Below are 44,449 nucleotides of genomic sequence, written 5' to 3'. Positions count from 1 at the left end.
ATCTCGCCGTCCGGGATGCGCTGCGAGCACATCCTGACCTGCGGGATCGCTACGGCGCCGTGAAGCAGCAGCTGGCGAGCCGACCGAACATGACCATCGATCTCTACGTTGCTGGTAAGTCCGCCATCTTGCAGGAGGTGTTGGCTCTATCAGACCTAACTGCGAACGAAAGGCAGAGGATCTTCGAGCTGAACATGCGCCCCTGATCTTCAACGCATGACTAGGCCATCCAGGGCAGTTTGTGATGCAAGGCATGCAGGGTCACGGTCCCACCGTAAATGGGAGAGGTACCAAGCTCCGAAAAACCCCAATGTCTATAAATCTCTCGGACCTGGGATGCTTGGCCGAAAACACCCAGGACGGCATCCTGTTCGGTTCGGCTCGAGAGGAGTTCACGGACACACTGCTTGGCTATCCCACGGCCTCGATAGTTTTCGTCGACAGCGAGTTCCTGGACAATAACGGTTCTCGACGGCGAGATTACCGCGTCCAGCGTTGGCTGCATTGCGTCTAGCCGTCGTAGCCAGGAGCTGTCCTGGTCAAGTCTCTGAGATAACGCAAAGCCGATCACGTGTCCATCGTGGCTCGCCACGACAAGTCGTCCACCAGGACTGGCAAGTTTGTCGGGGCCCCATTGATCAATGCTCTGTAGTTCGTCTGGTGATTCGTTGTAAGGAGGGGCTGCGAAGCTCAAGACGAAGAGACTCGCGATCTCAGCCCAAAATTCGTCCGGGGCAACATGCTCGAACCGGACGTAATCAACGTCTCGGTCGATCTCGCTCATAGTGGCTCAGACTATCTCCTGTTTCCTCAGCGGCGTGCCAGGCGAGGAGGTTCACCCTTGAAAGCGCCGTTCAGCCCTTCTCACTAAGCTCAGGGCATGCACATCCGCGAAGCGACCCTGGATGACCAGAGGCAGGTGGACTGGATCTGTGATGCCAGCAACCGCGAACGCTGGACACCTGAAATGATCACCCCGATCAACGGCCGGGTCGTATTGGCAGCGGCCATACAAGGTGAGATCGTCGGTGTGGCCAAAACCCACTTCTACGGCGAACCCGACGGCGAAATCCCTGCTGGCCACTATCTGGGAGGCCTTGTCGTCACTCCGGAGTTTCGACGGCGGGGCATCGGTTCTGCCCTCACCCGGTCCCGGATGGACTGGATCTGGACTCAGTCCTCGAGCGTTTACTACTTCGCGAACGAACATAACGAGGCGTCCATCGGAATGCACCAGGCTTTGGGTTTCCAGCCCGTCGGTCGATTCACGGCCATTCGTGGGGTGACGGCCGACAACGGGCGATCAGAATTAGTCCTTTTCGAAGCGTCCCCATAAACGAACCCTTATTGAGACGGTCGGCGGGCCGGGGGGAGTGGCAGACGCCGCCGCGTCGTCCCCGCCGTCGTCCCGCCGCACCGCCGTTGCCCCGCTGGATTCACGCCGGATCAGCCCGGCCGTAATCGCCGAGTTTCTCCACCGCGAAATCCAGAAGAGCCGAGGCGCGCGGCGTGAGGAGCATGTCCTCAGGCCAGATGCCGACAACATGCGAGACCGTGACGGGTGGGTCGAGACGCCGCCGAACCACCGGCCGGCCCTCGGTGCTCATCGGGAGCCTGTTGGGCCGTGACATCAGCAGGCCATAGCCCACGCCGCGGCCCACCAAAGCCTCGACGAGGTTGGTCTGGCTGACCCGGGTTTCGATCCTGGGAACAAGGCCGAGCGCGGTGAAGGCATCGGTGACGTTGACGGTGCCGGGGGTCGCCTCATATTGGATGTAGGGTTCGCTGGCGAGATCCGCGAGGCTCACGGTGCTGGCCGACGCGAGCGGATGGCTCGGATGCAGGTGGACCTCCAGTTCCGTCGCGTAGATCTTCCGGCGGCGGTATCCGAGGGGCAGGGACACGTTGTAGACCAGGGCGACGTCGAGATTTCCCGCCTGGAGCGCGGTAAGCAGTTCTTCGTTGGTGCCCACCATGATCTCCATCTGCACTCCGGGATGCCTCTTGGGGAAGCCTTCGAGAAGCTCGGGAACCACGTTGATGGCGAAACTCGAATAGCAGCCGAGCTTCACCGGACCCCGCAGCTCCTCTGTGCGGCGGGCGCCCAGGACGAGCTCCTGCGTGTCGGAGATGATCCTGCGTGCCTGCTTCGCAAACTGCTGGCCGGCCGGAGTCAGCGTGAGGCCCCGCGCCTTGCGGCGCACGCACAATTGCTCCCCCACCGCATTCTCGAGGGATGTGACCGCCTGCGACAGCGCGGACTCCGAGATGTGCAGATGGGCCGCAGCCGCGCTGAGGGTGGCGAAATTCGGCAGGGCGGCGAACAACTCAAGCTGCCTCAGGCTCACATCCGTCATGGCCGTCCTCTTCTACGAATCAATCTTCTTCGGCTCAACCGAACTACATCCTCACATTACTGTGATTTACACGCAGAGATAAGCACCACAACATTGGAGGAACAGCTTCCCGAGCCCCTCTCATTTGGGAGGGCGACAAAGACGTTAGGGACGAGAATGACCTCCTCTGCAACCATCCGAAGGCCCGCCTCCCAGCGGCGAATCGCCTTTGCGACAATCGTCGGCACCACCATCGAGTGGTACGACTTCTTTATCTATGCGACGACCGCAGGGCTCGTGTTCGCGCAGCTCTTCTTCCAGCCCGCCGGCGAGGAGATCGGCGTGCTGCTCTCCTTCGCCACGGTCGGCATCTCCTTCCTCTTCCGCCCCCTCGGCGCCTTCCTCGCCGGGCACTTCGGTGATCGGATCGGCCGGCGCGCGATGCTCGTCCTCACGCTTGTGCTCATGGGGGTCGCGACGACGCTCATCGGCTTGCTGCCCACCTACGCCCAGATCGGCATCGCCGCGCCGATCCTCCTGCTCCTCCTCCGCATCCTGCAAGGTCTCTCCGCCGGCGGCGAGTGGGGCGGTGCGGTGCTCATGGCCGTGGAGCACGCTCCCGCGAACCGCCGCGGCCGCGCCGGCTCCTGGCCGCAGCTCGGCGTCCCCCTCGGCTTCCTCCTCGCCTCGGGCATGACGGCCCTGATGACCGGCGTCATCTCCCCGGGCGATGCCTACCTCGCATGGGGCTGGCGGGTGCCGTTCCTCGTGAGCATCGTGCTCATTGTTGTGGGCTTCGTGATCCGCCGTTCGGTCGAGGAGAGCCCGGTGTTCACCGACCTCGCCAAGCGCGGCGAACAGAAGCAGGTTCCGATCGTGACGCTGTTCCGGCGGCACTGGTACCTCGTGATCCTCGCCGCGCTCGTGTTCGCGGGCAACGGCACCCTGGGCTATATGACCACGGGCGGGTTCCTCAACAGGTACGCGATCAACGTGCAGAGCCTCGACACCACAGCGGTGCTCCTGGCGGCCTCAACCGGAGCGGTGGTGTGGTTCTTCTCGACCCTCCTAGCCGGTTGCCTCTCCGATGTGATCGGCCGGCGAAACACGTTCCTCATCGGCTTCGCGCTTCAGGCCGCCGTCGTCTTCCCCGTGTTCTGGCTCGTGGACCACGCCGGACTGCCCGGGCTCTACACCGGGCTCGTCCTCATCTCGACCAGCCTTGGCCTCACTTACGGCCCGCTGGCCGCGTGGTACTCCGAGATCTTCCCGGCGTCGATCCGCTTCTCGGGCGTCTCCATCACCTACGCCATCGGAGCGGTCCTCGGTGGGGCTTTTGCACCCATGATCGCGCAGATGCTGCTCGAGGCCACGGGCACGACGGCGGCAGTCTCCGGATATCTCCTCACCGCTTCCCTCCTCGGAGGCATCGCGACCCTGTGCCTGCGGGACCGCTCCGGCATCCCGCTCGGGTCCGAGCACGAGGCCGAGCAGGCAAGCGGCGCCACGATGTTCAGCCCGCGCGCGGCCGCCAAGGAGTTCGCCGAAAAACGATAGGGAACCACATGTTTTGCGCAGTACAGATGCAGTACAGATAGGGAGAAATAATGGTTAGTTCCACCACCAGAATCGCGGTCGTCGGCGGAGGGATGGGCGGGCTCACCGCTGCCATCGCCCTGACCCGGATCGCCGGCGTCCAGGTCACGGTGTTCGAGCAGGCCAGCAAGCTGGGCGAAGTGGGTGCAGGGGTCACGGTGGCACCGAATGCCCAGCGCGTGCTGGATCGGCTCGGTGTGCTGGAGCAGGTCAAACGCGCCGGGGCGGTCCCGGACGGGCACGGCGTTTACCAGGATGCCATGGGCAACCTGGTCACCGACGCAGCCTGGGAGGACTCGGGGAAGCAGTACCGAAACATCGGCATGTACCGCCCGGACCTCATCAATGTCCTGGCACAGGAAGTCGACCCCGAAACAATTCGCCTCAACCAGCGCATCGCGTCGGTCCAGGCCCTGGACGCCGGCGTCCGCATCGAATTGGAGAACGGCGGGCACGAGGATTTTGACGCCGTCGTCGGGGCGGACGGTATCCACTCGGTCGTGCGCAAATCCGTGCTGCAGTATCCGGAGCCCGTTTACTCCGGCTACATCGTCTACCGCGGCGTCGTTGACGCCTCCCTGCTCCCCGACGACTGGCGCATGATCAGCCAGGTATGGATGGGCAATCAGCGGCACTTCATGTGCTATCCGCTGCAGAACCGCAAGCTCTTTAATTTCGTGGCCGGTGTGCCGAGCGACCGGCCGCTCAACGGGCCCTGGTCCGGGCCGGCGGAGGTGAGCGAGCTCGCCGCCGAATTTGCCGGCGAGGACTGGGACCCGAGGCTGCAACGCTTCATCGCGGCCATTGAGAAGACTTTTTGGTGGGGCCTCTTTGACCACGAACCCCTCACCAACTGGTCCCGCGGGCCGATCACACTCCTCGGCGACGCAGCGCACACGATGCTGCCGCACCAGGGGCAGGGGGTGAACCAGGCGATCGAGGACAGCATGGCGCTGGCCATCTTCCTGAACGCCGCAGAAACCACCGCCGATATCCCCGAAGCGTTCCGGCGATACACCTCCGTTCGGATGCAGCGCACTGCGATCCTTCAGCACGGTTCCCGGCGGGCCGGAGCCATGTTCGATGCGCAGTATGAATTCGCGGACCTCAGGAAGCGCGACGCCGACCTGCGCGTCGGGCGGGATTTCCGCCGAAGCGCGGTGTTCGACTACGACGCGCAGAAAGTCGCCGAGAAGGCGCTCACACGATTCAGGAAGGTCCAGTTCGCATGAGAACCATCAGCATTATCGGCAGCGGCAAGATGAGCGCGGCGATCGCCGAAGTCGCAGCGCGGGCCGGAGCGGATATCCAGATCATCCGGCGCAGTACGTCGAGCTCCTCCGGGGAGCGTCCGGGTGTCACCTACAGCAGCATCGGCGAGGAACTCACCGGCGAGCTCGTGGTGCTCGCGGTACCGTACAACGCCTATCCGAGCATCCTCGAGCACTACCGGGAGCGGCTGCGCGGTAAGGTCGTCATCGACATCAGCAACCCCATCGACTTCACCACCTACGACGAATTGAAGTCACCGGCTGACTCCTCCACCGCCGCCGAGCTCGCCAAGGAACTCCCCGAGGGCGCCGCCGTCGTGAAAGCGTTCAACGTGAACCTCGGTGACACGCTCACCACCGGCACGAACGGCACCACGACGACGACCGTCCTGTTCGCCGGCGACTACGCCGAAGCGAAAATCGCCGTTGCGGACCTCATCGAGGCGTCAGGGATGCGGGCGGTCGACGTCGGCCCCCTGTCCCGCGCGAGGGAACTCGAAGCGATGGGTTTCCTCCAGATCGTGCTGGCGGCACTTGGCAAGACCCGGAACGAATCAGGATTCACCCTGCTGCAGTAAGCAGGGGCGGCGGTGAATGCTCCGCACGATCCCGGATGCCCCGAAGCATCCGCTCGGTCATGACCCAGCTGACCATCTCGACTGGCTCCACCAGCGCCCCGGCCCAGCGGGTGAGATAGGCGTACCGCTCGCGCACCACGAGCCGTGTCGACCCGTCCGGCTGGGGCAGCAGGACGAAGGACCAGGTGAAGTCGTAGGGGGCGCCGGCACCCGTACCATCGGGGCCGACGCCGACGCCGCCGCGGACCACGAGAGCACGCTCGTCGTCGAGGTGGGCAACCGACAGTGCCACGCCTGGTGCGAGATTGACGTCGTCGCCAATGGAGCGGAGCTGTAACTCCGGCCTGATGGTGTCGGCGCTGTGGATGCCGATGCCGAGGAGGTTCTCGAGCCAGTCATAGGTGTAGAAGCCGCCGCGGTTCTGGCCGAGCTGCGCGAGCCAGGGCCACACCGCCGATGGCGGCGCGGCGATGGAGATCGCTCGGGTCGCGGCGAGGTCGGGCGCCGGCAGCAGATCGTCGCCCGCCAGAGTCATGCCGAGTTCATCGTCTGTTGCACCCCACCGCAGCGAAGCGCGGCGCATAGCCAGCACCGCCCCTACTGAGGCTGCCCCGGCCGCTATCGCGCCCGCCAGGCGCCGTGTCCATCGCATGGGGCCAATATCGCACCGCTGCCCGGCGCGGGCAATGGAGAACCGGCCGGTGCCTTGTTCACTCGGCGTTATGATCAAGCAGCTCCGTTTAAACTGCGAACAACCTTGGGGGAAAGTCATGGATGCTGGCTGGCTAAACTTCGTCGTCCTGTCGGTCGTTTTTACCACCGTCTTCTTCTACGTTCTCTACCTGGTTATTAGAGGGGCGGTCCGTGACGGTATTGCCCTAGCTGATGAACGAAGGACGGCACGCGAAAGCGCGTTGAGCGCCAGTGGGTCCGGCGCGCTGAACGACCCCAGCTCCCATGAGTGAGTTGCTTGGCCCTGAGTATGGGTGAAGCCGGCAGCGGTATCAAGGCTTTGCGGGATTCAGATCCACCTATTAGCCAGCTGCTATGGAGCTTCCCCTCGTTCTGTGCTCCACTATCGTTACGGCCCGAGCGATGTGACGATCGTGAAGCCCACCCCCTCGGACCGCCGGTCTAGAAATCCGGCCCGATCCGAAGGAGACGACAATGTGTCGTTGGCTAGCGTATTCCGGTTCCCCCGTCCGCTTGGATGACCTGCTTTACAAACCCACCAACTCCCTCGTTATGCAAAGCAAACACTCGCGGCTGGGAGCCGAGACCACTAACGGGGACGGGTTCGGCGTCGGCTGGTACGGCACCCAGCCGATTCCCGGGCTCTTCCACAGCACTGAGCCTGCCTGGCACGACCGCAACCTGCGCGAACTCGCAGCGCAGGCCTCAGCGCGCCGCATCTTCGCACACATCCGCGCCACCACCGGCACGGCCATCCAGCAAACGAACTGCCACCCGTTCCGCCACGGCAAGTGGCTCTGGATGCACAACGGGGTGCTCGCGGACTTCTCGAAGGTGAAGCGTGACCTGGCCATGGCGGTCGAGCCCAGCCTCTATCCGGAGATCGAAGGATCAACGGACTCCGAGATGTTCTTCTACCTCGCGCTGACCTTCGGGCTGGAGCACGATCCCCGCGCGGCGGTCGCGGAGGCAGTGGCATTCATCGAGGACGCCGGGCGGGAGCACGGCGTCGAGCACCCCATCCAGATGACGGTCGCCACCACCGACGGCGATACGACCTGGGCCTTCCGCTACTCCAGCGAGGGCAACTCGCGATCCCTCTTCGTCAGCAGCGACATTGATACCCTCCAAGCCCAGTACCCGGACCACCCGGTGCTCAGCAACCTGTCCGACGACACCCGACTGGTGGTCTCCGAACCGCTTGGGGATCTCCACGGCGCGTGGCAGGAAGTGCCGGAAGCCACCTGCGTCGTCGTCCACGGAGGCGAGCAGGAGCTGTACCCGTTTGCGCCCTCGGCGCCGATCGCCACGGCCGTCTGACCCGGCACTGAAACCGCCTAGTCAGCCAGGTGAATCCCGAAGTCGGTCCGGCCGGGCAGGATGTCCGCGCGCAGGGCACGGGTGCCGCGGTAGTCGCCGTCGCGCAGGCTGCGGAAGCGGCGCGGAGTCTCCGCGTCCAGTGAGTCCAGCCGCTCCCGCAGCCGCTTGATCTCCTGCTCAGTCCGGGCTGGGTCCAGGGTGTCGGCGTCGTACACCACGTGCAGATCCAGGGTCTCGATGCCCGTGTACCAGAGCACCCCGTGGGTGATCGGGAAGAGCAGGGTGTCGAGGTCCCCGCTGAGGCCGCGCGGGCCGATCGTACGGTCGTCTTCGCCGGTGGTGACGACGACGAGCGCCCGGCGCCCGGTCAGCCCGCCGTCGCCGTAGCGCCGCGGGATACCGAGCTCGGGGTCCAGGTCGCCGTAGGCGAAGCTGTCGGTGAGCACGCGGTCGAACCAGCCCTTCAGGATCGCCGGGGGACCGTACCACCACAGCGGGAACTGCAGGATAAGCAGCTCGGCCGCCGCCAGTTTGGCCTGCTCGGCCTGTACCTCGGGCGGCAGCTGGCCGGCGGCGTAGGACTTTCCGGCCTGTTGGGCAAGGTTGCCGGGAACGCCGGCCAGGTCGCCGAGGTCGCCGTCGCCCAGGACGGGATTGAAGTCCTGGGCGTAGAGGTCGGACGTCGCCACCTCATAGCGGGTGGAGAGGGCTTCCACGCCCTCGCGGAAAAGCAGCCCGTTCAGGGACTCGGCGCGCGGGTGGGCAGTCACCCAGAGGGCACTTCTCGGCGTTGGGGGATGGGAAATAGGCATGTCAGTCCTCCTGGGTGGGGCCGTTGCTGCCGGCGACGGCAGGAACGATCATGGTGAGCGTGCCGCGGGCCTGGTCGGCGAACGTCAAGGAGCCGGTTCGTCGTCCTCGTACCGGTACTCGCGCCGGAGGGTCTTCACCTGCTTTTCACCCAGATAAATGGAGAGTCCGGCACCGGCGGCGCGTCCAAGGGCTCCGAGGATATGCAGGGCAGACGGATCACGCAGCAGGGCTAGCCCCAGGAATACCAGGATGGCGGCCAGGCCAGCCGACTGGCACCGCCACCAACTGGTTCCACGTCGGACGGTCGGGTGATTCCTAGCATCCATGGCAGAGTCCCTTCCAGCCAGAGGACCCGAGCAGCGGGGTTAGGCGGCAGCCCCGTAGGGTGCGCACCGCTCCTCGAGTTCCGTGGCGGCACTGGTCCAGGTCTCGGCGTTGAAGGTCCACGCCCTGCCAGGCTTTTCGGCCTGCATGATGACGTTTCCAGTGGGGGAGGAGAGCTCTCGCAGCAGCGGGCCAAGGTCTGCAGGGGCATCCTTGGCGATGGCAAGGACTTCCTCGTGGAGCGGGCGTGCGTCCTCCGCGCTCATCTCGACGCCGCTTGTTCCGTCGCCGATCCGGACCACGGAGATCACCTGGTGGAGGGGTCCCTGGCCGTCAGTCCCGAGGAGCTTGAGGCAGGTCTGCTCTTCGGTATCTTCGACCGCGGCTGCGGTTGAGGGCTCGGCGGAAGCCGGAGGAGGGGAGGGCTTGGCCTCAGCCTCCGCGTTGGCCGCGCTGCAGCCGGTGACGAGCAGCAAGGCTAGGGCAGTAAAGACAGGGACAGCGGTTGTTTTTCTCATGGTTCCCCCGGAAAGCTTGGACAGTGGTCGCACCCTAGCACGTGGGGTGTCTCCGTGCTCCTGGTAGACCCGGAGAAATGGCACGGGAGATGCGCGGAAACCGTCGTACTATACGGGTGACGTAAACCACCGGATGAAGGCACAAATGGCATGTGAAGGCTGCACGACCGCTCCAAAACTTGATTTCGATTTCAGCATGGCGTTCCAGCCGATTTACGACGCCGTTGCTGGCCGCGTCTGGGGTTATGAGGCGCTGGTCAGGGGCGTGGCCGGCGAGGGAGCCTACGAGGTCCTGTCAAAGGTGTCGCCGGAGCAGCGGTACCGCTTCGACCAGGACTGCCGGGTCAAGGCCATCGAACTCGCCTCGCGGCTCTTCCCCGTTGGGGAGGACCTGGTGCTGTCGATTAACTTCATGCCAAAAGCGGTCTACGAACCGGCAGCCTGCCTGCGCGCAACCCTGCAGGCGGCCCGGAAATTCAGCTTCCCGATGTCCTCCATCATGTTCGAGTTCACCGAGAACGAGGAAGTCGCGGATCCCGCGCATCTCACGAACATCATCACCGAATACCGCAAGCACGGTTTCACCACCGCCCTTGATGACTTTGGTGCCGGCCATGCAGGGCTGGGCCTCCTGTCCGAGTTCCAACCGGACCTGATCAAAATCGACATGAAGCTCATCCGTGGAATCGATACCAGTCCGGCCCGCCGCGCCGTCGTGGCGGGAATCGTCGGCATCGCCAAGGAACTCGACATCACGCTGCTGGCAGAGGGCATCGAGACCGAAGCAGAATTCCGGGTCCTCGAGGCAGCCGGCATCCGCCTGTTCCAGGGGTATTGGTTTGCGAAACCGGCTTTCGAGGAGCTCCCTCCGGTGCGCGCCGGCCAACTGACTGCCTGAAGTCCGGGTTCCTAACAGGCTCAGAAAGAGGGAGCCGCGTCGAAGCGCGCGGCGGGGTGGTCAGGAGGCGGCAGCGGAACCCGCGCCCTGCCGGCGTCGTACCTGCGTCATCCGACGGGGTGCGGCGAGTTCGCCGATGAGATCGGTGAGGGCGGGAAGGAGGTACTGCCAGTGCCGGGAACGCCGGTCACTTGTGGTGTAGGGCCAGCGGGAGTGGGATAGGGGGATGCAAACAGTGACTCTTAATAACGGCATCGAGATGCCAGTCCTCGGCTTCGGCGTATACCAGGTGGGCAGCGAAGAGACCGAACAAGCCGTCACGGCCGCCCTGGCCGCGGGCTACCGGCTGCTCGACACCGCCGCGGCCTACGGCAACGAGGCAGCCGTCGGTGCTGCCATCAAGCGTTCCGGCATCCCGCGCGAGGAGCTCTTCATCACCACCAAGCTGTGGATCCAGGACGCTCCCGCCGAGGAGAACACCAAGCAGGCGTTCGAGGCATCGCTGCAGAAACTGGGGCTGGACTACGTAGACCTCTACCTGATCCACCAGCCGTTCGGTGACTACTACGGCCAGTGGCGGGCCATGGAACAGCTGAACAAGGAGGGCCGCGCCCGCGCGATCGGTGTCTCCAACTTCGCCGCGGACCGGCTGGTCGACCTCATCGTCAACAACGAGATCGTGCCCGCGGTCAACCAGATCGAGACCCACCCGTTCAAGCAGAACACTGACTATCAGGAGCTTCTGAAGAAGGAGGGGGTCCAGATCGAGTCGTGGGGTCCCTTCGCGGAGGGCAGGAACAACCTGTTCACCGACCCGGTACTGTCGGAGATCGGCAAGGCGCACGGCAAGTCCGTGGCCCAGGTCGTGCTCCGCTGGCTCATCCAGCGGGGCGTCGTCGCCATCCCGAAGTCCGTCAACCCGGACCGCATGGCCCAGAATTTTGACGTGTTCGACTTTGCGCTCACCCCCGCTGAGATGGCGGAAATCCGTGGCATGGATACCGGCGAGTCGCAGTTCTTCGACCACGCAGACCCGGAAGTGGTGCGCGGCCTCAGCGCTCGCCGCCTGGGCTGAGTGCCCGCCTGAACCCGGCGGTACAGAACGACGGCGGTGCGTGCCCCCAAAAGGGAGCGCACCGCCGTCGTCCCGTGCCTGCCCTGGCGCAGGTCGGCTCTCAGGAGAAGTTGATCCCGCCGTCGATCAGCACCGTCTGGCCGGTCATATGGTCCGAATCCGGCCCCGAGAGGAAGGACACCAGCTTGGCGACGTCCTCCGGCTCCGACACCCGGCCGGCCAGGATGTTGTCCACCTGAGCCTGCAGGGCGCTGCCCCGCGGAGTTCCGTCCCGCTCCGTGAGCCGCTCATCGATCAGGTCCCACATCGCGGTGCCCACCACGCCGGGAGCATAGGCGTTGACCGTGATCTTGTGCTTGGCGAACTCCATGGCCGCCGCCTGGGTCAGACCGCGCACCGCCCACTTGGTTGCCGAGTAGGAAGCCAGCACAGGGAAGGGCCGGAACGCAACGATCGATGCGGCAGCAATAATCTTGCCGCCGGTGCCCTGGGCGATGAACTGCCGGGCCGCCGCCTGGTAACAGTAGTAGACGCCCTTAATGTTGACGTCGAGCATCCGGTCCAGGGCGTCCGGCTTCACATCGAGGATCTCGTCCACCTGCGCGATGCCGGCGTTAGCGATGAGGACGCTTAGGTTCCCCAGCGCGTTGGTGCCCTCGGCGACCATTCGGGTCACGTCGTCGGGATCCGCCACGTCCCCGGTGACGCCGACGGCGCGGCGCCCGCGGGCTTCCACGGCACTGACGACGTCGTCAATGTTCGCCTGCGCGCCCGGGATGTCGGCGACGATGATGTCCAAGCCATCTTCAGCGAGCCTTTCCGCGATGGCCCGGCCGATGCCGCGCCCTGCTCCGGTGATCAGCGCAACGCGGGTTTCATTTTCTGACATGGGATTCTCCTCTGTGGGTTCCGGTGGAATGCTGGTCAGGGGATGACGATGGCGCGGACCTAGTCGGCGTGGAGATCGTTGATGGCCTGTTGGGAAAGTTGAGCTGGTCTCGGGCCGGGCGTCCCAGGGCGCGGTGTGATCGTACGTTCATTCTCGCTACTCCGCGTATGAGCGGCATCTCAATTTGAGACGGTCGCCCTGCTCTGAGCTTCGGCACGCGGACCCGCCAACATCCCGTTGGAACTTCCCCGTCTAGCCGCGGGGGTGCTTCCCGGGCGACGGATACTTAAACTGCCATACTCCGCTAATGACCGTTTCCTTCGTGTGCACCACACGGACAAGCCTGCCCAAAGCCGAGCTGTTCGACCGTGCCCGGAGCATTGATGCGCACAAGGGCTCGATGGCCCGGTCCCGTGAGGAAGCGGTTGCTGGCGTGACGTCAGGTCTCATTTCCCTGGGCGAAGAAGTCACCTGGCGCGCCTGGCATTTCGGTATTCCGCTTCGAATGACGAGCAGGATTACCGAGATGGAATCACCGAACTATTTTGTCGATGAGCAGGTCAGCGGCCCGTTTCGGCGGTTCCGGCATGTCCATGAATTCAGCGAGGACCCGGACGGCACCACCATGGTGGATCGAATTGAGTTCCAGGCACCATTCGGGCCGGTGGGACGCCTGGCCGAAAAACTGGTGCTGGGCCGCTACCTCAAGAAGCTAATCGAGGGCCGGAATCAGTACCTCGCGAAGAGCTCTGAAGGCGGATAGTTCCCAGTAGAGTCAGGCCCGCGTCGCTTACGGTTCCTCAGTCCCTGGGCGCACACCCGACCAGGACGCGGCAGCCCCGGAATCGGGGAAGACCGTGCGTTTCATGGCGCCGTCTCCGGCGACCCGGTTGGAGACGTAGTAGGCAGCCAGATCAGGAACGTTGGGATCATAAGGTGCGTAGAGCCCCGGCGCTAGCGCAACAACCTGGCCGTCCACCAGCCTGCCGTCGAACCAGGCAGCAACCCGGTAGTCCACAGATGCGGCGTTCACCAGCAGGGGATAGCCCGGGTATACAGCGCTGATCCCGCCTTCCGCCGACAGGGCCGGCGCGACAGGAACGGCTTCGCCGCCGGTCTCATGGGGTGCGCACCTGGTCAGGAGTTCCGCGACGGCGCTGGACCAGGTGTAGGGATCGAAGGTCCCTGCCGCGGCCGGTTGCCCGTTGCTCTTCATGGCGGTGGACAGCTCGTCCAGCAGCGGGCCCATGTCCTGCGGGGCCCGCTTGGCTATTGCCTGGACTTTGTCGTTGAGCAGAGAGGCCTCAGTACTTCCTCCCCCGACACTGTAGGTCCCGTCGCTGATCCGCACAATGGAGATCGCCTGGTAGAGGGGGCCTTTGCCATCGGTCCCGAGGAGGCCCAGGCAAGCCTCCTTTTCCGGGTCATCAACCACTGATTCAGTCATCCCACCCTAGCGGCTGCCTGGGAGTCCCGGCCCGAAGTCGGTGCGTGCCAGGATGGCCGCGCCCAGCGGGGTGGAGTGCTGGGATGTGTAGACATCAACCGGTATCTGCGACCCCAGCGTTGACAGTTAGAGCTCTAACTATTAGCCTTCTAACTATGGATGAAGCCGGAATTCCCCTCAGCAGCACCGTTGACCTGGTCCGATGGATCGGATGGGCCCAACGCAAAGCTGGTGAGGACTGGATCCGGGCGCGCGAGCTCAGCCATGAGCAAGCTTTTGTGCTCGGCTATTTGAGTAAAAATCCAGGGGTGATTCAGCGCGAAATCGCGCAGATGACCCGGACCAGCCCGGCTAGCGTCTCAAGCCTCCTGCAGGGACTCGAACGCCGGGGCCTGGTCGAACGCCGCAGCGAAAACGGTGATGAGCGCAGGAAGCGCGTCTACGCCACCCCCGCCGGCACCGAACTTATCTCTGGATTCGAAGCAGCGATGAGCGACGCCGACGAGGTCATTTTGTCCCCCTTGGATCAGGCCGAACGGGCCACCCTTCATGCCTTGCTCCTGAAGGTCACCGCGGACATGCCGAAACCGACCCGGTAACAACTACCCGCCCGCAGTCCCGGCTCCGCCTCTGGAAACGTCTATGCCCGCGCCAGCCTTCGCCGGCGCGGCGCTCGAACCTGCCTGAAAGGAGCAGCTATGAGCTCCACTAACCCCGAATTTCCGGTACCGAAGGCAGCCGCCGTCGGCACCAATCACTGGTATCTGTCCGCTTCTCCGATTCTGCGCGCGCTTGTACATCTCTGTGTACCCATGGCCGCGGCCATGATCGTCGGCGCGATCTACAACGTCATCAACGCCGGCTTTATCGGTTCGCTGCATGACACGACGCTTCTGGCCGCCATCACGTTGGGCTCCCCGCTCCTGGCACTCGTCATGGCGGTCGGTGGTGTCTTCGGCACTGGCGGCGGCGCGCTGGTTTCACGGCTGCTCGGCGAGGCGGAGTCAGACCCCGCGAAGGCCCAGGGCATCAAGCACGTTTCGTCGTTCTCCCTGTGGGGCGCCGCGTTGGCCGGATCGATCCTCGGCGGCATCGGGCTGCTTCTGCTGGATCCGCTTGTGAGTCTCCTGGGAGCCGATGCCGCAGCGGCCCCGGCAACGCGGGACTTTGTTGCCGTCACTCTAATCTTTGTGCCGGTGCTCTCCGCGGCCTTCTGCCTCGAACAGCTCGTGCGGGCGGAGGGCGCCGCCCGTCAGGTCATGACCGGGCTCATCGCCTCCACCGTCGCGAATGTTGTCTTCGACGTACTGTTCATCTTCGGGCTGCATTGGGGAGTCGCCGGCGCTGCACTGGCAGTCGGGCTGTCCAACCTCGTACTTATCGCCTATTTCTCGACCTGGCTGTACCGGAACAGCGAGCACATGAGTCTCGCTCCGCGCTGGTTCACGCTTTCCCCGGCGATTCTCAAACCTGTCCTCGGCATCGGGGTCAGCGAACTGCTGCAGGCCTCTTTCCTGATCGTTACGTCCTTGGTGCTGAACAATCTTGCAGCAGCCTATGGAGACGGACCCCTCGCAGCCATGGGCGTGGCCGTCCGGATTGCCCAGGTGCCCGAATTCCTGCTGATGGGCATCACATTAGGCGTGCTGCCACTCCTGGCGTACTCCTACGGCAAGGGCGACCGGAGCCGGCTTCTGGCCGCCCTGCGGACCTCCGGAATCGTGGTAGGCGCTATCGCCCTAAGCTTTGCAATTCCGGCCATTATGTTCCGGGAGCAGATCATCTCCTTCTTTATGCCGGATCACTCCGTACTGCTACTCGCAGCAACCATCCTCACGGCACAGCTCGTTGCGATGATCGCCAATGGTTTCGCCGGCCTTCTGACATCACTTTTCCAAGCCACTGGGCGGATCATGCCGGCGACCGTAATGTCGATGACCCAGGGCATCCTGTTCATTCCGGTAGTGCTCCTGGGAAATCTCTGGTTCGGACTCGACGGCATAATCTGGGCACTGACCATCACCGAAGTTGCCGTGCTTCTCCTCGGCATCCTGATGTGGCTTATGTTCCGGAATGCCATTGACCGCGGCCTCGCCGAAGGCAGTCCGACGCGTGCTAATGATGTGCTCAGCCAGATGGATGCCTGACCCAGGATCTTCTGGCTGCCCGCCACGCTCCGGCCGTCGCACACGGATTGCCGGGGCGTGGTGTCAGGGCTTGGCGTAGTCAGCGAATCCCTGCCAGTCGATCACGACACAGGGCTCGTCTCCCACAACCCAGGCGTCGTGCCCGGGCGCCATGCTGGCGAAGTCACCCGGCCCGTATTCCATCTCCTCGCCGTCGTCCATAACGACTTTCATTCGTCCGGAAACGAAATACCCCAGGTGGGCCGCCTGGCAGCTCTCGGTTTTGACGATTGGTTTGATGTGCAGCGACCAGCGCCATCCGGGCAGGAAGGTGGCGCGGCCTACTGCGCCTTCTTCCACATTGACCAGCTGCAGTTGGCCCTTGCCGCCCTCAAAGGGACGCGTCTCTTCGGGAGAATCCAGGCTTTTGCGAACTAAGTTAGGCATCATGACCTCCTGAGGTCGATCCTGCTTGTTGTTCTGGGTAGGCTTCGACAACTGCCCTCTGGCGGTTTTTACCTCCCGGATTGCTCGAATTTTCACCTGACTCCGCCTCTGCAGAGACCGCCAGCGCACTGAGCTACCACCTCGATTAATAGACCCAATCAAACCCTTTGCCTAGGGCCCACCGGTCCCGCTGAAGCAGCCATAAACCTGGGAAGCCAGCCGCGGCCGACATCACCACCCGCCGCGCGTGGGTGTGTGTCCCTTCCGCGCGTCGTCGGGCATGGCCATTTCGGCCCGCAGGCCAAGCAGCCGGATCGGGCGGCCGGCTTCGATGGCGCCGGCGAGGTCCAGGGCGCGGGCCAGGACCTCCTCCCCGTCAAAGGTCTCGGGAATCTTCCGGGCGTGGGTCTTGGTGATGAACGGCGCATAGCGGACCTTAAGCGTCAGCCCGATCACGGGCCGCCCCTCAGCCGCGACATCCTTCAGGACGTCCGCGGCCAGCTGCGTGACGGCGTCGTGCACCTGGCCCGGTTCGGTGAGATTGGTCTGGAAAGTGGTCTCGCGGCTGTGTCCGCGGGCGACCCACGGGGTGTCATCGACGGTGCTGGAACCGTCCCCGCGCCCGAGCTGCGCGTACCAGGGACCCATCTTGGGGCCGAACTCCGGGACCAGGCCCTGCGGATCGGCCGCCGCCAGCTCGGCAACGGTTTTGATGCCGAGCTTCGCCAGCCGGCCCGAAATCTTCGCCCCAACACCCCACAGCTCCCTGGTGGCCTTACTGCCCATCACCTCCAGCCAGTTCTCCTTCGTGAGCCGGAAGACCCCGGCCGGCTTGCCGAAATCGGTGGCGTTCTTGGCTCGGACCAGGGTGTCGCCGACGCCCACGCTGCAGTGCAGCTGCGTCCGCTCCAGCACAGCGGCCTGGATCTGCCGCGCGTACCCCTCCGGGTCCGCCGCCACGATCCCGACAAAGGCTTCATCCCAGCCCAAGACCTGCACGACGGCGCCGGGCTGGGCGCGCAGGGTAGTCATCACCTGTTCGGACGCGTCCAGGTAGGCCTCGGCATCCACGGGGAGCAGGACGGCGTCGGGCACCTTCCGGGCCGCGATCCGCAGCGGCATTCCAGACCCGACACCGAATGCCCGGGCTTCGTAGGACGCGGTGGAGACCACTGCCCGTTCGGTGGGATCACCCCGACCGCCAACAATGATCGGCTTGCCCGCCAGCTCCGGGTGCCGCAGCACCTCGACCGCAGCGATGAACTGGTCGAGGTCCACATGCAGCACCCAGGGGATAGAGTTCACGCGCCCAGTGTGCCCTACATGCGGCCCGTATGCACGGCGTCTTCACCATCTCTGCCGCGCGTGGAACCAGGTCCCGGGCGCCGACGGATCCTAGGCGCTCTCTTCACTCACCCGGATCAGGACTTTCCCGGTGACTCCGTTCTCCACGGCGTCGTGTGCGGCTGCGGTCTCCTCCAGCGGGAACCAGGTCAGCGGGAGTCCGGCGGCCTCGCCCACGGCAAAGACGCCGTCGTGCAGTGCGGCAGTGATGTCCTCCACGGCGGCCTGGATGGCCCGCGGCCCCACCGTGTAGATCAGCACGCCCTGCCAGCGGACGTTCTTGATGAAACTCGCGACGATCGGGGCGGTGAACTCTTCGCCGTTGTTGTTGGCGTAGTAGGCGATGCTGCCGTGATTAGCGATCACCTCAACGTCCAGGGCCGCATTCTGTGCCGGCGAGACCTCGACGATGTGGTGCACGCCGTCCGGGGCGATCTCGCGGATGCGGTCCGCCTCGGCGTCGTCGGGGTAGCGGACGATGTGGTGGGCTCCTGCGGCGCGGGCCAGTTCGGCCTTTGCATCGCTGCTGACCGTGGCGATGACGGTGGCTCCGGCCCAGGCAGCGAACTGGATCGTGGCGTGTCCCACGGCTCCGGCACCGCCCTGGACCAGGACAACCCGTCCCTCCAGGGCTCCCGGAGCCAGCCGGGACGGGCCTTCCTCGTGCACGGTCAAGGCGCGGTGTGCCGTCATGGCCGGCACACCGAGGCTCGCCGCCACATCGAAGCTGACGCCGTCGGGAAGCCGCACCGCCCGGTCCGCGGGGACCACGGTGAATTCCTGGGCGGTTCCCGTCGGGCGCCCGTGGGCCGCGAGGTAGAGCCATACCCGGTCGCCCGGTTGGAGATCCGTCACGCCCTCGCCGACGGCGTCGACCACCCCGGCGCCGTCCTGGTTCGGCACCACCTCGGAAAAGGCCAAGCTGCTGCCCGCGCGGGCCTTCCAATCGGTGGGGTTCACGCCGGACGCAACGACGCGCACCCGCACTTCGCCCGGACCGGGCGCGGCAGCCTCGCGCTCAGCGAGGGAGAGGACGGAAGAGGGACCGGTGGCCGAGTAAACGATTGCTTTCATGAGCGGTAAAAGACGCTCAGCCCACTTTCTATTCCCGGCGCGGCCGGTCCCCGGACCAGGCTGCGCCTAGGAAATCAGCGGCACATGCGGGTAAGCGGGCTCCCGCTGCTGGAACTGCAGCACATCCTGGTTCTGGATCACGCCGCCGCGGATTTCGATGGCTTTCCGGATGGTCTCGTTCTGCTCCCACGCCTCCGGCCCGCTGAGAACGGTCTCCAGGAACGGCAGCAGCGCCTCGCTGATCTCCCAGCTGGAGGAGTTCCAGAGGTAGGACGGGCTGTGGTCCACTGCGTAGTAGTTGATGTGCTCGCCGACCTCGAACATGGGCTCCGCGAAGGTGGTGGTTTTCGCCCACTCGAAGCCCATGCCCTCGTCGCAGGACACGTCCACGATCAGGCTGCCGGGGCGGAACGCCGCCAGGTCCGCGGTGCGCAGGTAGGTCAGCGGGGCGTTGGGATCCTGCAGGGTGCAATTGACCACGATGTCCGCTTCAGCCAGGAACGGGGCCAGCGGAACCCGGCCGCGTTCGGTGATGACCTCGCTGAGGAACGGCGCCTGCGGATCATGATCGAACTGGGCAATCCGCACCGAATGGATGGGGGACCCGACCGCCGCGACCCCGCGGTTTGTCAGGACCTGCACATCATGGATGCCGTGCGCATTCAGGGCGGTCACCGCACCGCGGGCCGTGGCGCCAAAGCCAATGACGACGGCGCGCAGCCGCCGGCCGTAGTCACCTGTCGTTCCGGTCAGGGCGAGGGAATGCAGGACGGAGCAGTAGCCGGCCAGCTCGTTGTTCTTGTGGAATACGTGCAGGCCGAAACCGCCGTCGCTGGCCCAATGGTTCATCGCCTCGAAAGCGATCAGCGTGAGCTTCTTGTCGATGGCCAGCTGGGTGATGGCACGGTCCTGCACACAGTGCGGCCAGCCCCAGAGGGTCTGCCCGTCCCGGAGGTCGGCGAGGTCCGCCGGCTGCGGCTTAGGCAGGAGGACGACGTCGGCCTCCGCCAGCAGCTGCGTCCGCGGGAGCATGGCTCCGACCAGCGGTTTCAGGACGTCGTCCGCAACGCCGAACTTCTCTCCGTAGCCTTCTTCCAGGATCAGCTGCCGCCGCACCTCGGGAGCGATGCGTTCGAAGTGCAGCGGGTGGATGGGCAGGCGCCGCTCAGCGGGCTTCCGGGTGCTGGCCACAACACCCAGGGTGAGGCCGTTCGAAGGGCCGTTCACTTCTTGCGGCTTGCAGGCTGGGCGCCGGTGGCCTTGTCGGTGGAAGTGGATGGAGCAGCTGCGGCCTTCTTGTCGGCGCGTTTTTCCTTGATGGATTTGCCGGACTTTTTTGATGCTGATTGGCGCGGGGACTTGTCTGACATGTCAGCTCCTGTAGGCGGAACCGAAGAGGTTCCTGACTCCGAACCCTACAGGTACAGTCGTCAGCGGCTTTACCGTACAGAAACCACCACTTACTTGGCGGTGTTTTCGCCCGCCCACATCTTGCTGTAGAACAGTGCGGAGCCGGAGTCCAGCAGCTCGGCATAGGCATACGGTTCCATCGCCTGCGCGGATCCCTCCGGAACCGTCGCGGCGAAGGCGGACACGCCCAGCCCGGCAGAACGATCCTGCAGGGTCAACCCTGCGGCTTCCAGGAGGGTGGGGTACATGCTCAGCTGGTCCACGCCCGGGCGCAGAACGCTGCCTTCCGGCAGGCCAGGAGCCCAAATCCGGTTGTAGACGGTGCGGTTGGGGTGGTGATCCAGCTGCTCGTGGAACGCGTCGCCGGCGCTCATGTGCTTGAGGTGGTCGCCCATGATCACCACGGCGGTGTCCTCGAGGTATCCCTGCGCCTCCATATAGTCCACGAACCCGGCCACCTGGGCCAGGGAGCAGTCAAACACGGAGGTGACCTTGTTCTCCGTATCTACGTTGCAGTAGTCGTAGACGTGCACCGGCTCGTGGGTATCCAGCGTCAGGACGGAGAGGTTGAACGGCTGGCCGGTGTCCTCCGCCTGGGCGTGCAGGACGTCTACCTTCTCCCGGGCGTGGGCCAGGAGGCGTTCGTCGCTCAGTCCCCAGTCGCTGCGGAAACTCTCCTCCGGTTCGCCGGCGGCGCGCCAATCGGAGAGGCCCAGGACCTCGTCATAGCCGTGGCTGCGCAGGAAGGTGTCCTTCGCGGCGAAGGAGGAGCTGGCGCCGCCCAGGAAAACGTTGGTATAGCCCTGTTCGTCCAGGACGTCGCCCAGGCAGGTGGCCCCGCCCAGATAAGTGTCGACGTCGTCGCTCACCTCGGCGCGGGAGCTGCTGCTGGAGGTTGATCCGCTGCCCTTCAACGGGATTCCGCACTGCGTCGAGGCAATGCCGGCCATGGTCCAGCCGCCACCCTTGTACTGCTGGAAGTCGGCAACGCTCTGCCAGCCGTCGGCGTCCTGGGTGGCGTCCTTCAGGGGAGCGAACGCGTCCTTCTCAAAGAGCTGGTCATCCGCGAGGGTCGCCTCGCCGGACTCGAGGTAGATCAGCACCAGGTTGCGCTTGTCCTGGTTGCTGGTGACGGCCGGCTCCACGTAGTAATCGCCGATGTTGTACTTGGAGGTCGCCGCCTTGATGTAGTCACCCACACCCACGGTGGTAACGAAGGCGGTTGTACCGCTCACGACCACCGCGGACACCAGCCCGGTGGACACCAGGCGCATGATTCGGCGCGTGCGATGATGCCGCAGGTCCCCGCGCTGGCGGTGCTTGCGGCGCCGGAAGTAGTGCAACAGGGCCAGCCCGGCGGTGAGGAGCACGGGCACGACGCCGATCCACAGGATCCCTTTCCAGACGAGGTCCCCGCCCCCGCCGTCGGCTTCCACCGTGACGAGGTTCAGGTGCATCTGGGTCACTGAGATGTTGCCCCAGTAGTGACGGATCCCGGCCGCGGCGATGAGCATCGCGGTCCCCGCCCAAATCAGGGCGTAGACCAGGATCCAGCCCGCGAGGACGCCTACCCGTCCGCTCACGTGAAGAATCCGGCCAGACATGACAACCCCCGCGTTCTTGGTGCCCGCGTTTCGCTGCACACTCTTGACAATCACCCGTACTCGGGTCCATAGAAGACTAATGCGGTTACGCCGTCCGTTCAACAGCGGTTCATCCGTTGTTAAGGACGTCACGCCGCCGTTCACCACCCGCCAAGGGTTGGCGTGTCACTATTTCCGCCACGAACGATCGAAAACCTCCAGGAACCATTGACTCCCCGAAGCGCGCCTAAATACGGTCATAGGATGTCCGACGTCGTATCTACCTTTGGGGGAAGGTGACAGGACAGTCTCAGCCTCCTGGAGCCCAGGCCGCAGGAGGGAAAACTGCCGGGTTTCACCCGGTCCTCGAAAGGACCCGCAATGTCCGTCATTCGCCATCGAAGGCGCTTCACCAGTGCCGCCTCCACACTGCTGGCAGCCGCCGTCCTAATGTCCGGAGCTCTTGTCGCCGGCTCCCCGGCCGCCGCCGCACCGGCTGACCCGCCCGGAACCTTCACGGAGCAGAACCTCGGAGCAACCCTGGAAAGTCCCTTTGCGGCCTACCGGATTCCGGCCCTTAGCCATCTCGGAAACGGCGTGGTTGTCGCGGCCTGGGACGGGCGGCCCAACAATGCCGCCGATTCGCCCAACCCCAATTCCATCGTGATGCGCCGAAGCACCGACGGAGGTGCCACCTGGGATGCCCAGCGCACCGTCCTTGCCGGAAATCCGGACACCGCCAACAACGGCAAGGGCCGAACCGGATACAGCGATCCCAGCCTGGTGTTCGACGCCGAGGCCAACAAGCTGTTCCTGTTCTCCGTCTTCTCCAAGGACGCGGGATTCGGCAGCAGCGCCTTCGGCAATGACGACGCGAACCGCAACATCATCAGCGCACAGGTCGCAGAGTCCAGCGACGGCGGACTCACCTGGAGCGAGCCGCGGCTGATCACCAAGACCGTTAAACCCGGTACCAGTTCAACCAACCCGCAGGCCGGCGATGTCCGCGGAATGTTCGCCACCTCCGGGGAAGGCATCCAGCTGAAGTACGGCCCGCACGCCGGCCGCCTGATCCAGCAGTTCGCCGGCGACGTCCGGCAGGCCGACGGCACCAACACCATCCAGGCCTACAGTGTGTACTCCGACGATCACGGAGCCACCTGGGTCAAGGGCGCCAACGTCGGCACCCGGATGGACGAAAACAAGACCGTCGAACTCTCCGACGGGCGGGTGATGCTGAACTCACGCTCGAACAGCGGAGCAGACAACGCCCGGAAGGTGGCCATTTCCACCGACGGCGGGGCGACCTACGGGCCGGTGGCGCTGGACTCCGGCCTCACCGATCCCGGCAACAACGCGGCCATTGCCAGGCTCTTCCCCGAAGCTCCCGCGGGCAGTGCGGACGCCCGGAAGCTGATCTTCACCAACGCGAATCATCCCGACAACCGGCAGAACGTCTCCGCCCGGGTCTCGTGCGACGACGGCGCCACCTGGGGCGTGCCGCGCACGATCCGCGCCGGCTTCTCCGCATATTCCACGGTTACGCGGCTGGAGGAGGGGCAGATCGGTGTCCTGTATGAATCGAGCTACTCCAACGGGATCACGTTCGCGAAGTTCAGCGCCAGCTGGCTTAACAGCTGCACGCCGCCGCCCGTTACCACCCCAGTCACCATTGCAGGCGTAGAGATCTCGGGCACCCGGAATGACACCTCACGCGACCTGGCCGCCAGCCCCTACGTAGCTGGTGAAGGGGTTTCCTACAGCTTTACGGTGACTAACAAGAACACCGGTACGGTCGCCGTCGCTCCCTCGGCCGGAAATTTCTCTCCGCTCACCGCCCCTGGCGCAGGCAACTGCCGCTACCTCTCGCTGGCCGCCGGAGCGTCCTACTCCTGCACCACCCCGGTGCACACCGTGACCGCCGACGAAGAAGCGCAGGGTTACTTTGTGCCCGACACCACGTGGGGGATCACCGGCGCCGCCACCGGAAGTGACCGGTTCCTGGGGCAGCCGGTGGCGCTGAAGGCCGGGGTCCAGGCCGCAAATGGGTCCGTTGCCGGGGTGACCATCAGCGGAAACCGCGCCGACACGGCCCGGGATATCAGCACCAACCCCTATGCCGCCGGTGAGAGCGTGCCATACACGTTTGCGGTCAAAAACACCGGCGCCTCAACCGTCACCGTGACCCCGACAGCGGGGAACTTTGCGCCCCTCGTTCCGTCCGGAACCGGTAACTGCCGCTACCAGAACCTGGCAGCGAATGCGGGCTACACCTGCACCACTCCGCGCCATGTCGTCACCGCGGCGGACGTTGACCGCGGCTACTTTGTGCCGGATACCAGCTGGACTGTCTCTGCAGGCGCCGGTTCCACCGGCCGCCTGCTGGGCGAGGTGGTCCGGCTGAAGTAACCGCGCCGCCAGCCGGGGTGGGGCCGCGGCGCTACCGCGCCGCGGCCCCGACCGCTCTTGCCCGGCTTTACGAAGTCCACCTTGGCCGCACGCGGCCCTACAGAGGGGAACGCGCGGCAAACTGATCCACCACCTGGCCGATCACCTCGATCAGGCGCGCAGTCCGTGCCGGGGGCTGGTCCCAGATGGGGGTCGCCAAACACAACTGGGCGGGCACAACGTCGTCCTCGATCCGCAGCGGGACCAGGCTCCGGCCGCAGTGAGTCTGGTGGGTCAGGTGTTCGTGGTGCAGCAGCGCGTATCCGAGTCCCGACGCAACATAGGAGCGGACCACCTCGTAGCTGGTCGAGGTGTACTTGATGTTTGGCGTGATGTTCAGTGCCCGGAAATAGCTCATGTAGCGCTTGAACGAGTGCGAGAGCGTGAGGAACGCTGCGGGTTCATCCGCCAGCTCGTGCAGGGACACCGAGGTGCGCCCCTCGCGGACCAGCCAGTGGTCCTCCGAGACGACGACGTGGGGTGCGATGGTGCGCAGCTGGGTGATGCTGAATTCGGAGGTCAGCTCGTCGGCATACAGGAGCGCCACATCGAGCTGTCGTCGACGCAGGGCTTCGGGTAGTTCGTCCAGGTTCCCCTCGGTGATGGTGAGACTGACCCCCGGCATAAGCCGTGCCGCCTCCAGCAGGATTGTGGATGCGTAAAACGGGGCAAGCGGGGTGTAGACGCCAACGCTCAATTCGCCCTCCAGCGGATCGTCGGTTCCCCGGGCGATAGACCCCAGGCGTCCGACCGCGTCCAACAGTGGTTCCAGCACCGTCAGCAGCCGGAGACCCGCCAGCGTCGGTTCGACGCCCTTGCGTGGAATACGCGCGAGCAGCTGTATCCGATACTGCCGCTCCAGACGTGCGATCGCCGTCGACAACGTCGGCTGAGTGACGCTCAGCGACTCCGCGGCCCGAGTTAGACTGCCCAGCCGGACCACGGTGCGGAAGTACTCCAGTTGGACGATCGTTGCGTCATCGAGCACTGTCCGATTCTCCTTTGTATTGATTTTGGCAATGCTAGCGAAAAATAACATTGATTGGCCCAGTCTGCTGAAAAGGAGCAAGCTGTGGTGGTCATCACATCGATAGACAGAGATTCCTTGGAGGCTTCAGTGGGTCAATCACCCTCGCCGCGTGTCGAAACGCAGACCGCACGGTCCGGATCGATGCAGAAGCGGGTCCTGGCAGGCGGCGCCGTCGGCCAGTTCATCGAATTCTACGATTTCAGCCTGTACGGGCTCAGCGCCCTGATCCTCGCTACGCACTTCTTCCCCTCCGGATCGACGTTCACCGCGATGCTGGCCACTTTCGCCACCTTCGGCGTGGCCTTCCTGATCCGCCCGCTCGGGGGCCTGTTCTTCGGTGCGCTCGGCGACCGCATCGGCCGTCGGCCGGTCCTGTTCATCACACTGATGGGCATCGGCCTGGCGACGGTCGGCATTGGCCTTATGCCCTCCTACTCGGCCATCGGTTTCGCCGCGCCGGTCCTGCTGGTGTTCTTCCGGCTCATCCAGGGTTTCTCCGCCGGCGGGGAATCCGTCGGGGCACCGGCCTTCGTGCTGGAGCATGCACCGCTGGAGCGCCGCGGACTCTGGCTGGGCGTCACCATTGGCGCCACGGCGTTGCCCGGTGTCTTGGCCGGCGGGCTGATCCTTGGGCTGAACCTGCTGTTCGGCCCGGACGGGTACGAAGAGTGGGCCTGGCGCATTCCGTTCCTGCTGGCCCTGCCGCTGTCCGTGTTCGGGTTCTGGATCCGCAGCCGGACCGAGGAGTCGCCGGAATTCCAGAAAGTGCTTAAGTCGGCGGAAGCCAAGGAATACAGCCCGATCCGCGAGGCCTTCCGCACCAACGGCAAACGCATGGTCCAGGTCGCGCTGGTCTGCGGCCTGATGGCATTGTCCTTCTACTTCCTCGCCGGTTACTTCGTCTCCTTCCTGCAGACGGCCGGCGGCCTGAGCCGTGCCCAGTCGCTGGGACTCAACGCCATCGTTATGGCGCTGATGGCAACAGGCGCCCCGTTGACGGGCCTGATCGGCGACAAGGTCGGACGCCGGCCGATGCTCCTGGCGGGCTCGGCAGGGTTGGCGATCCTGGTCATTCCCGCGTTCCTGCTGATCACCAGCGGCAACGTTGGGGTCGCGCTGCTCGGCCAGCTGGTCTACATCATTCCGCTACTGGTTTTCGGCGCCGGCAGCTCCACGATTTTCGTGGAGATTTTCCAGACCAAGACCCGGTTCACCTCCGCTGCGGTGAGCTACAACGTCGGCTACGCATTGCTGGGCGGAACCGCACCGCTGGTCGGCACCTGGCTGGTTGAGACAACCGGCTCAGTGGTGTCTCCCGGCGTGTACCTGGCCGTTTACGCGGTCATCGTGTTCCTGGTGGTCCGCTTCGGAGGGATCCCGGAGACCCACCCGTTGCTGGGTAAGAACCGCCCGGAGAAAACCGAACTCGTCACCCAGAAGTAGAACCCTTCGTCCGGATCGGCCCGGCCGCTGGTTTCCAGCGCAGGCCGATCGGCATGTCACCACCCGCACCAAAGTTAAGCATTAGCGAAAGGCAGTTGCTCTTCCATGGAACCCACCATTGTCTATCCCGCCCGCATGATCCGTACGATGGACCCGGCTCGGCCGACCGTGGAGGCCATTGCCGTGCGCGGGGAAAGGATCCGGGCGGTTGGCACGGTGGCCGAATTGCTGGCGTATCCGGGTGCGGTTCTCGATGAGCGCTACGCGGATGCCGTTTTGGTTCCTGGTTTCGTGGAATCCCACAGCCATGCCGGAACCGGCAACATGTGGAATGACACATACGTGGGGCTGGTGGACCGCACGGATCCCGACGGGAAACTATGGCCCGGCTGCCGAAGCATTGAGGAAATCGTCGAGCGCCTGGCGGAAGCCGAAGGTAGCCTCCAAGATCCCGAAGCCCCGTTGCTGGCATGGGGGTTGGACCCCATTTACTTCCAGGAGGAACGGCTCTCCACGAAACACCTGGACCAGGTCTCGGCCACCCGTCCGATTCACATCATGCATACCAGCGCGCATTCGGTGTCGGTGAACTCGGCGGCGCTGGCGCTCTACGGGATCGATTCGGAGACCACCGTGATCGGCGTCGTGAAGGACGCGAACGGAAACCCGACGGGCGAACTCCAGGAAGTGGTGGCGATGGCCCTCGTCGCCCCTCTGACCGAAGGCCACGGGGCGTTGTTCACGAACCCCGCCGCGTTGCGCGCCTTTGCCCAGGACGGGGTGAATACAGGCACCACCACGCTGACCGACCTGGGTTCGCAGGTCCTCATGGAGGACGAAGGCGTGGACATGTACCGATCCGCTGTCGACGAGGACTTCCCCGCCCGCATCAACGTATTCCACTTCGGCGTGGGCTTCGGCAAAGTTTCCCTCTCCCTTGAGGATGCCGCCAAGCGGTTGGTTTCCCTGCGGGAACGCTCAAACGACAAACTGCGCTTCGGCAACGTGAAGCTTATGCTCGACGGCGCGATCCAGGGCTTCACGGCCAGGCTGCTGGAGCCGGGCTACTACGGCGACCAGCCCAACGGGATCTGGGCCGTCAGCCCGGAGGAATTCCATGAGGCATTCGAGACGTTCCACCGCGCCGGCATCCTGGTACACGTCCACTGCAACGGCGACCAGACAACCCAGCTGTTCATCGAGACGCTCGAAACCATCCTCTCCAAATACCCGCGGCCGGACCACCGCCACACGGCCACCCACTCGCAGCTGACCACTGCGGCCCAGTACCGCCGCCTGTCGGCGCTGGGCGCGTGCGCCAACATCTTCGCCAACCACATTTGGGCCTGGGGCGACCAGCACATGGATCTCACTGTCGGCCCGGACCGCGCCTCGCGGATGAACGCGGCGGCCACGGCGCTGCGGCACGGGGTCCCGATCTCGCTGCACTCGGACACTCCCGTGACGCCGCTGGGCCCGTTGCGCACCATGAAGCATGCGGCCACCCGGTTGACCGTCTCCGGCCGGGTCATGGGTGAGCACGAACGCATCAGTGCCGCTGAAGCATTGGAGGCAGTCACCCTGGGCGGGGCCTACATGTTGAAGATGGACCACGAGGTCGGGTCGCTCGAGGCCGGAAAGTTCGCCGACGTTGCGGTGCTGGCCGAGGACCCTCTCGAAGTGCCCGCCACCCGGATCGGCGAGATCCACGTGTACGGAACCATGGTGGGCGGACGCCACCACGCCAGCAATGTGGCAGCTCCGGCCCTCGCCGGCAGGCCGTGACGCCCCGGCTCGGGCTGATCGGCGGCTACCTGGGGTCCGGAAAGTCCACGCTGGTCAATCGGCTGCTTTCCGGTGCGCTGCCTGGCCGCACCGCCGTGGTGGTCAATGACTTCGGCAGCGTTAACATCGACGCGGACCTCATCCTGTCGGCGGACGGCGACACGATCGAGCTGAGCAACGGGTGTATTTGCTGCCAGCTCAGCGACGACGTGGCACGCACTATGACGGCCTTGGCAGCCCGCGAGGACCTCGACAACGTCATTTGCGAGGTCAGCGGGGTGGGAGACCCCGGCGAGCTGGCGGCCTGGCGCAGCTATCCGGGGTTCAGTGCGGGGCCGGTGATCGTCTGCGCCGACGCCACGGCAATCGTGCGATTGGCGCGCGATCAGTACGTGGGGGATACCGTGAGCCGCCAGTTGCGTTCGGCCGAGCTGGTCCTAATCACCAAGACGGACCTGGCCACTCCGGGAGACATCGCCGAGGCACTACGGGTTTGCGACTCTGCAGCCCCGCAGGCCCTGGTGCTGCAGCAGGATCCGCTGGACCCGCAGCAGACCGCGGCCCGGCTCTTTGCCGCCGAGATACCTCCATCCGCGGCAACCAGCCCCGAGGTGGCCGACGCGCATACCGAGACCCATTCCACCTGCACGGTTGCTGTGCCAGGCCCGGTCGACGTCGATTCACTTCGACTGGCTTTGTCGGCTCAGTCTCAACGGCTGGTCCGTGCCAAGGGAATTGTCCAGGATTCGGCCGGCGGTTGGCATGAGGTTCAGCTGGCGGGCGGCCGGGTTGAGGTCAGGAGGAGGCCGTTGGATGCTCCGGTGCCCGACGCCGCCCGGCTGGTATTGATCTCCGCTGGAGTGCACCGAACTGCATCCTTGGAGGAGGCACGGTCAGAGTTGGCCGGTGCCATGCCTGGCGGACCGCAGCCCTGAACATGGGCCGAAGGGCAACGCCCTCACCGGCGGGGCGCGCCGTACCGTGCGAGGAAGAGCGCCTCGGTCAGGGCCATGTTCTCGATCTCGCTCGGATCGACGCTCTCATTGGGTGCGTGGATGAGGGCCTGCGGTTCCTCGACCCCGATCAGGATGATCTCGGCGCCGGGATTGGTCTGCTCGAACACGTTGCATAACGGGATGGACCCGCCCTGCCCCAGTCGCGTCATCGGCCTGCCAAAGGCCTCCTGCATGGCCGCGGCCATGGCCTGGTAGGCCGGACCATCGGTGGCGGCCTCGAACGGTGAGCCGGTCGCTTCGACCTCAACCGCGACCTTTACGCCCCAGGGAGCAGCGGACTGCAGGTGCGCGATAAGGGCCGGCTCCGCGGCTTCGGGCGAGGTGCCGGGCGGGATCCGGAGGTTCAATCGGGCGGCCGCCCGCGGGACGATGGCAGCGGCCGACCCCACGACGGGCGGAGCGTCGATGCCGAGGATCGTCACAGCCGGGCGGGCCCACAGCATGTCCGAGACGCTGCCGTCGCCGAGCAGCGAGACGCCGTCGAGCACACCAGCGTCCGACCGGAACTGCTCAGGCGCGTAGACCGCGCCCATCCAGTTTCGGCTGCCGTCCAAGCCGGTCACGGTGGTGTTCCCCTGCCCGTCACGCAGGCTGGCGAGGATGGCCACCAGGGCGGCCAGGGCGTCCGGTGCGGGTCCGCCGAACATCCCGGAGTGGATCTCCGACGCGAGTGCTTCCACCGTGACGACCACGTTGACCATGCCGCGCAGGCTGACCGTGGCCGCCGGATGCCCCACGGCGGCGTTGCCGGTGTCGCAGACGAGGATCGTGTCGGCCCGCAGGAGATCCGGATGGTCAAGGACGAAGGTCTCAAGCCCGCCGGTGCCCTGCTCTTCCGAGCCTTCAACGACCAGCTTGAGATTGACGGGCACGTCATCACCGAGGGCCCGCAGCGCCGCCAGGTGCATCACGATGTTGCCCTTGCAGTCGGCGGCGCCGCGGCCGTACCAGCGCCCATCCACCTCGGTCAGCTGGAAGGGCGGCGTGTGCCAGGCGGCGTCGTCGAGCGGCGGCTGGACGTCGTAGTGGGCATAAAGCAGGACGGTGGGCGCCTGCGGGTCGGCGCAGGGCCGGGATCCGAGGACCACCATGCTGCCGTCTGACGTCTCCTCCAGATGGGCGTCGGAAAAGCCAACCTCCGCGAACTTCTCCCGGACCCACTCCGCCGCGCGCTGGCACTCATCGGCGGGGAACTGGCGCGGATCCGCCACGGACCTCAGGGCCACGAGTTCGGCCAGTTCCTTCTGTGCCTGCGGCATCAGCTTCGCCACGCGCTCCCGTGCATCCATGATCAGCCACCCGTGTTTTCGGTGTTGAGTTCCTCCATAGAGGCCTTGAAGTCATCCAGATGCTCGGGGCAGTAGACCTCGATGATCAGCAGCTGCCCCTTCACCGCGCGGCTTTCGGAAATGATCGGCCGGGCGCCCGGCCCGGTTGCCCCGTTGGCCAGCATCGAGTTCAGGGTAGCCCGGCTGAGCGCTGCGTTCGGATTGGCGCAGGCCGCACCGCCGTCCTCGCCCAGCACGCGCGCCACCTGATCCTTGTCGGGAGCGGTTAGGCCGGACGCCTCAACCAGCGCAATAAACCGTTCCGCCTTCGCGTCTGCCTGTTGGTTGTTCCTGGCTGTGTTGAACGCCAGCAGCGCCCAGAGTGCCAGCCCGGCGAGGATCACAATGGCAGTGACATAGATCCAGGTGCGCTGGCGTTTGGATTCGTGCTCCACTGGTGTGCTCACGAGGCCACCTCCGGTAATTGGTCCTGCTTCCAGGACGGCTTACGGAATCGGTAGAACAGGAACGGGACCAGCAGGCCCAGGCCGAGGGCGCCCCCTCCGACGACCAGGAAATAGATCCAGGGGTTGCCGGACGAGAACTGAGACGGTGGGACAAACCCGACAAGCAGTGCGGCCAGCGAGGCCGCGAAACCCACACCGCACAAGCCCAGCAGCATTGGCGCCCGGAAACCGCGCGGGTGGTCGGGGTGCTTCTGCCGCAGCCGGACCGCAGCCACGAACATCAACAGGTACATGATCAGATAGACCTGCGTGGTGATGACGGAGAAGATCCAGTACGCGCTCGAGACGTTCGGCAGCAGAGCGTAGGCGAGGCCGATCACCGTGGTGACAATGCCCTGGACCACCAGGATGTTCTGCTGGACGCCGTTCTTGTTCAGTTTCTGCAGGAACGGCGGGAGATACCCCTCCTGCCGGGAGATCAGCAGCAGCCCCTTGGACGGGCCTGCCAGCCAGGTAAGCATGCCGCCAAGTGATGCAGTGACCAGCATGATGCCGACGATCGGAGTCAGCCATTGCCATCCGAAGTTGGCAAAGACTGCGTCGAAGGCCTGCATCACCCCTGCGGTGAGGGAGAGCTCCTCGGCGGGGACGATCCAGCTGATCGCCAGGGCGGGCAGGATGAAGATGGCGAGCACCAGGCCCATGGCCAGGAACATGGACTTGGGGTATTCCTTGTCCGGGTTCTTCAGCGAGGAGACGTGGACGGCGTTCATTTCCATCCCGGAATAGGAAAGGAAGTTGTTCACGATCAGCACCAGGCTGGAGAGCCCGGCCCAGGCGGGGAGCAGGTTTTCGGCGGTCATCGGCGCGGCGGATTCGTTGCCCTGGCCGAGGAACACGATGCCGAGGGTCACGAGGACGACGCCGGGGACCAGGGTTCCGATGATCAGCCCGCCGCTGGCGAGTCCGGCCACCCCTTTGGTGCCGCGTGAGGACACCCACACTCCGGACCAGTAGACGATGATAATTACGCAGGCTGTCCACACCCCGCTGCTGGCGAGCTGGGGGTTGATGACGTACGCCAGGGTGCTGGCGACGAACCCTAGAAGGCTGGGGTAATAAAAGATGGTCATGGCGAACTGGCACCAGACCGCGAGGAAGCCCATCGGTTTGGAGATGCCCTCCGAGACCCACTTGTAGATGCCGCCGGTCCAGCCTGAGGCGAGCTCGGCGGAGACCAGGGAGGTGGGGAGCAGGAAGACCAGCGCCGGCAGCAGGTAAAGGAAGACGCAGGCCAAACCATAAACCGCCATGGTGGGTGCCGCCCGGAGGCTGGCAACCGAACTGGTGGTCATCATCGCCAGCGCTATCCAAGAGATCCACTGGGTGTTGGTGGGGCGGGTGCGGGCGGGTGCGGTTCCGTCCGGCGGGGCATCGGCGGCCCTCACAACGCGTCCCTGGAAGGTGTTTGCTTAATCATGAGTGCCTCCGTGCAACGTAGGGCAGAGTGACAGTGGATCAAGTATGAAACCCGGTTCCCGCGGGATGCCAGAGACCACCCGCGGAACGGGCGAAGAACGGGAAAGTCTGAGCGAAATCTTGTCCGCTTTCGGCACCTAGCTGGATGGGGCCGGGGCAGCTGTAGCCGAGGTCGGCAGCGTGTAGGTGGTGGCTGCGGCACTGGCCGCGGCGTCGTTCAATGTGCCCTTCTGGGCGCGGTGGCGGCCGATTAGGAAGGCCATCAGGACGCCGAGGAAGCTGAAGATGGCCATCGCCCATGCGGCTGCCGCCAGTCCGGAGGCAAGGGCGTCACCCGTTGATGCTCCATCCGCGGTCTGGGCGCCGATCACGTTGCCGTAGATGGTGGCTGCAAGCGCCGTGGCCACCGCTGCGCCGACGTACCTGGCCATATTGGAGATCCCCGATGCCCCGCCGACCTGGTTCTCCGGCACGGCTGCGGTTGCCGCGGAGGAGGCCGGGCCGTTGGACAAGCCCATGCCGACGGCAATGGCGATCAGCGGTGTCAGGAAGAGGGGATAGGCCCAGGTCGCGTGTACAAAACCCACAATGGCGAAACCGGCGGTGGTCAGGGCAAACCCGAGGCCGATCGTCTGCCGGCCACCGATCTTGGCAGCCAGCCGGGGCACCAGCGGGGCCACCACCACCAGCCCCACGGTAGCGGGGAGCGTGGCCAGTCCTGCCTGGAGCGGGCTGAGACCAAGGGTCGCCGGATCCTGGAAGTACAGGCTCAGCAGGTACATCAGCGCATTAATTGTGCCCGCTCCGATGAGGATGGCGATGGTCGAACCGACGAGGACGCGGTTGCGCAGCAGGGCGAGGTCCAGGAGCGGAACGGCCACCCGACCTTCGACGACGATGAAGGCGTAGCCGGCTCCGATCGAGACTGCGAAGCAGCCGAGAGTGGCGACCGAGAGCCAGCCCCATTCACCACTCTGGGTCACGCCCAGAATGAGGGGCGTCAGCGTCAGCGCAATCAACACGGTGCCGGCGTAGTCGATCGTCCGGGGCCGGTGCGGGTCTCGCGACTCAGTAACAGTTATTGCCGTCAGGCCCATGCACAGCACTGCTACCCCGGCGTCGATCCAGAAAAGCCCCTGCCAGCCCGTGGCGTCCACCAGCACGCCGCCGGCTAACGGCCCGGCGGCAGCACCGACGGCCGCCGCAGCACCCCAGAGGGACACAGCCCGCAGCTGGGCCTCGCCGGAGTTCGCGACCGAGAGCAGGCTGAGCCCGCAGGCCAGGATCGTGGCTCCGGCCGCGCCCTGGACCAGCCGGCCGGCAATGACCATCCCGCCGGACCCGGCGAGCGCAATCATCACACAGGACACAACAAACAGCAGGAGCCCAAGCTGGAAGATACGTTTGCGGCCGAAGACATCACCCAGCGAACCCGAAGTGACGATCACCGCCGCACCAACCAGGGAGTAGCCGGTCACGGCCCACTGCAGGGTTGTCACCGACATTCCGGTGTCCTCGGAGATCGCCGGAAGCAGGATGCTCACCGCCGAGGTGTTTGCGTTGACTACCAGTGTGGAGATGCAGGTCGCCGCGAGCACTCCGCCCGTCCGGCTGCTGATTTTTGCGGCGTCGCTCATCGCCCTGCCCTTCCGATTACCGGCCCGGTGGGATGCACCTCCCACCACGGTAAGTCAGTGCCCCGCCGTGGGCGAGATATCGTGCGCGATGCCGGGCCTACACGGACAAAGCTGCGACAAGGCTGCGACCAAGCCACAGGGCGCGGCAGTTCACGTGCGCGACGTCGGCGGTCACCATCGCTGCGCCCTGCCGGTTCCCGGGCGCTCGCCGGCTCTTACCAGGGCCTGTCGTTACACCAGGTTCGGCAGCCCGGAATCCTGGTGCACCGCTGCGGCAACGGATTTAATCGCCGCCACGGCCTGCTCCGGCCCGTAGCCCTGGGTGCAGACCGCAAGAACGTACGATCCGGGCTCTCCGGGACTGCCGATGAAGGCAACATCGTGGTGAATGCCGTCCACCCAGCCGGACTTGGAACCCCAGTCCGCCGTGGCGGGAAGCACCGCGCCGATCACCGGGTGCTCCTGGCGCCGAAGCTGCTCGAGCATAAAGCCGGTGCTGTCCGGACCGGCCACCGCTCCGGAAATGACGGCATGCATGATCCGGACCAAGTCGGCGGCCGTGGTCTCGTGCGTATATCCGGCATCCCGGGCGGCGTGATCGCTGATCAGCCGCTCCAGGCGGGATGATTCCGCCCCGCACAGGGACAGCGCCTCCGCCGCTGCCTCCATGCCCGTCAGCTCCAGCACCATGTTGGTTCCGGAATTGGAGGAGGCGTAGACCATCCGCCCCAGGGCCTCGGCGAGCGTTACCGTACTGCCCGCGGGCGGCATTCCCGCGTCCGTTTCCTCGGCGTCGAAGGTGAAGTCACCGGCCCCGGGGAGGCGGCTGGGGAACCGGTCCTTCACGAGGACAGGCTGCGAAAGCTCAAGCCGGCCGGCGTCGACCTGCCGCATGGCGGCGATCAGGACGGCCAGCTTGATGGTGCTGGCGGCGTAGAAGACGGTATCCGGACTGCTGGACGCCAGCACGCGGCCGGTTGCGTCGGCGGCGAAATAGGAGAGCTTGGGAGCGCTGCCCCCGTGGGTGGAACTCACTGAGAACTCACTGACATGCGGAAATGCTCTCATACGCCGTAGGCATGACGGAATAATGACCAACATGCTGTCCTTCGCCCGCTTGCTTGCCCTGCTTGAAGTCTCCCGTACGGGCAGCATCTCCGCTGCCGCCAAACAGCTGCAGCTGACTCCGTCCGCGGTGTCGCACCAGATCTCGACGCTCGAGCGCGAACTGGAAACCCGGCTCATCGAGCGGGGACCCAGGGGTGTGTGGCTCACCGCCGCCGGCAGCCGGCTCGCGGAGTACAGCGAGTCCCTCGCGGAGCTGGTGGAGCGGGCGGAACAGGAAATCCGGGAGCTCGGCGGGGGTGAACGTGGCCGCCTCAGCCTGGGCTTCTTCGCCTCGGCCGGTCTTGAGCTTGTGCCCACCGCGCTGTCCGCGTTTATGGCAGGACGCCCCCACGTCGGCCTGAACCTCATTCCCGGCCAGCCGCACGAGCTGCTCCCGCGGCTGCTCAGCACGGAACTCGACGTCGCCGTCGTTTTTGATTATTCGGCGGTACCGCCCAAGAACAGCCTGGGCAAGGCACCGAACGTGACCTACGAGCCGCTGCTGGTGGATCCGCATTTTATTGCCGTGCCGCCGGGGTACCGGCAGCCGGCTCCTGGCTTGGTCACAATCGAGGATCTCTCCGGCGAGCAGTGGATTGCCACCGAGGGGATGGACAATGAGGTGGCCCTGGTGGACCGGATCTGCGCCGCAGCCGGGTACACCCCCAACGTGCGCTGCCGGACAGACCATTACGACGTCACCATCGGCATGGTTTCGGCAGGTATTGGCTTTGCGCTGGTTCCCGCGTTGAGCCTGGGGCCCGTCGCGGAGCGCCGCCGGGTGCCGCTGCGGAAACTGTGCACCCCGCACCCGGCGGCCAGGCACATCAGAGCGGCGACCCGGGCGGACAACCCCAACCCGCTGGTGCCTGCGTTTATGGAGCATCTCCGGGAGACAGCGCAACGCCTGGATGAAGAGATCAGGCAGCTTTCGGCAGCAGTTGATGCGGTTTCCTCCTAGGACGCTTCCTGCAGTGCGCTATTTTCGGCGCGCGGGAACGGGCTCGCGCAGCACTGCTGCTCCCGGTGCCGCGCCGGTCAGCCGTTGGGCGTGCAGGATCTCCCGGCCGGCAACGAAAACGTGCTGGATGCCCAGGGGCGCCCGCAGCGGATCCGTGAACGTCGCCTGGTCCGCCACGGTGGCGGGATCGAAGACGACGACGTCGGCGGCGGACCCGGGTGCAAGCGAGCCCCTGCCCGCCAGCCCAAACCGCTGGGCCGGAAGCATGGTCATTCGCCGGACGGCGTCCTCGAGGGAAAGCAGCCCCAGCTCGCGCACATACCGGCCAAGGACCCGTGCAAAGGTTCCGGCCCAGCGTGGGTGCGGTTTGCCGTCCTTGGGGACACCGTCCGAGCCGATCATGGTTCCGGGATGCGCCAGGACGCGCTGCATATCCGCCTCGTCCATGGAATGGGAAATGATGGTGACGGCTCCGGATTCGGCCAGCAGCAGGTCAGCAACATAATCCACCGGGTCCAGGCCGGCCCGCGCTGCCAGCGCGGTGATGCTGTGCCCCTCGATTCCGGGATGTTTCGGTGCTCCGGCGACGTCGATCCGGTCCCAGCCACCATTGCCGATCGTGTTCTCCCAGCCCGGTTCGCCATCTTCAATGGAGGCCCGCATCCGGTCCCGCTGCCCGGGATCCGCCAGCCGGGTCAGCAGCGCCCGGAATCCGCCGTCGGAGGCCCAGGGCGGGAGCATCGCGTGCAGGGAAGTGCTGCCCGCGACATAGGGGTAGACATCGCAGGTGACATCCAGGCCCTGGAGCCGTGCCTCGTCCATCATGGCCAGGGTGGTGGCGGACTTGCCTGTGGCGTACTTGCCGGCGGTCTTGTGGTGGGAGACATGCAGCGCGGTCCCGGATTGCCGGGAGATCTGCAGCGCTTCGTCCAGCGCCTCCTCTACCCTGCTCATCTCATCCCGCAGATGTGTCACATAAGGAGCGCGGTGCCGGGCGGAGACCTTCCCGAGGGCGATGAGTTCAGCGGTGCCGGCGAACGTTCCCGGCGGATAAATCAGTCCGGAGGACCACCCCACGGCCCCGGCGTCCAGCGCCTCGTCGAGGAGCCGGCACAGCCGGTCGGTTTCCTCCGCGGTGGCCTCGCGCTGGGAGAAGCCCATTACGGCAGCCCGCAGGGTCGAATGTCCGAGCAGCGATGCGATGTTGTTGACCCGGCCGGCGCCGTTGTGGCGCGCGGCGAAGCCGTTAATGCCCGGAACGGGATTGCCCGCGGGGCCGAGCAGCGCCGTGCAGAAGTCCCGCAGGCCGTCGGCATGCGCGTCCGCCTGCGCGGATGGGAAGAGGGAGTAGCCGCAGTTGCCCGCAATTTCGGTGGTGACGCCCTGCCTGGCGGCAGCCAGGACCAGGTCCGGAGGAGGCATGGTGCCGGGGGCATCCAGCACGGTGGCATCCGAGTGCGTGTGCACGTCGATGAACCCCGGGCTGACGACCAGCCCGGACACGTCGATGACCTGGGCCTCCCTCGGGTCCACGGTGCCGGGAGGAGCAATGCGGCCGTTGGACAGCGCGACGTCGGCGGGCACGGCGGGGGACCCGCTGCCGTCGGCCACCAGGCCGCCCCGCAGCAGGTAATCTCCGGGCACTAGCGGACCCTGGCCAGGAAATCCGCGGTGCGCTGGTGCTGCGGGTTCGTCAGGACCTGCTCGGCAGTGCCCGACTCTACGATCACGCCGTCCGCCATGAAAATCACGCGGTCTGCAACGGTCCGGGCGAAGGACATTTCGTGGGTAACCACGGCCATGGTCATGCCGGAGCTGGCCAGGTCCTGCATCACCGTCAGGACCTCGCCCACCAGCTCGGGGTCCAGCGCCGACGTCGGCTCATCAAAGAGCATCAGCCGGGGGTCCATCGCCAGGGCCCGCGCGATGGCCACGCGTTGCTGCTGGCCGCCCGAGAGCTGGGCCGGGTGATAATCCGTCCGGTCCCCAAGCCCCACACTGGTCAGCAGTTCGCCCGCGCGGGCCATCGCTGCCGCCCGCGGTTCGCCCTTAATCTTCCAGGGTCCTTCGGCCACATTTTCCAGAGCAGTCATGTGGGGGAAAAGGTTGAAGCGCTGGAACACCATGCCGATGCCCTGGCGCTGCCGGCGCAGGTCGTCATACTTACGCTCCAGCAAGGTTCCATCCGGCTGCTCCACATATCCCAGCAGCTCTCCGTTAATCCACACCCGGCCGGAGTCGATGGTTTCCAACCGGTTGAGGCAGCGGAGCAGCGTGGTCTTGCCCGAGCCGGACGGCCCGATGATGCAGACAACTTCCCCCGCGGAAATCGCCAGATCAATTCCCTTAAGGATTTCGTTCCGGCCGAAGCTTTTCCGGACGGCGCGGGCGTGGACAATCAGGTCATTCATGGCGCCCTGGCTTTCTGGGGAACGATGGGGAGAGTTTCGCCAGCACCTTGTTATGCACCGGTGTCCTGCCGTCAAAACCCTTCGAATATTTCTTTTCCAGGAAGTGCTGGCCGATGGTGGCCACCGTGGTCAGGACCAGATACCAGATGGAGGCGACGATGAGCATCGAGATCACCTCGAAGTTGCCCAGGTAGATCCGCTGCACCACCGTCATCAGATCGGAGCCGGCGATGATCGAGACGAGCGATGAGGTCTTGAGCATGGAAATGAACTGGTTGCCGGTTGGCGGCAGGAGGATACGCATGGCCTGGGGCAGGATGATGCGGCCCATGATGCGTGCCCGGGACATTCCCAGGGCTTCAGCGGCTTCCCGCTGCCCGCTGTCCACCGACAGGATTCCTGCACGGATGATCTGCGACATGTAGGCCCCCTCGTTGATCGCCAGCCCCAGCAGGCCGGCGACGAACGGAGTGATGATGGAGGCCTCCACGCCGAAGAGCTTGGGCCCGCCAAACGGGATGCCGAACTCCAGCTGGGGAAAGATCACGCCGAGGTTGAACCAGAACAGCAGCTGCACCAGCAGCGGAGTGCCGCGGAAGAACCAGGAGAACGCGCCGGCGACGATCCGCAGCACAGGATTCCGGGACAGCTGCATGACCGCGACCACCAGGCCGATGAGAATACCGGCCACCATGGAGATTGTGCTCAGGGCAATGGTCACCCAGAGTCCCTCCAGGACCGTTGCGGCGGTGAGGTATCCGGCCACAACGTCCCAATGGATGTTCGGAGTCACGACCAGGACATAGAGGACCCACAGCCCGAATATTGCAGCGGCAGCACCGCCAATCCAGCGCCCCCATGCCGGCGCGCGCCTGGCGTTGAGCGGAATCACTTCCGCTTCAGTGCGTTCCGGCGCAGGGGTGCCGGTGTTACTTGCCGGCATTGATTTCGGCATCCTGGACCGCTGCATTGGCGACTCCGTATTTCTCCAGGAGGCTCTGGTAGCGCCCGTCATCGATCAGTTCCTGCAGGGCAGCCCGCACAGCATCGGCCAGCTGCTGGTCGGTCTTGTCCAAGGCCATGCCCCAGGGGCCTGCCTCGTACTGCTCCTCCAGGACCTCGTACTTGCCTGACTTAACTGCCAGCTCCGCGGCTACCGGATAGTCGACCATGGTTGCGATGGCCCGGCCTGTGTCCATCTGCAGCAGCCCGGTCGGAGCGTCTTCCGACTCGGAAATCTTCATGGGAGTGCTGCACTCCTTCTCCGAGTAGTCCTGCAGGATGGCCAGGTTCGAAGACCCCTTGGCCCCAACAACATTCGTCCCGCACAGGTCCGCGATCCCGGTAATGCCTTCGGGGTTGCCCTTGTTGACCATGATGGCTCCGCCGGCAACAAAGTAGTCGACGAAGTTGACCGCCTGCCGGCGTTCCTCGGTGTCGCTCATGGAGGAAATAGCCAGATCCCACTGCTTGGACTGCAGGCCGGGAATCAGCCCGGGAAACGAAGCGTTGGTGATTTGGAATTCGAGACCGAGCTGCCCCGCGATAAGCTCCGCCAGCTCCGGATCCACGCCGATCAGCTCGGTTGTGCCTTCCTTGTACATTTCCATCGGGGGGTACCCCTCGGCGGTCGCAACTTTCAGTACGCCCTTTTCCCTGAGCGCGTCCGGGACCATGCTCTCGGCAGTGCCACCCTCAGCCGCGGAAGCAGAAGGCGAAGCGCTGCCGCCGCCGTCGGCCGCCGGCGCCGCGGACCTGCCGCACCCCGCCGTGGTGACCAGCAGCGCAACCATGCCGATGGTGGCTGCCGTCCGTCCGTATCCCCTAAATATCGCCTTCATGGGTACCCCTGATTCCTTAGGTCGTCCTGCCCGGGCCCGGCCTGATGAAGTGGCCATGCATTGCAAGGATGGTGCCACCCAACGGAATCATCCACAATATTTTTCACGAATTAGATGTCATCCATCGATTTATTTCATATCAACTGGTTTTCAGTACGGACGAGGCTAGACTGCTGGGGCGCCAAATAGCCGGGGGTGTTAAGGTGGCCGGAATGAAGACCCTTGACTTGATCCTTCACCTCGCCGGCCCGGGGGAAGCCCCGTTTCCTGATCTCGCGGCAGGCCTGCGCATGGTCCGCAACGCCCGCGAGGAACTGGCCGAAGCCCACATTGAACTCGTGGTTCAGGGCCCGGTCGTGACCCAGCTGGTCAGCACCGCACCGAACGCTGGGGCGGTTTCAGTCCTCGCCGCCGAAGACGGAGTCACCGTTTCTGCCTGCCATAACAGCCTTCGGTCAGCGGGCGTGGAAGAATCCACTCTGGCCAGTGGGATTGCCGTGGTCCCTGCGGCCGTGGCCCACCTCGCCGTCCGGCAGTCCAACGGCGCCGTCTATGTCCGTATCTAGCGCCGCCCGCCGGCCGGGGTTACGGTAACGGCATGCCCACCCGACCAGCCCAGGACCAACGCCTGCGCGACCTGGTGGTGCTCCGCAGGGTCCGGGACCGGATCGACCGGGAGTACGCGCAGCCCCTGAACGTCGAGGCGCTCGCACGCGACGCCCACATCTCGCCGGGCCACCTGAGCCGGGAGTTCAAACGTACTTTCGGTGAGGCGCCGTATTCGTACCTTATGACCCGCAGGATTGAACGGGCCATGGCGCTGCTCCGCCGCGGCGACCTGTCCGTGACGGAGGTGTGCTTCGCCGTCGGCTGTTCCTCGCTGGGAACCTTCAGCACCCGGTTCGCGGAACTGGTCGGTGTTCCGCCCAGCACCTACCGCCGGGAGCATGCTGGTGCGACGGACGGCATCCCCTCCTGCATGGCGAAGAACATCTCCAAACCGGTCAGGAATCGAGAAGCCCGCGCGGCCACCGGCTAACTATCGTTGCCGGTATGAACCTCAACATACACAACACCTTCCTGCCGCAGACCAACCCGGATGAGTCGCTCGCTTTCTACCGTGACGTCCTTGGATTCGAAGTGCGGAACGACGTCGGCTACCAGGGGATGCGGTGGATCACCGTGGGTCCCGCAGACCAGCCGGAGGTCTCCGTGGTGCTGTATCCGCCGTCGGCCGATCCGGGCATCACCGAGGAGGAATCCCGGATGATCGCCGAAATGATGGCCAAGGGAACCTTCGCCACGATCGTCCTCGCCTCCCCGGACGTGGATGCGGCGTTCGATGCGATGCAGGCAGCGGGCGCCGAAGTTATCCAGGAGCCAACGGACCAGCCCTACGGCATCCGGGACTGTGCGTTCCGGGATCCTGCCGGCAACCAGGTGCGCGTTAACGGCGTCTAGGTTCGGTGGAGCTTGGCACCGCCCCTGCCGGAACGCCCGGGCGACGCCGGCTGGAGTGCGACGTAGGCTGGAGGGGTGCGCAAAGAAACCCTGTGGGAAACCAAAAAACGCCAGAACCCGGAGCACTCAGCCTGGTACATCCAGCGCTTCGAGCAGATGCGGGACGAGGGCGCCGACCTGGCCGGCGAGGCCCGGCTGGTCGACGCCATGCTGCCGCGCGGAGCACGCATCCTCGACGCCGGGTGCGGCCCTGGCCGGGTCGGCGGTGACCTGGCCCGCCGCGGACACGACGTCGTTGGCGTGGACGTGGACCCGGAGCTGATCGCCGCCGCGCAGAAGGACTTCCCGGACCTCCCGTGGTTCACCATGGACCTGGCCGAACTGGACCTGCCCGCAGAGGGCATCGCCGAACCGTTCGACCTGATCGTCAGCGCCGGAAACGTGATGACCTTCCTGGCGCCCGGCACCGCTCCGGCCGTGCTGGAACGCATGCGTGAGCACCTGGCTCCCAACGGACGGATCGTGGTTGGCTTTGGCGCCGGACGTGGTTATGGCTTCGGCACGTTCTTCGAGGACGCCTCGATGGCGGGGCTGGTTGTCCAGCAGCGGTTCTCCACCTGGGACCTGCGCCCGTTCGACGTCGAATCCGACTTCCTGGTCGCTGTCCTGGGCCGCCGCGGCGAAGCCTAAGGTGTCCTGACGGGCGGAATCAGCTGAGCCGTTCGGACAGGTGGATAGTCACGTTGTCTCCGATGTCCTTGCCGATCTTCTTCCGCAGCTTGGCGCTGATCGAGAGCATGTGGCCGCCGGAGCCGGTGGGCATCAGGCCGGCCCTGACGGGTTGATCGTCCACGGTCGCCACAACCTTCACGGTTTTTCCGGTGCCAAAGAACTCAGTGGAGCCGGGCATCTCCACGCAGGACCAGATATCTCCCTTAACGTTCACCCCGATCGGAGCTTTGAAGGTGTGGTCGAGGGGACTCGGGACTTCAGCCATCGTGTTCTCCTGTTTTTGCCGGAGTGGCCACCCTACCTTTTCCGGTGCGGGGAAGGACCAGTGACCGTGCCCGATGAGAGGGCTCCTGCCGGCCCCGGCAGGCAGGTGTTGTTGGCTCCTGCCTGCCGGACCGCCGTCGTGCGTTGCTGCCAGCTACTTTGCGCCGACCAGCTCCGGGTGGTGGAGCGCCGCGACCTGCGGGTGGGCGCGGAGCCAGCCCTTAAGGACGTTCTCGCCATAAGAAGCGAGCATCGGGTTCTGCGGATCGTCCGAGATGCCGCGGGACCGGGCAGCCAGCGCCGGGGGAAGCTGCACCGGGTCAATCACCGAATCCAGGCGCGGTGACCAGAAGAACGGAATGGCATAGCGGTCGACGCCGGGCGGCGGGGACTGCACCCGGTGGATCGTCGCGGAGAGGTAACCCTGCGTGGCAACCTCCAGCATCTCGCCCAGGTTCACCACCAGGGCGCCGGGGATCGGTTCCACCGGGATCCACTGATCCGACTCGTGCGGCTTCACTTCCAGTCCGCCCACCTCATCCTGCAGCAGCAGGGTGACGAACCCGTAGTCGGCGTGGGCGCCTACACCCTGGCTGCCGGCTTCCTTCACCACACCGCCCACGTAGTGGATCAGCTTGGCCATCCAGGCGGGCGTTCCCTCAAACGGTTCGGTGAAGTGGTCCTCGGGCAGCTCCAGGGAGACGGCTATCGCGGAAAGCAGCTCGGCGCCAACCTCGGACATCAGTCCGGCCCACTCGATGGAGGTTTCGCGGAGTTCCGGCAGCACGGTGTCGGGGAACAGGTTGGGCCCCTGCACCAGCCAGTAGGGCTGGTCTGCCGGGTAGCCGGTCACCGGCTCGCGTTCCGGGCCGAAGTCGACCTGCTCGCGGGCATCCGGGCGGCCCTGGGTCAGTTCGGTGCCGAGCCGGGTGTAGCCGCGGAAGTGCGGGGACCTGCGGTTATCCAGCTCCAGCCGATCCTCGAGGGGCAGGTCGAAGAAGCGCTTGGTGACATCAAAAAGGTCCTTGACCCGCTCTTCTCCGGCGCCGTAGCCAACCAGCTGGAAGAACCCGATCTTGTGGGTGGCTTCGCGGAGCTGGTCGATGAAGCCGGCGTTGAACGTTCCGTCCGAATTGCGGGCGGTACTGAGGTCCAGGACAGGAATCGATGTGGGGTTCTCGCTCATGCCGGAAAGCTAGCACCGGACTGTGTCAACTGGGAATCAAATGTTACGCAACACGGCGTCATGGGGCTGTGACGTGCGGTTATGTCCTGTCCGACGGGTCTCGTCACGTCATAATTGGGTGCCGGGTGCCGGGTGCCGGGTGCCGGGTGCCGGGTGCCGGGTGCCGGGTGC

47 protein-coding genes are annotated in these 44,449 nt (G+C 65.3%); 21 read left to right on the top strand and 26 right to left on the bottom strand.

The genetic code is table 11. The features are described 5' to 3' along the window. Positions 1-206: GrpB family protein (locus RTN46_RS05265; RefSeq protein WP_312179587.1), on the top strand; the 206-nt coding region annotated here is incomplete at its 5' end. Positions 207-220: 14 nt separating this feature from the next. Here the strand turns inward: RTN46_RS05265 and RTN46_RS05260 are convergent. After that, positions 221-784, bottom strand: a complete 564-nt coding sequence (locus tag RTN46_RS05260) for a GNAT family N-acetyltransferase (RefSeq protein ID WP_312179586.1) — start codon at positions 782-784, stop codon at positions 221-223. A 96-nt stretch (positions 785-880) separates the two neighbouring features. Here RTN46_RS05260 and RTN46_RS05255 point away from each other — a divergent pair, with 96 nt between their 5' ends. Beyond that, the gene (locus RTN46_RS05255; protein WP_312179585.1) at positions 881-1,336 is read left to right on the top strand and encodes a GNAT family N-acetyltransferase; all 456 of its coding nucleotides are present in this window, start codon (positions 881-883) and stop codon (positions 1,334-1,336) included. Between the two features lie 100 nt (positions 1,337-1,436). On the opposite strand, the gene RTN46_RS05250 is transcribed toward RTN46_RS05255, so the two are convergent. After that, positions 1,437-2,357, bottom strand: coding sequence for a LysR family transcriptional regulator (locus RTN46_RS05250; RefSeq protein WP_312179584.1), 921 nt, complete (start codon positions 2,355-2,357; stop codon positions 1,437-1,439). A 156-nt stretch (positions 2,358-2,513) separates the two neighbouring features. Here RTN46_RS05250 and RTN46_RS05245 point away from each other — a divergent pair, with 156 nt between their 5' ends. The 3 genes from RTN46_RS05245 to RTN46_RS05235 are packed head-to-tail and all read left to right on the top strand — an operon-like array spanning position 2,514 to position 5,781. Then, positions 2,514-3,893 carry an MFS transporter gene (locus RTN46_RS05245; RefSeq protein WP_312179583.1) on the top strand — a complete coding sequence of 460 codons (1,380 nt, stop codon included), beginning with the start codon at positions 2,514-2,516 and terminating at the stop codon, positions 3,891-3,893. 50 nt (positions 3,894-3,943) lie between these two features. Further along, entirely contained in the window at positions 3,944-5,164 is a 1,221-nt protein-coding gene (locus RTN46_RS05240; protein ID WP_312179581.1) for an FAD-dependent monooxygenase, read from the top strand. Beyond that, positions 5,161-5,781, top strand: a complete 621-nt coding sequence (locus RTN46_RS05235; RefSeq protein WP_312179580.1) for an NAD(P)-binding domain-containing protein — start codon at positions 5,161-5,163, stop codon at positions 5,779-5,781. Before RTN46_RS05240 ends, RTN46_RS05235 begins: the two co-directional genes overlap by 4 nt. Here RTN46_RS05235 and RTN46_RS05230 read toward each other — a convergent pair. Next, complete coding sequence (locus RTN46_RS05230) at positions 5,765-6,316, bottom strand: SRPBCC family protein (RefSeq protein ID WP_312179578.1); 552 nt, start codon at positions 6,314-6,316, stop codon at positions 5,765-5,767. The genes RTN46_RS05235 and RTN46_RS05230 overlap by 17 nt on opposite strands. A gap of 187 nt (positions 6,317-6,503) precedes the next feature. Here RTN46_RS05230 and RTN46_RS05225 point away from each other — a divergent pair, with 187 nt between their 5' ends. After that, entirely contained in the window at positions 6,504-6,746 is a 243-nt protein-coding gene (locus tag RTN46_RS05225; protein WP_312179577.1) for a hypothetical protein, read from the top strand. 202 nt (positions 6,747-6,948) lie between these two features. After that, a complete protein-coding gene (locus RTN46_RS05220; protein WP_312179575.1) occupies positions 6,949-7,794 on the top strand; it encodes a class II glutamine amidotransferase in 846 nt (281 codons plus the stop codon). Positions 7,795-7,811: 17 nt separating this feature from the next. Here RTN46_RS05220 and RTN46_RS05215 read toward each other — a convergent pair whose 3' ends face one another. The 3 genes from RTN46_RS05215 to RTN46_RS05205 form a co-directional block, all read right to left on the bottom strand. Beyond that, positions 7,812-8,564 (bottom strand): NAD(P)H-dependent oxidoreductase, encoded by a 753-nt coding sequence (locus RTN46_RS05215; RefSeq protein WP_312179574.1) that lies wholly within the window; start codon positions 8,562-8,564, stop codon positions 7,812-7,814. Positions 8,565-8,690: 126 nt separating this feature from the next. After that, positions 8,691-8,933, bottom strand: a complete 243-nt coding sequence (locus RTN46_RS05210; RefSeq protein ID WP_312179573.1) for a hypothetical protein — start codon at positions 8,931-8,933, stop codon at positions 8,691-8,693. 39 nt (positions 8,934-8,972) lie between these two features. Continuing rightward, positions 8,973-9,449, bottom strand: coding sequence for a hypothetical protein (locus RTN46_RS05205; protein ID WP_312179572.1), 477 nt, complete (start codon positions 9,447-9,449; stop codon positions 8,973-8,975). Positions 9,450-9,645: 196 nt separating this feature from the next. On the opposite strand from RTN46_RS05205, the gene RTN46_RS05200 reads away from it, so the two are divergent. Both RTN46_RS05200 and RTN46_RS05195 read left to right on the top strand, forming a co-directional pair. Continuing rightward, positions 9,646-10,347, top strand: coding sequence for an EAL domain-containing protein (locus RTN46_RS05200; RefSeq protein WP_312179570.1), 702 nt, complete (start codon positions 9,646-9,648; stop codon positions 10,345-10,347). A 226-nt stretch (positions 10,348-10,573) separates the two neighbouring features. Then, complete coding sequence (locus RTN46_RS05195; RefSeq protein WP_312179569.1) at positions 10,574-11,422, top strand: aldo/keto reductase; 849 nt, start codon at positions 10,574-10,576, stop codon at positions 11,420-11,422. Positions 11,423-11,522: 100 nt separating this feature from the next. Here RTN46_RS05195 and RTN46_RS05190 read toward each other — a convergent pair whose 3' ends face one another. Beyond that, a complete protein-coding gene (locus RTN46_RS05190) occupies positions 11,523-12,311 on the bottom strand; it encodes an acetoin reductase (protein ID WP_312179567.1) in 789 nt (262 codons plus the stop codon). Positions 12,312-12,618: 307 nt separating this feature from the next. Here RTN46_RS05190 and RTN46_RS05185 point away from each other — a divergent pair, with 307 nt between their 5' ends. Continuing rightward, a complete protein-coding gene (locus RTN46_RS05185) occupies positions 12,619-13,074 on the top strand; it encodes an SRPBCC family protein (protein WP_312179565.1) in 456 nt (151 codons plus the stop codon). Positions 13,075-13,101: 27 nt separating this feature from the next. Here RTN46_RS05185 and RTN46_RS05180 read toward each other — a convergent pair whose 3' ends face one another. Next, a complete protein-coding gene (locus tag RTN46_RS05180; RefSeq protein WP_312179564.1) occupies positions 13,102-13,758 on the bottom strand; it encodes a hypothetical protein in 657 nt (218 codons plus the stop codon). Between the two features lie 155 nt (positions 13,759-13,913). On the opposite strand from RTN46_RS05180, the gene RTN46_RS05175 reads away from it, so the two are divergent. Continuing rightward, positions 13,914-14,357, top strand: coding sequence for a MarR family transcriptional regulator (locus RTN46_RS05175; RefSeq protein WP_312179563.1), 444 nt, complete (start codon positions 13,914-13,916; stop codon positions 14,355-14,357). A 99-nt stretch (positions 14,358-14,456) separates the two neighbouring features. Then, on the top strand, positions 14,457-15,905 hold the full coding sequence (locus RTN46_RS05170; RefSeq protein ID WP_312179562.1) for an MATE family efflux transporter: 1,449 nt from the start codon (positions 14,457-14,459) through the stop codon (positions 15,903-15,905). A 63-nt stretch (positions 15,906-15,968) separates the two neighbouring features. On the opposite strand, the gene RTN46_RS05165 is transcribed toward RTN46_RS05170, so the two are convergent. The 6 genes from RTN46_RS05165 to RTN46_RS05140 form a co-directional block, all read right to left on the bottom strand. Further along, positions 15,969-16,331, bottom strand: a complete 363-nt coding sequence (locus tag RTN46_RS05165; RefSeq protein ID WP_312179561.1) for a cupin domain-containing protein — start codon at positions 16,329-16,331, stop codon at positions 15,969-15,971. A gap of 231 nt (positions 16,332-16,562) precedes the next feature. Beyond that, positions 16,563-17,618: a DNA polymerase IV gene (locus tag RTN46_RS05160; protein WP_312179588.1), complete on the bottom strand. Its 1,056-nt coding sequence runs from the start codon at positions 17,616-17,618 to the stop codon at positions 16,563-16,565. A gap of 108 nt (positions 17,619-17,726) precedes the next feature. After that, positions 17,727-18,749 (bottom strand): NADPH:quinone reductase, encoded by a 1,023-nt coding sequence (locus RTN46_RS05155; RefSeq protein ID WP_312179559.1) that lies wholly within the window; start codon positions 18,747-18,749, stop codon positions 17,727-17,729. A 66-nt stretch (positions 18,750-18,815) separates the two neighbouring features. Next, positions 18,816-19,976, bottom strand: coding sequence for a N(5)-(carboxyethyl)ornithine synthase (locus RTN46_RS05150; RefSeq protein WP_312179558.1), 1,161 nt, complete (start codon positions 19,974-19,976; stop codon positions 18,816-18,818). Continuing rightward, positions 19,973-20,119, bottom strand: coding sequence for a hypothetical protein (locus RTN46_RS05145; RefSeq protein WP_312179557.1), 147 nt, complete (start codon positions 20,117-20,119; stop codon positions 19,973-19,975). The genes RTN46_RS05150 and RTN46_RS05145 overlap by 4 nt, the downstream gene beginning before the upstream one ends. 90 nt (positions 20,120-20,209) lie before the next feature. Beyond that, the gene (locus RTN46_RS05140) at positions 20,210-21,742 is read right to left on the bottom strand and encodes a sulfatase-like hydrolase/transferase (protein ID WP_312179555.1); all 1,533 of its coding nucleotides are present in this window, start codon (positions 21,740-21,742) and stop codon (positions 20,210-20,212) included. A gap of 381 nt (positions 21,743-22,123) precedes the next feature. Here RTN46_RS05140 and RTN46_RS05135 point away from each other — a divergent pair, with 381 nt between their 5' ends. After that, positions 22,124-24,151 (top strand): sialidase family protein, encoded by a 2,028-nt coding sequence (locus RTN46_RS05135; protein WP_312179554.1) that lies wholly within the window; start codon positions 22,124-22,126, stop codon positions 24,149-24,151. Between the two features lie 97 nt (positions 24,152-24,248). Here RTN46_RS05135 and RTN46_RS05130 read toward each other — a convergent pair whose 3' ends face one another. After that, on the bottom strand, positions 24,249-25,178 hold the full coding sequence (locus RTN46_RS05130) for a LysR family transcriptional regulator (protein ID WP_312179553.1): 930 nt from the start codon (positions 25,176-25,178) through the stop codon (positions 24,249-24,251). Between the two features lie 129 nt (positions 25,179-25,307). On the opposite strand from RTN46_RS05130, the gene RTN46_RS05125 reads away from it, so the two are divergent. The 3 genes from RTN46_RS05125 to RTN46_RS05115 all read left to right on the top strand — a co-directional run bounded on the left by RTN46_RS05125 (position 25,308) and on the right by RTN46_RS05115 (position 29,383). Further along, positions 25,308-26,663: an MFS transporter gene (locus RTN46_RS05125; RefSeq protein ID WP_312179551.1), complete on the top strand. Its 1,356-nt coding sequence runs from the start codon at positions 25,308-25,310 to the stop codon at positions 26,661-26,663. Positions 26,664-26,768: 105 nt separating this feature from the next. Further along, positions 26,769-28,448 (top strand): amidohydrolase, encoded by a 1,680-nt coding sequence (locus RTN46_RS05120; protein WP_312179549.1) that lies wholly within the window; start codon positions 26,769-26,771, stop codon positions 28,446-28,448. Then, entirely contained in the window at positions 28,445-29,383 is a 939-nt protein-coding gene (locus RTN46_RS05115) for a GTP-binding protein (RefSeq protein WP_312179548.1), read from the top strand. Before RTN46_RS05120 ends, RTN46_RS05115 begins: the two co-directional genes overlap by 4 nt. Before the next feature lie 23 nt (positions 29,384-29,406). Here RTN46_RS05115 and RTN46_RS05110 read toward each other — a convergent pair whose 3' ends face one another. The 5 genes from RTN46_RS05110 to RTN46_RS05090 form a co-directional block, all read right to left on the bottom strand. Further along, on the bottom strand, positions 29,407-30,753 hold the full coding sequence (locus RTN46_RS05110) for a dipeptidase (protein ID WP_312179546.1): 1,347 nt from the start codon (positions 30,751-30,753) through the stop codon (positions 29,407-29,409). 2 nt (positions 30,754-30,755) lie between these two features. Next, entirely contained in the window at positions 30,756-31,199 is a 444-nt protein-coding gene (locus RTN46_RS05105) for a hypothetical protein (RefSeq protein ID WP_312179545.1), read from the bottom strand. Beyond that, on the bottom strand, positions 31,196-32,647 hold the full coding sequence (locus RTN46_RS05100; protein ID WP_312179543.1) for an APC family permease: 1,452 nt from the start codon (positions 32,645-32,647) through the stop codon (positions 31,196-31,198). Before RTN46_RS05100 ends, RTN46_RS05105 begins: the two co-directional genes overlap by 4 nt. Before the next feature lie 168 nt (positions 32,648-32,815). Then, complete coding sequence (locus tag RTN46_RS05095) at positions 32,816-34,315, bottom strand: MFS transporter (RefSeq protein WP_312179542.1); 1,500 nt, start codon at positions 34,313-34,315, stop codon at positions 32,816-32,818. Between the two features lie 231 nt (positions 34,316-34,546). Beyond that, positions 34,547-35,350 carry a serine hydrolase gene (locus tag RTN46_RS05090; RefSeq protein ID WP_312179540.1) on the bottom strand — a complete coding sequence of 268 codons (804 nt, stop codon included), beginning with the start codon at positions 35,348-35,350 and terminating at the stop codon, positions 34,547-34,549. A 55-nt stretch (positions 35,351-35,405) separates the two neighbouring features. Here RTN46_RS05090 and RTN46_RS05085 point away from each other — a divergent pair, with 55 nt between their 5' ends. Beyond that, on the top strand, positions 35,406-36,383 hold the full coding sequence (locus tag RTN46_RS05085) for a LysR family transcriptional regulator (protein WP_312179539.1): 978 nt from the start codon (positions 35,406-35,408) through the stop codon (positions 36,381-36,383). A gap of 18 nt (positions 36,384-36,401) precedes the next feature. Here the strand turns inward: RTN46_RS05085 and RTN46_RS05080 are convergent, their stop codons facing one another. The 4 genes from RTN46_RS05080 to RTN46_RS05065 are packed head-to-tail and all read right to left on the bottom strand — an operon-like array spanning position 36,402 to position 40,635. Further along, complete coding sequence (locus RTN46_RS05080; RefSeq protein ID WP_312179537.1) at positions 36,402-38,027, bottom strand: D-aminoacylase; 1,626 nt, start codon at positions 38,025-38,027, stop codon at positions 36,402-36,404. Beyond that, on the bottom strand, positions 38,027-38,794 hold the full coding sequence (locus RTN46_RS05075) for an amino acid ABC transporter ATP-binding protein (RefSeq protein ID WP_312179535.1): 768 nt from the start codon (positions 38,792-38,794) through the stop codon (positions 38,027-38,029). Before RTN46_RS05075 ends, RTN46_RS05080 begins: the two co-directional genes overlap by 1 nt. Next, positions 38,787-39,737, bottom strand: coding sequence for an amino acid ABC transporter permease (locus RTN46_RS05070; protein WP_312179533.1), 951 nt, complete (start codon positions 39,735-39,737; stop codon positions 38,787-38,789). The genes RTN46_RS05075 and RTN46_RS05070 overlap by 8 nt, the downstream gene beginning before the upstream one ends. Then, positions 39,724-40,635: an ABC transporter substrate-binding protein gene (locus RTN46_RS05065; protein WP_312179531.1), complete on the bottom strand. Its 912-nt coding sequence runs from the start codon at positions 40,633-40,635 to the stop codon at positions 39,724-39,726. The genes RTN46_RS05070 and RTN46_RS05065 overlap by 14 nt, the downstream gene beginning before the upstream one ends. Before the next feature lie 212 nt (positions 40,636-40,847). Here RTN46_RS05065 and RTN46_RS05060 point away from each other — a divergent pair, with 212 nt between their 5' ends. The 4 genes from RTN46_RS05060 to RTN46_RS05045 all read left to right on the top strand — a co-directional run bounded on the left by RTN46_RS05060 (position 40,848) and on the right by RTN46_RS05045 (position 42,786). After that, entirely contained in the window at positions 40,848-41,201 is a 354-nt protein-coding gene (locus RTN46_RS05060; protein ID WP_312179530.1) for a DsrE family protein, read from the top strand. Between the two features lie 32 nt (positions 41,202-41,233). Then, positions 41,234-41,674, top strand: a complete 441-nt coding sequence (locus RTN46_RS05055) for a helix-turn-helix transcriptional regulator (RefSeq protein WP_312179529.1) — start codon at positions 41,234-41,236, stop codon at positions 41,672-41,674. Positions 41,675-41,688: 14 nt separating this feature from the next. Next, positions 41,689-42,096: a VOC family protein gene (locus tag RTN46_RS05050; protein ID WP_312179528.1), complete on the top strand. Its 408-nt coding sequence runs from the start codon at positions 41,689-41,691 to the stop codon at positions 42,094-42,096. Positions 42,097-42,171: 75 nt separating this feature from the next. Next, a complete protein-coding gene (locus tag RTN46_RS05045) occupies positions 42,172-42,786 on the top strand; it encodes a class I SAM-dependent methyltransferase (protein ID WP_312179527.1) in 615 nt (204 codons plus the stop codon). Positions 42,787-42,805: 19 nt separating this feature from the next. On the opposite strand, the gene RTN46_RS05040 is transcribed toward RTN46_RS05045, so the two are convergent. Together RTN46_RS05040 and RTN46_RS05035 are read right to left on the bottom strand one after the other, a co-directional pair. Beyond that, on the bottom strand, positions 42,806-43,093 hold the full coding sequence (locus RTN46_RS05040) for a DUF1905 domain-containing protein (protein ID WP_312179526.1): 288 nt from the start codon (positions 43,091-43,093) through the stop codon (positions 42,806-42,808). 153 nt (positions 43,094-43,246) lie between these two features. Continuing rightward, positions 43,247-44,278 (bottom strand): 2-oxoglutarate and iron-dependent oxygenase domain-containing protein, encoded by a 1,032-nt coding sequence (locus tag RTN46_RS05035; RefSeq protein WP_312179525.1) that lies wholly within the window; start codon positions 44,276-44,278, stop codon positions 43,247-43,249. Between the last annotated feature and the right edge of the window lie 171 nt (positions 44,279-44,449).

The organism is Arthrobacter sp. (assembly GCF_031988865.1).
Taxonomy (GTDB): domain Bacteria; phylum Actinomycetota; class Actinomycetes; order Actinomycetales; family Micrococcaceae; genus Arthrobacter_B.
Note: the sequence above shows the minus strand (reverse complement) of the source record. Positions and strands in the feature narration are given on the sequence as shown.

Bases quoted from the DNA above. Each gene is read 5' to 3' on its own strand.
- RTN46_RS05260 (WP_312179586.1), bottom strand. From the start codon at position 784: ATGAGCGAGATCGACCGAGACGTTGATTACGTCCGGTTCGAGCATGTT.
- RTN46_RS05255 (WP_312179585.1), top strand. From the start codon at position 881: ATGCACATCCGCGAAGCGACCCTGGATGACCAGAGGCAGGTGGACTGG.
- RTN46_RS05250 (WP_312179584.1), bottom strand. From the start codon at position 2,357: ATGACGGATGTGAGCCTGAGGCAGCTTGAGTTGTTCGCCGCCCTGCCG.
- RTN46_RS05245 (WP_312179583.1), top strand. From the start codon at position 2,514: ATGACCTCCTCTGCAACCATCCGAAGGCCCGCCTCCCAGCGGCGAATC.
- RTN46_RS05240 (WP_312179581.1), top strand. From the start codon at position 3,944: ATGGTTAGTTCCACCACCAGAATCGCGGTCGTCGGCGGAGGGATGGGC.
- RTN46_RS05235 (WP_312179580.1), top strand. From the start codon at position 5,161: ATGAGAACCATCAGCATTATCGGCAGCGGCAAGATGAGCGCGGCGATC.
- RTN46_RS05230 (WP_312179578.1), bottom strand. From the start codon at position 6,316: ATGACTCTGGCGGGCGACGATCTGCTGCCGGCGCCCGACCTCGCCGCG.
- RTN46_RS05225 (WP_312179577.1), top strand. From the start codon at position 6,504: ATGATCAAGCAGCTCCGTTTAAACTGCGAACAACCTTGGGGGAAAGTC.
- RTN46_RS05220 (WP_312179575.1), top strand. From the start codon at position 6,949: ATGTGTCGTTGGCTAGCGTATTCCGGTTCCCCCGTCCGCTTGGATGAC.
- RTN46_RS05210 (WP_312179573.1), bottom strand. From the start codon at position 8,933: ATGGATGCTAGGAATCACCCGACCGTCCGACGTGGAACCAGTTGGTGG.
- RTN46_RS05205 (WP_312179572.1), bottom strand. From the start codon at position 9,449: ATGAGAAAAACAACCGCTGTCCCTGTCTTTACTGCCCTAGCCTTGCTG.
- RTN46_RS05200 (WP_312179570.1), top strand. From the start codon at position 9,646: ATGGCGTTCCAGCCGATTTACGACGCCGTTGCTGGCCGCGTCTGGGGT.
- RTN46_RS05195 (WP_312179569.1), top strand. From the start codon at position 10,574: ATGCAAACAGTGACTCTTAATAACGGCATCGAGATGCCAGTCCTCGGC.
- RTN46_RS05190 (WP_312179567.1), bottom strand. From the start codon at position 12,311: ATGTCAGAAAATGAAACCCGCGTTGCGCTGATCACCGGAGCAGGGCGC.
- RTN46_RS05185 (WP_312179565.1), top strand. From the start codon at position 12,619: ATGACCGTTTCCTTCGTGTGCACCACACGGACAAGCCTGCCCAAAGCC.
- RTN46_RS05180 (WP_312179564.1), bottom strand. From the start codon at position 13,758: ATGACTGAATCAGTGGTTGATGACCCGGAAAAGGAGGCTTGCCTGGGC.
- RTN46_RS05175 (WP_312179563.1), top strand. From the start codon at position 13,914: ATGGATGAAGCCGGAATTCCCCTCAGCAGCACCGTTGACCTGGTCCGA.
- RTN46_RS05170 (WP_312179562.1), top strand. From the start codon at position 14,457: ATGAGCTCCACTAACCCCGAATTTCCGGTACCGAAGGCAGCCGCCGTC.
- RTN46_RS05165 (WP_312179561.1), bottom strand. From the start codon at position 16,331: ATGCCTAACTTAGTTCGCAAAAGCCTGGATTCTCCCGAAGAGACGCGT.
- RTN46_RS05155 (WP_312179559.1), bottom strand. From the start codon at position 18,749: ATGAAAGCAATCGTTTACTCGGCCACCGGTCCCTCTTCCGTCCTCTCC.
- RTN46_RS05145 (WP_312179557.1), bottom strand. From the start codon at position 20,119: ATGTCAGACAAGTCCCCGCGCCAATCAGCATCAAAAAAGTCCGGCAAA.
- RTN46_RS05135 (WP_312179554.1), top strand. From the start codon at position 22,124: ATGTCCGTCATTCGCCATCGAAGGCGCTTCACCAGTGCCGCCTCCACA.
- RTN46_RS05120 (WP_312179549.1), top strand. From the start codon at position 26,769: ATGGAACCCACCATTGTCTATCCCGCCCGCATGATCCGTACGATGGAC.
- RTN46_RS05110 (WP_312179546.1), bottom strand. From the start codon at position 30,753: ATGGATGCACGGGAGCGCGTGGCGAAGCTGATGCCGCAGGCACAGAAG.
- RTN46_RS05095 (WP_312179542.1), bottom strand. From the start codon at position 34,315: ATGAGCGACGCCGCAAAAATCAGCAGCCGGACGGGCGGAGTGCTCGCG.
- RTN46_RS05085 (WP_312179539.1), top strand. From the start codon at position 35,406: ATGACCAACATGCTGTCCTTCGCCCGCTTGCTTGCCCTGCTTGAAGTC.
- RTN46_RS05075 (WP_312179535.1), bottom strand. From the start codon at position 38,794: ATGAATGACCTGATTGTCCACGCCCGCGCCGTCCGGAAAAGCTTCGGC.
- RTN46_RS05070 (WP_312179533.1), bottom strand. From the start codon at position 39,737: ATGCCGGCAAGTAACACCGGCACCCCTGCGCCGGAACGCACTGAAGCG.
- RTN46_RS05065 (WP_312179531.1), bottom strand. From the start codon at position 40,635: ATGAAGGCGATATTTAGGGGATACGGACGGACGGCAGCCACCATCGGC.
- RTN46_RS05060 (WP_312179530.1), top strand. From the start codon at position 40,848: ATGAAGACCCTTGACTTGATCCTTCACCTCGCCGGCCCGGGGGAAGCC.
- RTN46_RS05055 (WP_312179529.1), top strand. From the start codon at position 41,234: ATGCCCACCCGACCAGCCCAGGACCAACGCCTGCGCGACCTGGTGGTG.
- RTN46_RS05050 (WP_312179528.1), top strand. From the start codon at position 41,689: ATGAACCTCAACATACACAACACCTTCCTGCCGCAGACCAACCCGGAT.
- RTN46_RS05040 (WP_312179526.1), bottom strand. From the start codon at position 43,093: ATGGCTGAAGTCCCGAGTCCCCTCGACCACACCTTCAAAGCTCCGATC.
- RTN46_RS05035 (WP_312179525.1), bottom strand. From the start codon at position 44,278: ATGAGCGAGAACCCCACATCGATTCCTGTCCTGGACCTCAGTACCGCC.